At 70.1% G+C, this 56665-nt stretch carries 50 protein-coding genes, 1 tRNA gene and 3 pseudogenes (1 of these 54 cut by a window edge); 34 read left to right on the top strand and 20 right to left on the bottom strand.

Going from position 1 to position 56665, the window contains the following annotated elements:
- A protein-coding gene (locus ACIBQZ_RS21060) for a DUF262 domain-containing protein (RefSeq protein WP_396090411.1) crosses the window boundary here: on the top strand, positions 1–344 show its 3' end. The gene continues 1363 nt to the left of window position 1, outside the view; the window shows 344 of its 1707 coding nt (coding positions 1364–1707); the start codon falls outside the window, past its left edge; its stop codon occupies positions 342–344.
- Positions 341–2602: a DUF262 domain-containing protein gene (locus ACIBQZ_RS21055; RefSeq protein ID WP_396090410.1), complete on the top strand. Its 2262-nt coding sequence runs from the start codon at positions 341–343 to the stop codon at positions 2600–2602. Before ACIBQZ_RS21060 ends, ACIBQZ_RS21055 begins: the two co-directional genes overlap by 4 nt.
- A gap of 977 nt (positions 2603–3579) precedes the next feature.
- Here ACIBQZ_RS21055 and ACIBQZ_RS21050 read toward each other — a convergent pair.
- Positions 3580–3879 carry a hypothetical protein gene (locus ACIBQZ_RS21050; protein WP_396090521.1) on the bottom strand — a complete coding sequence of 100 codons (300 nt, stop codon included), beginning with the start codon at positions 3877–3879 and terminating at the stop codon, positions 3580–3582.
- Positions 3880–3948: 69 nt separating this feature from the next.
- Positions 3949–4203, bottom strand: a complete 255-nt coding sequence (locus ACIBQZ_RS21045) for a hypothetical protein (protein ID WP_396090409.1) — start codon at positions 4201–4203, stop codon at positions 3949–3951.
- Positions 4204–4479: 276 nt separating this feature from the next.
- Here ACIBQZ_RS21045 and ACIBQZ_RS21040 point away from each other — a divergent pair.
- From ACIBQZ_RS21040 to ACIBQZ_RS21030, 3 genes are all read left to right on the top strand, one after another.
- A tRNA-Lys gene (locus ACIBQZ_RS21040) sits at positions 4480–4538 on the top strand.
- Between the two features lie 797 nt (positions 4539–5335).
- On the top strand, positions 5336–5851 hold the full coding sequence (locus tag ACIBQZ_RS21035; protein WP_396090408.1) for a SigE family RNA polymerase sigma factor: 516 nt from the start codon (positions 5336–5338) through the stop codon (positions 5849–5851).
- A complete protein-coding gene (locus tag ACIBQZ_RS21030) occupies positions 5848–7095 on the top strand; it encodes a hypothetical protein (protein WP_396090407.1) in 1248 nt (415 codons plus the stop codon). The genes ACIBQZ_RS21035 and ACIBQZ_RS21030 overlap by 4 nt, the downstream gene beginning before the upstream one ends.
- A gap of 65 nt (positions 7096–7160) precedes the next feature.
- Here ACIBQZ_RS21030 and ACIBQZ_RS21025 read toward each other — a convergent pair whose 3' ends face one another.
- The 4 genes from ACIBQZ_RS21025 to ACIBQZ_RS21010 form a co-directional block, all read right to left on the bottom strand.
- The gene (locus ACIBQZ_RS21025; RefSeq protein WP_396090406.1) at positions 7161–7865 is read right to left on the bottom strand and encodes an LPXTG cell wall anchor domain-containing protein; all 705 of its coding nucleotides are present in this window, start codon (positions 7863–7865) and stop codon (positions 7161–7163) included.
- Between the two features lie 110 nt (positions 7866–7975).
- A complete protein-coding gene (locus tag ACIBQZ_RS21020; protein ID WP_396090405.1) occupies positions 7976–8821 on the bottom strand; it encodes a carbohydrate esterase in 846 nt (281 codons plus the stop codon).
- Between the two features lie 200 nt (positions 8822–9021).
- Entirely contained in the window at positions 9022–10392 is a 1371-nt protein-coding gene (locus ACIBQZ_RS21015; protein WP_396090404.1) for an aldehyde dehydrogenase family protein, read from the bottom strand.
- The gene (locus ACIBQZ_RS21010; RefSeq protein ID WP_396090403.1) at positions 10389–11261 is read right to left on the bottom strand and encodes a fumarylacetoacetate hydrolase family protein; all 873 of its coding nucleotides are present in this window, start codon (positions 11259–11261) and stop codon (positions 10389–10391) included. Before ACIBQZ_RS21010 ends, ACIBQZ_RS21015 begins: the two co-directional genes overlap by 4 nt.
- 42 nt (positions 11262–11303) lie before the next feature.
- Between ACIBQZ_RS21010 and ACIBQZ_RS21005 the strand changes: the two genes are divergently transcribed.
- From ACIBQZ_RS21005 to ACIBQZ_RS20995, 3 genes are all read left to right on the top strand, one after another.
- Positions 11304–12074, top strand: coding sequence for an IclR family transcriptional regulator (locus ACIBQZ_RS21005; RefSeq protein ID WP_396090402.1), 771 nt, complete (start codon positions 11304–11306; stop codon positions 12072–12074).
- Between the two features lie 167 nt (positions 12075–12241).
- A complete protein-coding gene (locus ACIBQZ_RS21000) occupies positions 12242–13678 on the top strand; it encodes an extracellular solute-binding protein (RefSeq protein WP_396090401.1) in 1437 nt (478 codons plus the stop codon).
- 26 nt (positions 13679–13704) lie between these two features.
- Positions 13705–15666 carry an ABC transporter permease subunit gene (locus ACIBQZ_RS20995; protein ID WP_396090400.1) on the top strand — a complete coding sequence of 654 codons (1962 nt, stop codon included), beginning with the start codon at positions 13705–13707 and terminating at the stop codon, positions 15664–15666.
- Positions 15667–15681: 15 nt separating this feature from the next.
- On the opposite strand, the gene ACIBQZ_RS20990 is transcribed toward ACIBQZ_RS20995, so the two are convergent.
- Positions 15682–16809, bottom strand: coding sequence for a cytochrome P450 (locus ACIBQZ_RS20990; RefSeq protein ID WP_396090399.1), 1128 nt, complete (start codon positions 16807–16809; stop codon positions 15682–15684).
- A gap of 155 nt (positions 16810–16964) precedes the next feature.
- Here ACIBQZ_RS20990 and aqpZ point away from each other — a divergent pair, with 155 nt between their 5' ends.
- The 3 genes and pseudogenes from aqpZ to rho all read left to right on the top strand — a co-directional run.
- The gene (gene aqpZ, locus ACIBQZ_RS20985; RefSeq protein WP_396090398.1) at positions 16965–17768 is read left to right on the top strand and encodes an aquaporin Z; all 804 of its coding nucleotides are present in this window, start codon (positions 16965–16967) and stop codon (positions 17766–17768) included.
- 26 nt (positions 17769–17794) lie between these two features.
- A complete protein-coding gene (locus ACIBQZ_RS20980) occupies positions 17795–18364 on the top strand; it encodes a hypothetical protein (protein WP_396090397.1) in 570 nt (189 codons plus the stop codon).
- Between the two features lie 353 nt (positions 18365–18717).
- A pseudogene (gene rho / locus ACIBQZ_RS20975) lies at positions 18718–19896 on the top strand (transcription termination factor Rho); the annotation flags it as partial.
- Here rho and ACIBQZ_RS20970 read toward each other — a convergent pair.
- Together ACIBQZ_RS20970 and ACIBQZ_RS20965 are read right to left on the bottom strand one after the other, a co-directional pair.
- Positions 19893–20543, bottom strand: coding sequence for a fasciclin domain-containing protein (locus ACIBQZ_RS20970; protein WP_396090396.1), 651 nt, complete (start codon positions 20541–20543; stop codon positions 19893–19895). The pseudogene rho and the gene ACIBQZ_RS20970 overlap by 4 nt on opposite strands.
- A 133-nt stretch (positions 20544–20676) precedes the next feature.
- Positions 20677–21000, bottom strand: a pseudogene (locus ACIBQZ_RS20965) (alpha/beta fold hydrolase); the annotation flags it as partial.
- 133 nt (positions 21001–21133) lie between these two features.
- On the opposite strand from ACIBQZ_RS20965, the gene ACIBQZ_RS20960 reads away from it, so the two are divergent.
- Together ACIBQZ_RS20960 and sthA are read left to right on the top strand one after the other, a co-directional pair.
- Positions 21134–21697, top strand: a complete 564-nt coding sequence (locus tag ACIBQZ_RS20960) for a hypothetical protein (RefSeq protein ID WP_396090395.1) — start codon at positions 21134–21136, stop codon at positions 21695–21697.
- A 39-nt stretch (positions 21698–21736) separates the two neighbouring features.
- Complete coding sequence (gene sthA / locus ACIBQZ_RS20955) at positions 21737–23140, top strand: Si-specific NAD(P)(+) transhydrogenase (protein ID WP_396090394.1); 1404 nt, start codon at positions 21737–21739, stop codon at positions 23138–23140.
- On the opposite strand, the gene ACIBQZ_RS20950 is transcribed toward sthA, so the two are convergent.
- Both ACIBQZ_RS20950 and ACIBQZ_RS20945 read right to left on the bottom strand, forming a co-directional pair.
- Positions 23141–23941, bottom strand: coding sequence for a peptidoglycan-binding protein (locus ACIBQZ_RS20950; RefSeq protein WP_396090393.1), 801 nt, complete (start codon positions 23939–23941; stop codon positions 23141–23143). It abuts the gene before it with no gap.
- 112 nt (positions 23942–24053) lie between these two features.
- Positions 24054–25328 carry an RICIN domain-containing protein gene (locus tag ACIBQZ_RS20945; RefSeq protein ID WP_396090392.1) on the bottom strand — a complete coding sequence of 425 codons (1275 nt, stop codon included), beginning with the start codon at positions 25326–25328 and terminating at the stop codon, positions 24054–24056.
- A gap of 232 nt (positions 25329–25560) precedes the next feature.
- Here ACIBQZ_RS20945 and ACIBQZ_RS20940 point away from each other — a divergent pair, with 232 nt between their 5' ends.
- Both ACIBQZ_RS20940 and ACIBQZ_RS20935 read left to right on the top strand, forming a co-directional pair.
- Complete coding sequence (locus tag ACIBQZ_RS20940) at positions 25561–26196, top strand: CGNR zinc finger domain-containing protein (RefSeq protein WP_396090391.1); 636 nt, start codon at positions 25561–25563, stop codon at positions 26194–26196.
- Between the two features lie 42 nt (positions 26197–26238).
- Positions 26239–27024: a zf-HC2 domain-containing protein gene (locus ACIBQZ_RS20935; RefSeq protein ID WP_396090520.1), complete on the top strand. Its 786-nt coding sequence runs from the start codon at positions 26239–26241 to the stop codon at positions 27022–27024.
- Here ACIBQZ_RS20935 and ACIBQZ_RS20930 read toward each other — a convergent pair.
- The 3 genes from ACIBQZ_RS20930 to ACIBQZ_RS20920 form a co-directional block, all read right to left on the bottom strand.
- Complete coding sequence (locus ACIBQZ_RS20930; RefSeq protein WP_203773137.1) at positions 27021–27251, bottom strand: hypothetical protein; 231 nt, start codon at positions 27249–27251, stop codon at positions 27021–27023. The two genes, ACIBQZ_RS20935 and ACIBQZ_RS20930, sit on opposite strands and share 4 nt — an antisense overlap.
- A gap of 58 nt (positions 27252–27309) precedes the next feature.
- On the bottom strand, positions 27310–27756 hold the full coding sequence (gene mscL / locus ACIBQZ_RS20925) for a large conductance mechanosensitive channel protein MscL (RefSeq protein ID WP_396090519.1): 447 nt from the start codon (positions 27754–27756) through the stop codon (positions 27310–27312).
- A gap of 98 nt (positions 27757–27854) precedes the next feature.
- Positions 27855–28208 carry an STAS domain-containing protein gene (locus ACIBQZ_RS20920; RefSeq protein WP_396090390.1) on the bottom strand — a complete coding sequence of 118 codons (354 nt, stop codon included), beginning with the start codon at positions 28206–28208 and terminating at the stop codon, positions 27855–27857.
- Positions 28209–28410: 202 nt separating this feature from the next.
- On the opposite strand from ACIBQZ_RS20920, the gene ACIBQZ_RS20915 reads away from it, so the two are divergent.
- The 9 genes from ACIBQZ_RS20915 to ACIBQZ_RS20875 are packed head-to-tail and all read left to right on the top strand — an operon-like array spanning position 28411 to position 36791.
- Positions 28411–29280, top strand: coding sequence for an STAS domain-containing protein (locus tag ACIBQZ_RS20915; RefSeq protein ID WP_396090518.1), 870 nt, complete (start codon positions 28411–28413; stop codon positions 29278–29280).
- A 3-nt stretch (positions 29281–29283) separates the two neighbouring features.
- Positions 29284–29697: an STAS domain-containing protein gene (locus tag ACIBQZ_RS20910; protein WP_396090389.1), complete on the top strand. Its 414-nt coding sequence runs from the start codon at positions 29284–29286 to the stop codon at positions 29695–29697.
- A gap of 20 nt (positions 29698–29717) precedes the next feature.
- The gene (locus ACIBQZ_RS20905; protein WP_396090517.1) at positions 29718–30110 is read left to right on the top strand and encodes an ATP-binding protein; all 393 of its coding nucleotides are present in this window, start codon (positions 29718–29720) and stop codon (positions 30108–30110) included.
- Positions 30107–31138, top strand: a complete 1032-nt coding sequence (locus tag ACIBQZ_RS20900) for a SpoIIE family protein phosphatase (RefSeq protein ID WP_396090388.1) — start codon at positions 30107–30109, stop codon at positions 31136–31138. Before ACIBQZ_RS20905 ends, ACIBQZ_RS20900 begins: the two co-directional genes overlap by 4 nt.
- On the top strand, positions 31135–32481 hold the full coding sequence (locus tag ACIBQZ_RS20895) for a sensor histidine kinase (protein ID WP_396090387.1): 1347 nt from the start codon (positions 31135–31137) through the stop codon (positions 32479–32481). The genes ACIBQZ_RS20900 and ACIBQZ_RS20895 overlap by 4 nt, the downstream gene beginning before the upstream one ends.
- A complete protein-coding gene (locus tag ACIBQZ_RS20890) occupies positions 32478–34016 on the top strand; it encodes a SpoIIE family protein phosphatase (RefSeq protein ID WP_396090386.1) in 1539 nt (512 codons plus the stop codon). Before ACIBQZ_RS20895 ends, ACIBQZ_RS20890 begins: the two co-directional genes overlap by 4 nt.
- A 32-nt stretch (positions 34017–34048) precedes the next feature.
- Positions 34049–34585: a PadR family transcriptional regulator gene (locus ACIBQZ_RS20885; protein WP_396090385.1), complete on the top strand. Its 537-nt coding sequence runs from the start codon at positions 34049–34051 to the stop codon at positions 34583–34585.
- Positions 34582–35271, top strand: a complete 690-nt coding sequence (locus tag ACIBQZ_RS20880; protein WP_396090384.1) for an ABC transporter ATP-binding protein — start codon at positions 34582–34584, stop codon at positions 35269–35271. The genes ACIBQZ_RS20885 and ACIBQZ_RS20880 overlap by 4 nt, the downstream gene beginning before the upstream one ends.
- Complete coding sequence (locus ACIBQZ_RS20875) at positions 35268–36791, top strand: FtsX-like permease family protein (RefSeq protein ID WP_396090383.1); 1524 nt, start codon at positions 35268–35270, stop codon at positions 36789–36791. Before ACIBQZ_RS20880 ends, ACIBQZ_RS20875 begins: the two co-directional genes overlap by 4 nt.
- A gap of 39 nt (positions 36792–36830) precedes the next feature.
- On the opposite strand, the gene ACIBQZ_RS20870 is transcribed toward ACIBQZ_RS20875, so the two are convergent.
- Positions 36831–38918 (bottom strand): S9 family peptidase, encoded by a 2088-nt coding sequence (locus tag ACIBQZ_RS20870; protein ID WP_396090516.1) that lies wholly within the window; start codon positions 38916–38918, stop codon positions 36831–36833.
- A 140-nt stretch (positions 38919–39058) separates the two neighbouring features.
- Between ACIBQZ_RS20870 and ACIBQZ_RS20865 the strand changes: the two genes are divergently transcribed.
- On the top strand, positions 39059–40234 hold the full coding sequence (locus tag ACIBQZ_RS20865; protein WP_396090382.1) for an FAD-binding oxidoreductase: 1176 nt from the start codon (positions 39059–39061) through the stop codon (positions 40232–40234).
- Positions 40235–40359: 125 nt separating this feature from the next.
- On the opposite strand, the gene ACIBQZ_RS20860 is transcribed toward ACIBQZ_RS20865, so the two are convergent.
- From ACIBQZ_RS20860 to ACIBQZ_RS20850, 3 genes are all read right to left on the bottom strand, one after another.
- Complete coding sequence (locus ACIBQZ_RS20860; protein WP_396090381.1) at positions 40360–40974, bottom strand: dihydrofolate reductase family protein; 615 nt, start codon at positions 40972–40974, stop codon at positions 40360–40362.
- Between the two features lie 70 nt (positions 40975–41044).
- Complete coding sequence (locus ACIBQZ_RS20855; RefSeq protein ID WP_396090380.1) at positions 41045–41620, bottom strand: dihydrofolate reductase family protein; 576 nt, start codon at positions 41618–41620, stop codon at positions 41045–41047.
- A 33-nt stretch (positions 41621–41653) separates the two neighbouring features.
- The gene (locus ACIBQZ_RS20850; protein WP_396090379.1) at positions 41654–43663 is read right to left on the bottom strand and encodes a SpoIIE family protein phosphatase; all 2010 of its coding nucleotides are present in this window, start codon (positions 43661–43663) and stop codon (positions 41654–41656) included.
- 112 nt (positions 43664–43775) lie between these two features.
- On the opposite strand from ACIBQZ_RS20850, the gene ACIBQZ_RS20845 reads away from it, so the two are divergent.
- Positions 43776–48179 carry a HAMP domain-containing protein gene (locus ACIBQZ_RS20845; RefSeq protein WP_396090378.1) on the top strand — a complete coding sequence of 1468 codons (4404 nt, stop codon included), beginning with the start codon at positions 43776–43778 and terminating at the stop codon, positions 48177–48179.
- The gene (locus tag ACIBQZ_RS20840) at positions 48172–48720 is read left to right on the top strand and encodes a two-component system response regulator (RefSeq protein ID WP_396090377.1); all 549 of its coding nucleotides are present in this window, start codon (positions 48172–48174) and stop codon (positions 48718–48720) included. Before ACIBQZ_RS20845 ends, ACIBQZ_RS20840 begins: the two co-directional genes overlap by 8 nt.
- Here the strand turns inward: ACIBQZ_RS20840 and ACIBQZ_RS20835 are convergent.
- Positions 48717–49316, bottom strand: a complete 600-nt coding sequence (locus ACIBQZ_RS20835; RefSeq protein WP_396090376.1) for an LLM class flavin-dependent oxidoreductase — start codon at positions 49314–49316, stop codon at positions 48717–48719. The genes ACIBQZ_RS20840 and ACIBQZ_RS20835 overlap by 4 nt on opposite strands.
- A gap of 101 nt (positions 49317–49417) precedes the next feature.
- Positions 49418–49744 (bottom strand): STAS domain-containing protein, encoded by a 327-nt coding sequence (locus ACIBQZ_RS20830; RefSeq protein ID WP_396090375.1) that lies wholly within the window; start codon positions 49742–49744, stop codon positions 49418–49420.
- 133 nt (positions 49745–49877) lie between these two features.
- Between ACIBQZ_RS20830 and hemL the strand changes: the two genes are divergently transcribed.
- The 7 genes and pseudogenes from hemL to ACIBQZ_RS20795 all read left to right on the top strand — a co-directional run.
- Positions 49878–51227, top strand: a complete 1350-nt coding sequence (hemL, locus tag ACIBQZ_RS20825; RefSeq protein ID WP_396090374.1) for a glutamate-1-semialdehyde 2,1-aminomutase — start codon at positions 49878–49880, stop codon at positions 51225–51227.
- The gene (locus ACIBQZ_RS20820; RefSeq protein WP_396090373.1) at positions 51224–51880 is read left to right on the top strand and encodes a histidine phosphatase family protein; all 657 of its coding nucleotides are present in this window, start codon (positions 51224–51226) and stop codon (positions 51878–51880) included. Before hemL ends, ACIBQZ_RS20820 begins: the two co-directional genes overlap by 4 nt.
- Positions 51877–52443 (top strand): TlpA family protein disulfide reductase, encoded by a 567-nt coding sequence (locus ACIBQZ_RS20815; RefSeq protein WP_396090372.1) that lies wholly within the window; start codon positions 51877–51879, stop codon positions 52441–52443. Before ACIBQZ_RS20820 ends, ACIBQZ_RS20815 begins: the two co-directional genes overlap by 4 nt.
- Positions 52443–53270, top strand: a complete 828-nt coding sequence (locus tag ACIBQZ_RS20810; RefSeq protein WP_396090371.1) for a cytochrome c biogenesis CcdA family protein — start codon at positions 52443–52445, stop codon at positions 53268–53270. The genes ACIBQZ_RS20815 and ACIBQZ_RS20810 overlap by 1 nt, the downstream gene beginning before the upstream one ends.
- Positions 53267–54889 (top strand): cytochrome c biogenesis protein ResB, encoded by a 1623-nt coding sequence (locus tag ACIBQZ_RS20805; protein WP_396090370.1) that lies wholly within the window; start codon positions 53267–53269, stop codon positions 54887–54889. Before ACIBQZ_RS20810 ends, ACIBQZ_RS20805 begins: the two co-directional genes overlap by 4 nt.
- A complete protein-coding gene (gene ccsB / locus ACIBQZ_RS20800; protein WP_396090369.1) occupies positions 54889–55845 on the top strand; it encodes a c-type cytochrome biogenesis protein CcsB in 957 nt (318 codons plus the stop codon). Before ACIBQZ_RS20805 ends, ccsB begins: the two co-directional genes overlap by 1 nt.
- 724 nt (positions 55846–56569) lie before the next feature.
- A pseudogene (locus ACIBQZ_RS20795) lies at positions 56570–56665 on the top strand (pentapeptide repeat-containing protein); the annotation flags it as partial.

Raw genomic sequence — 56665 nt, 5'->3', positions numbered from 1 at the left:
AGTTCCGGACGTGCGAACGGCAGGTCACCGAGTTGCTCAATGTCGGCAACGAGACGGCCGACGGCGCGGTGGACTCGATCGCCAACCTGGCACTGCTCGACAGCGGTGACAACAGCGCGCTCAGCAATTCGGTATTCGCAGTGAAACGCGCCGCGATCCTGGCGCGCGACCGGGACGGCTCCTACATCCCGGTGTGCACCAGGAATGCGTTCTTGAAGTACTACTCGCCGGCCGACGAGCATCAGATGCACTTCTGGAGCGTCAATGATCGGGAGCATTATATGCAGGAGATCATCCGGATCCTCGGCGGTTATCTGTCCACCGATCAGGAGACCGCGGCGTGAAGGGTTATCTGACGTCGTACGCCGGCTTGTTCGGAACACGGCCGGCCGGTGAGCCGAGCATCAGCCGCATCCAGATCCCACTCATCCAGCGCGATTACGCCCAAGGGCGGCCGGAGGCGCTGGTGGAGGAGGTCCGGCTCGGCTTCCTCGAGGTTCTCCTGGACGCGATCGCCGGCGGCGAGCCGGTCGGGCTCGACTTCGTGTACGGCAAGATCCACGGCACGACCCTGCTCCCGCTCGACGGCCAGCAGCGGCTGACCACGTTATTCCTGCTTCACTGGTACGTCGCTTCGGCGGCCGACCGGCTAGAGCCGGGTGCAGCATGGACCCGGCTGTCCTATGAGACACGGGCGAGCGCACGCCTGTTCGGTGAGCGGCTGGTGGCCCGTCCTCTACCGCAGAACCAGGACGTTCCCTCGGCGTGGATCATCGACCAGCCCTGGTACCTGCATGTCTGGCGCAACGACCCGACCATCCAGGCGATGCTCGTGATGATCGATGCAATCCATCAGCAGATCCACCGTCGGCTCCCGGAGCTGGACGCTGTGGCCGCCTGGCAGCGGCTTACCGACGCCGAGAAACCGGCGGTCTCGTTCTATCTGCTGCCGCTGGACGACATGGAGTCCGACGAGCAGCTCTACATCAAGATGAACTCGCGGGGGAAGCCGCTCACCACGTTCGAGAACTTCAAGGCACGCTTCGAGCAGGACATCGCCTACTCCGGCCGGGCCGACGAGTTCGCCCACAAGATTGACGGCCCTTGGTCGGACCTGCTGTGGCCGTTCCACGGCGGCGACAACCTGGTCGACGACGAGTTCGTCAGCTACCTCACTTTTGTCACCGAGATCTGCGAACTGCGAGACGGCCGGGTCGAGTCCGGGCCGCTTGGTCCGCGGGCGCGTGCCGTCTTCGGCGCGGGGAATCCGCGAGCCGGTGATCACCTCGACTTCCTGTTCGGTGCCTTCGACAAGTGGCGCGATGCCGAGCACATTGGCACGACGATGGGCGACGTTCTGTCGACGTCGCTGCCTGGCCAGGACGGTTACGACTGGCAGAAGGTCGTCTGGTTCGGGATCACCGACACCGATGTGTTCGACCAGTGCCTGCACGACACCCGGTTCAACCTGCAGCAGAGCCTACTGCTGTACGCGTTCCTGCTGCACCTCATCGAGGACACGGTGGACTTTCCGCGACGGCTGCGCACGCTGCGGAATCTCGTCTCCGCCTCCGAGGTGCGCAACGACTACATGCCTGCTTTGATCCAGGACGTGGCGCAGGTGATCGTGCACGACGACCTCGACGCGGTGACCAGGTTCAACAGCAACCAGGTGGCGGACGAACGTCGCAAGCAGCAATTCCTGGCGGCCTGTCCGGAGCTCGCGAGCGTGTTGTTCCGGCTGGAGGATCATCCGATCCTGCGCGGCGCCACCAGTGCTTTCGAGTTGTACGGCGATTCTTTCCGGCGACGTGCGGAGGCATTCGAGAGCGCTTTCACCGAGCCGCAGCACTGGCGCGGATTGACCGGAGCGCTGCTGACCTTCGGCGACTATCAGCGGCAGCGGCCGGGTTCCTCGGGCTGGCAGTTCGGCACCAGCGATCCCGAGGACGACACGGTCTGGCGTTATCTGCTGACCGGCACCACGTACAGGAATCTGTCAGCCACCCGGGCGGTGCTCAGCGAGCTGTTGGACGGCTTAGCCAGCGCGGGTGGCGACGTCGTCGCATATTGCGAGCGGGTGACCGTCGCCTGGTTGGCCGAGCGGGAATGTCGGCAATACTTCGACTGGCGTTACTACCTGGTCAAATACCCGGAGATGCGGTCCGGTACCACGGGTATCTATTATGGCGTCGACGGCGAGCTCGGGTATTCGATGTGCATGCTTCGCACCGTCCGGCTCAGCGGTTACTACCGGGATCCGATCCTGTTGGCCGTGTGGTTGCTGAGCGAGGCCGACGACCGGGTCACCGACCCGTGGTTCTTCGGATATGAGTGGCATCCGCGGTGGCTGGAACTATTGCACAGCAATGCCGGCATGCGCAGCATCAGCGATGGCTTCGAGCTGTATAGACCTGAGGACGAGGCGCTGCACCCAAGTTTTTTGGCTGTCTGCCAGCAGCACAACGTCGTGACGACGGCCGACGGCGAGTTGCTGCTCAAGATCGAGCAGCAGGACCATGGCGACGGTCCAGTCGACCTGACCGACCGGGTAGTGGCCGGTGCGACCTTCCTACGTGACCTGCTGGAAGCTGGCCTATAACGCCCCGGCGCACGTATTCAAGCTACGGATCAGAAGGCTATTGATCCGAGTCCTTCTTAATGATGTCCACCGCCGCGGTGGGCGATCTTTCGACGGCATGCGATGATGGCGGACTTCGTGCCGATCTGGACGCTCGCCTGCGAGAGAGCCCCGGCCGCGGAGAACCCGATCAACGAGGTGAGGACGACCGAGCGCACCTACTCAGAGCGGACGTCGTACCCCCCGCAGCGCGCCCGGCCGGGAGGTCGAGGGATATCTATCCCGCGGCCGGATCTAGTGCGTTGATCATGTGTACTGCCTCGTCTTATGAGTGTCTGGCAAGAGCTGGCGCCGTCCCCAACTGCGAGGATGGGACCGCTGACGATCGGCGACCTTCCACCCGGCGGCAAGCTGTTCCGTGGTTGCGAGGGGCGCAACTGTGAAGGACCGCAACCTAGGATCCCGCAGTCCCCAGGCATCGCGAACTGATCAATGCGCCGTCGTCGGCTGGGCACGCTGACGCGCCTGTCGGATGCAGCGACATAAAGCGTGTTATCGACGGTGCTCACTAGTCCTGGCGGGATGACCCCCTATCGCGCTGTAGGTCGGTGCGGCTTGGTTTCTGGCTCGGACTACTCTGAGGGTCACCGGCGCTGGGCAGGGGAAGCAGTGAGAGAGTCGCCGGCCATCCGGCCTCGCTGGTCACTGCCAGTACGAGCCGCTCGGCGCGGCTGGCCGCAGACTGTTCTCCCGCGATCACCATAACTAGTGCCATCATCATCAGCAGTCCGAGAATGATGAGTGTAAGACCTTGCCAACCTTGCCCCTTTGAGTACAAGGCTAGGCCCAACCCGCCAAACAGAATTGCTCCGACGAGTCCGGCCGCCCGGATGGACCCGGTGGCCGCCCTTCGCCCTCGGTCGTGGCCTAGGTAGATGGAGAACTCAGCTGGATGCTTGGCGAACCAATCCACCATCGCGGCATACGCTGCATCACGCTCACCGTGCTTCGTCGTACGAGCCTGTTGTCGGCGCTCCCACCACGTTACGTACCGCGGTGAGAGAGCGTTTGCCAGGATGCTCAGCGGGAGTCCGAGGATCAAGCCGGCTATCAGGAACAAGAACTCTTGCACAGCCTGAGATTACTGGTACCCGGTGCCCGTGCCGGTGTACGCCAGGACACGGGCCGGAGGCCGAGCCGATGAGGGTGGTGGTGACCGACTGGAAGGTCTCCCAGCTTCCGATGACTGGCACGGTGACGGTGCCGAGCAGCGTGCCGGTCGGCGATCCGGAGCGCACCTGGATGGCGGCGCCGCTGGCGCCTGGGGGATGATGGCGATCGGAGCCCACGCGGGCGTGCCAGGACGACTACGGCATTTTGAGCAGGGCGCGCCAGTCGACGCCAAGCGCGCCCAGTGTGCCGAAGAACAACATGAGTGAGCCGACCACTATGGCGAGTGTTCGCCCGTAGGCAACCAGGAACCGGTACTCCCGGCCGCCTTCCGGGATGTCCCTGCCGAAGTGTCTCTTGGCGTTCGCGGGGCCGGCCTGTCCGAACGTCCGGTTAGCCACTACTGCGTATGCGCCTAGGAGAGCGCAGGCGGCATTTATCAGGCGATCCATGTGATCACCTCGGCAGGAGCGGCTGAGCACCGGCGCGCATCACACACACCTTCACGATCACAGCTTTCGGATGATGGTTCGCCGACCTGGTCGCTCGCTGGTTGCTCGGATGTCCTTCTGCGCGGTCGGACGCTCCCGTACGCATGCTGAGTTCGGCAGGCGACTCGTGTAGTCCGCTAGATGCTGCCCGCGCTTTGAGGGCTGACCAGCCCGGACCCAGGCGGATTAACACTCCTCACTCCGGACGTTCTGCGATCGACCCGCGAAGTCTTGCGAAGTGGGGCAACAACGGACTTTTAATCCTTAGGTTCCGGGTTCGAATCCCGGGCGGCCCACCCTGACCTGCGGTTATGCCTCTAGGTAGCCGAGTGACTGTACGCTCTTTGTCCGGGTTTGGGGACCCGGGGAGCGGCCGTCGAGCAACCAGGACGGCGTGTCTTCTGCTGCGCGGCGTCTTGACCGGTCGTTCACCGACGGGCGGGGTGGCTGCGGCTCTGAGTGTGGCGGCACCGCCGGCGTTGTCTGGGCATAGCTACGTCCAGAAGATCGGCTAGCAGGAGCCCCGCGGACGCGTGGCCTGGGATGTCCTCACGTCGTGCCCAGCATCTCGCCTTGCCCAGCCCGAGCGCGAGGACCAGGACGCAGGCCGCATAGAACGGGTCACCGTCGGCGCGAGCGGACTCCAGGAACCGCGTGGTGGTGCCGGCGACGACGGAAAACGCTGGTCAGGGCCGCACGTTTGGGATCTGTCTGGCCCCGAGCTGTTCCGGGATGTTGGCGCTGTCCGGGCGATGGCGGGTTAACGATGTCGTGCTTTTAGTGACTCCTTCAATGGCGTGCCCCAGCCGGGTGGCGACGGTCTTGCGGAAGGTGTGCGGGGGTGACCCATTCGAGGCCGGTGTCGGAGCGGCGGGGTAGGGGTCATCAACATCCCGACCGCGAACCGGGGCAGGTGCACGGTACGGAATCCGGCTTCGCTCGCTCCAGGACTGCAGCCTCAAGTCCGGTGAACAGGGCCAGAAACCGTTCGCGGGACATCCCGGCTGGTTCGGCTTGGCAAGAGTGGGTCGGACCTACAACCGATTCACTCTCGGATCGCGTCGGAGGTTCATGACCAAGAGACGGAGAGCCGATGAGTGAGGATCGAAGGTCGGAATTTCCCGCCTACGTGCGGGGAAGAACGGCAGCGCTGCGACGGTCGGCGTACCTGTTGTGCGGCGACGTCCACCAGGCGGACGACCTCGTGCAGGAGACGTTGACCCTCGTGTACTCACGGTGGGAACGGGTCTCGAACGCGGACAACGTCGACGCGTACGTGCATCGCATTCTCGTGCGCACGTTCATCAACGAGCGCCGTCGGGGCTGGTGGAAGGTGCGGCTGTTCGGCGCCTCGGCCCCGGAGCAGCCCGTGGCCGGTGCCGGGTTGGAGGACCGGGAGGTGCTGCGCGCGGCCCTGTCCCGGCTTACGCCGAAACAGCAGGCCGTGTTGGTGCTGCGCTATCTGTGTGATTTGAGCGTCGCTGAGGTCGCGCTGCGGCTCGCCTGCAGCGAAGGAAACGTCAAGTCGCAAACCAGCCATGCCCTCACCGCGCTCCGCAAGACCCTCGGCCCTCGTGCGGCCGTTCTGACCTCGAGAGGAATCCGATGAACCCGATTGACGACCACGATGCCCGTGACCTGCTGGCTCCCCTGGCCGTCGAGCCGGGAGGTGCACAGCGCCTGGATCTGGAGCAGATCATGCGCCGTGGGGACAAGCGCCGTCGCGCACGTTATCTGATGACCGGTGTCATGTCCGGAGCAGCCGTCTTCGTACTTGCCGGAGGCGCTGCGGCCGTGGTCCGGGATGCTCAGTCGTCCAGCGGGGTCCAGGCGGGCGCCTCCGGCACGCCGTCGCCGTACAGTTCCCAGGCACCTGCGCCGGACGGCACACCCATGCCCTCGGCGTCGCAGCCGCCACCCCCACTGCCCTCTGCCGCCGCCGGCACGGCCTGCGTGATGGCGCCCCTGGCCGGGGTCAGCGGGCCTGTGGAGACCGTCGACCACACCGGTCACTACACTATCGAACAGCACGGCAATCCCGACCGGCAGGCGATGGCAGTGCGAACCGCAGTGGTCCGCAAGGACGGCCGACAGATCGCCGCCGTCACTCTGCCTTCCTCCGCCGGAACGGAGTTCGCCGTCAACAACAAGGGCGAGTTCGTGGTCACGATCCGCGACAGCAAGAAGAACGGCACACCGTACGCCTACGCGGATGGCAAGCTGACCCGGCTGAAGGGCGGTGCCGGCGTGGTGGCCACGATCGCCGACAGTGGCCGGCTCGCCGGCATACTCAACGACCAGCCGGTCTACTGGGCGAATGCCTCCGCTGAGCCGACGCGGCTTGACCTGCCGGAAGGCTTCGTGCGCGGTGGTGTCGGCGAGATCGATCAGGACGGCACCATGGCCGGACACGTCTTCACCGCCGACATGAGATCGGTGGCACTGATCTGGCTGCCCGACGGCAGCACCAAGGTGCTCCCCGTGCCGACGCACCAGAACCCCACGTATCTGGTCGGCATCCGTGACGGCTGGGTGGTCGGGGGCACCAGCCAGTACGGCTTCCGTTACAACGTCGCGACCGGCCGCTACGAGGTGCTGCCCGCGCAGGGGTCGAACCCGCAGGCGGTGGGTGGCAACGGCAACGTCGTCGCCGCTCCCGGCACCCACACCATGTACGTGCTGTCCGGCGACACGGCACGCCGGCTCGCCATGGGCCCGGAGCAAGAAAGCTACGGCATCACCGGGATCAGCGACGACGGCAGGATCGTGACTGGCAACTCCTTCAGCGGGACCGACGGCTCCAGTGCGGCCACTGCCGAGACGACCCAGGCCGTGACCTGGACGTGTGACTGAAGAACCGGCACACCGCTGATCGCGCCCGGCTCGACGGAGCCTTCAGCCGGGCGCGATCAGGCCGGTTATGCCACGAAGCGGGAACGGCGGCGGCGTCCGATCAGGTAGCCGGCGCCGCCGAGGAGCAGGAGTGCACCGCCGACGCCGGCCACAGTCGCGGCGTCGGCACCGGTCAGGGGCAGCCCACCACCATTGCCGCCGGGGGTGTCCGGGCCGGCGGAGGGAGTAGGAACAGGTGCGGTCGTCGGTGTGGCACTCGGTGTGGCGCTCGTCGTCGGTGTGGGCTGAGACGCGCAGTCAAGCGCACGTGCGGCGTACAGACCCTCGTTCAGGTAAGTCAGGTAAGCATCGATGGTCCCTTTGTCGAGCACCTTCTGCGCCGCCGCGTCCACGTTGGCGCCGGCGCCGGTCATCGTTCGGCCAACCGAGATCCGCAGACCCGTCGTCCAGGCGCTCTGCATGCCTTTCTTGAGGAAGGCCCGCAGGTCATCCGCGGTGCCGTCCAGCCGCTCCTGCATCACGCGAGGCAGGAGCGGCAACGAGTCGGCTTTTACCGCAGCCAAGATCTGGTTGGCAACAACCCGGACCTCGACGTCGGTGGCGGTGTCCAGGTCGATGGTGACCAGCTCGCGGATGTCCTTGTAGAGCTTGCGCTCGACGGTTTGGCAGGCCGCGTCGAGCCCTGGCGTTTCGGCTTGTGCTGCCGCTGGTGCCGCGGGGATCAGCAGGACCAGTGCCAGCAGGACGCCGGCCGACATCTCTCGTCGCATGTGGGACTTCCTCCCCGTTGAAGGCCAAAGCCCGGAGATATTACCGTCGATGGGCACAGGTCAATCGACTCCGCGTGGTCCGGGCCGGGCGACGTCAGCGGTTTCGCCTGCTACAGCAGGGATCCGGCGAGCGCGATGTTCTGCGTCTTCAGCGCGCCGGTCACCAGCCGCATGATCCGGCGAGCACCGTACGCCTCGAAGTGCGTGTGGTCGTTGCAGAAGAACTGACCCACGAGACCGGCGGTGTAGTCACCGTTGTTGGGGCAGAGGCCCAAGGAGTTGTAGTAGTTGACGCTGAGGGTCCGCAGGTCGATGACGGGGGCGCCGGTGGCGGTGCCGGCCGCGAAGGTCTCCGGGTAGAAGCCGCGGTTCAGGGTCGCCGTGCTGCCGGAACAGGCGATGGCCGCGACCGGGGTGACCAGGACCGGGAAGGCGCCCCGGGCCTGGGCGGTCTGCGCCATCATCGTCATCAGCTGCCGGTAGCGAGCGCCGCCGACGTGCTTGGGGCAGGCGCTGTCGCCGTCGTTGATGCCGAACTGGATGAAGAGGTAGTCGCCGGCCTTCATGCCGTCGAGCGTCTTCTGCCAGTTGGTCGAGGGGGTCGTCGAGCTGAGGACACACTCGCCGGCTGTGTTCTTGTTCGCCGTCACCCCGCCCTCGTAGAGCCATGTCTGGATGCTGCGACCGGATACCGCCAGGTTGTTCACCACGACGTTGCTGTGGAACTGCCCGTCGAACTCGGTGGCCCAGCCGACGGGACAGGTGGATTTGGGGTTGGCCATGGTCGAGTCGCCGGCCATCCAGACGGTGGTTGTTGCCGCGGCGGCGGTGGCCGCCGGGTCGACCCGCAGGCCGCAGTCGGGTGGGGCGGTCATCGCGGCCGAGGCGGCGCCCGGGGCCACCAGCGACAGGGGCATCACCAGAGCGGAAACGAGCAGTAGGCGAACCTTACGCATGGTTCCTCCTATGGGAGACGGAGCCTCAGAGTGACGCTCTGAAATCTCCGTGGGCAAGCGCTTACCTGTCGACTGCGCCGGGCGGTAGACACCGTGCGGCGAGCGGCGCGGGCAGGTGGACAAGCCTTTTTCATTGACGGTGATAAATGGCAAAGGGGGGCGGCGCACCTCAGCATCGCGCGATGGCAGGGCCCCGTCGACTACGGCGTGAGCGTGACCGTGACGGTTCGCGTGTAGAAATCGCGGGCCGCGGTGCCCTGCTCGCGCGGGCCGTAGCTCGACTCCTTCTCGCCGCCGAACGGCGCGTGGAAGTCCACGCCGGTGGTGGGGGCGTTGACCTTCACCATTCCCACGTCCAGCTGGTTCGTCAGCGTGAGCGCGGTGCCGAGATTCTGCGTGTAGACGGCCGCGACCAGCCCGTGCCGCACGTTGTTGGCCGCCCGTGCCGCGGCGTCGGCCGACTCCGCGGGCAGCACCACACACACCGGCCCGAAGTACTCCTCGCTGAGCAGGGCGTCATCGGGCGGCACGTCGGTCAGCAACGTCGGTGCCTGGAACCACCCGTCGCCGTCGGGCTGCCGGGCGCCGGTCAGCACGCGGGCGCCGCCCGCGTTGGCGCGCCGGACCGCCGTCCGGATCGCCTCGCGCGGTCGCGACTCGATCAGCGGGCCGACCACTGTTGCCGGGTTCGCCGGATCGCCCACCGGCAGCGCATCGATGGCTGCGGCCAGCCGCTCGGCGAACGGCGCGGGATCGCCGACGACGATCACCCGGCTGGTGGCGGTGCACTTCTGGCCGGCGTACCCCATCGCCGCCGCGGCGATCGCGGCCGCAGCCGCGCCCTGGTTGGCGTCCGGCAGCACGATGGCGGCGTTCTGTCCCCCCATCTCGCACTGCACCGGGATGCCGCGGGTGACCGCCCGTCCGGCAACGGCGCGCCCGGCCGTCACCGAGCCGGTGAACGAGATGGCGTCGGACGCGTCGACGATCGCCTCGCCGGTGCCGGCGAGGCCGGTCAGCACCGTCAGCACGCCGGGCGGGAGCGCTCCGGCGAACAGCTCGGCCAGCCGCAGCGCCACCGCGGAGGATTGTGGTGCGGGCTTGAGGAGGACGGCGTTGCCGAAGGCGAGGGCCGGCGCGGCCTTCCAGAGCGGTATCGCCACCGGGAAGTTCCACGGAGTGATCAGCCCGACGACGCCGTGCGGGCGGCGCCGGGTGTGCAGGAGCGACACGCCGTCGGCCGGCGGGTACACCTCACCCTCGGGATGCAGGGCCTGCTGCGCGAAGTAGCGCAGGATCGCCACGCCGCGGCCGATCTCGGCGCCCGCCTCGCCGAGCGGTTTGCCGACCTCCCGGACCACCAGGTCGGTCAGTTCGCCGGTCGCGGCCGCGACCGCCTCGGCGCAGGCATGCAGGGCTGCTGCCCGCGCGGGCGCCGGCTCCCGCGCCCAACCGGCCGCCGCGTCCCGGGCCCGGCCGGCCGCTGCCGCCACCTGCTCCGGTGCCGTGTCGGGAACGCGTACGACGAGGTCCGACGGCGCCTGCGGGGAGCGGCTCTCGATCGTGGTCATGGTTGTTCCTTTCCAGGGGCGGCAGCGCCGACCGCGACGACGGGGTTGGTCAGCGTCCCGAGTGCCTCGGACGTTATCTCGATCGTGTCGCCTGCTCGCGTGGTGAAATCGGCTCCCGGCACCACGCCGGTGCCGGTCAGCAGCAGGACGCCGGCCGGAAAACTCAGCGCCCGGAACAACCAGCCGGCCAGGTCCGTGAAGTCGCGCGTCATCTCCGACGTCGACGTGGTTCCGGCGTACACCTCGCGGCCCGCTCGCAGCACCCGCAACCCGATCCGGAACGGACCCGGGCCCACCGCCCAGCTCGGCACGATCGCCGGGCCCACCGCGCAGGAGCGGTCGTAGATTTTCGCCTGCGGTAGGTAGAGCGGGTTCTCGCCCTCGATCGACCGGCTGCTCATGTCGTTGCCGAGGGTGTAACCGAACACCTCACCGGCCGCGTTGAGCACCAGGCCGAGCTCGGCCTCGGGCACGTCCCAGCCGGAGTCGACGCGGATCCCGACCGCGTCGCGGTCGCCGACGACACGCCACGGACTGGCCTTGAAGAAGATCTCGGGACGGTCGCTGTCGTAGACCTGGTCGTAGAGGGAACCGTGCCCGGAGGACTCCTCCTTGCGTCCGTCGCGGCTGCGCTGGTACGTCACCCCGGCCGCCCACACCTCCTGCCGGTCGACGGGTGGCAGCGTCTCCGCGCCGGGCATGTCGCCGCGGGCCTGGCGGGCGGCGGCCTCGACCGCGGCCCGGGCCTGGTCAAGCGGTACGGCGAGCAGGTCGGCGAGGGGGCCGTCGAGTTCGCCCCACCTGCCGTCCCGGCACACCGCCCAGTGGGAGGCGTTGCCGTCGCGCAGGTGGTGAATGGAGATCGGCATTGGCTATCCTCAGTCCGTGGGAGTGCTGGAGATGTGGGCGTTGTGCCCCGTGTAGTGCCGGCGGTCATCCGTGCGCTCGACATCCTGGAGCTGTTCCTGGAGCGCCCCCAGCTCTCGGCCCGCGAGGTGACCGAGCGGCTCGACCTGCCGCGCACCACCGTCCACGAGCTGCTCGTCACGCTCGAGGCCCGCTCGTACCTGATCTCCGTCCCGGGCCAGCCGGTGCAGTACCGGCTCGGCATGCCGCTGTTCCAGCTCGGCGCGGCGTTCGCGGGCCGGCTTGACCTGGTCCGCGAGGCGGAGAGCGTCGCGCGGGACGTGGCCGCGGCGTGCGACGAGGCGGTGCACGTCGCCGTGCTCGACGGCGCCGACGTCATCTACCTCGTGAAGGTGGACAGCACGCACCCGGTCCGGATGGTCTCCGCGGTCGGCCGGCGGCTGCCGGCCCACTGCACGGCGGTCGGCAAGATCCTGCTGTCGAGCCTCGATCGGGCGAGCCTGGACGCCGTCCTGGCGAAGGGCGCCCTGCCGGGCATGACGCCGGAAAGCATCACCGACCCGGACCGCCTGCGGGCTCATCTCGACCAGGTCCGGGCCGAGCGCGTCGCGGTCGACATCGGCGAGTCCGACAGCGCCATGCGGTGCGTCGCCGCCGCGGTCCGGGACCATTCCGGCGCCACCATCGCCGCGATGAGCCTCTCCGCACCGATCATCCGCTGGAGCCCGCAGGCGCAGGTGGAGTGGCCCGGGTTGGTCCGCGACGGCGCGGCCACGCTCTCCGCCCGCATGGGGTACCGGGCCCAGCTTCGCTGACCGGCCGGCCGGATCCGGCCGGAAACTGCATCGAAACATTGACACCTCTCGCGGGGCTCATCTACCGTCGCGTCCACTTGATACGAAATTTCGAACTCGGTTCGAAATCTCGAACAGAAGCGTTTCGTGAGTCTACATGTCCCCGGAAGGCGAGATGAGGGAGGCGAATGTCCATGGAGGACAACCCGTTGTGGTCCCGGCGCGGCTTTCTGGGGATGGGGGTGGGGGTGCTCGGCGCAGCCGGTCTGGCCGCGTGCGGGGGCACCTCCGAGTCGCCCACCACGGCGCAGCCGGAAGTGCCGAAGGAACTGGTCGACGCCGCCGCGGCGATGAAGGGCACCTCGATGGGGGTGCTGTCGCAGAAGCTCTACTCGACCGCGGCGAACGGAGCGCTCGACAACTCGATCAAGAAGTTCGCCGACAGCACCGGTACGAAGATCGAGAACAGCCTGGTCCAGGCCGACGCCGGTGACGTGGTGGCCAAGATCGACGCCGAGGTCAAGGGCGGGGTGGCGCGGGACCTGGCGTTCATGACCGACTCGCGGTTCATCGCGCAGTTTCACGCGCTGGGCGACCTGGAGGACGTGACGGACGTCGTCAAGGCGCTGACGGCCAAGTACGGCGAGCCGTGTGCGGAGGCCAAGAACTTCTGCGTCTTCGACGGCAAGTGGTTCGCGATCCCGTACCACTTCATCGGGATCGGGTCGTTCCTGCGCAAGGACTGGATGCAGGAGAAGGGCATCGCGCCCAAGGACGTCTACACCTGGACGGAACTGCGGGACATGTGCCTGGAGATCTCCGATCCGGGCAAGCGCCGGTTCGGCTGGGGCATGACGGTGAACCGGTCCGGTGACGGCAACGGCATGATCGAGGCACTGATCAACTCGTACGGCGGGGCGATCGCCTCCAACGACGGCCGGAAGGTCACGCTCGATTCCCCCGAAACGGTCCAGGCGGTGACGTTCCTGGGCGACATCTACACCAACCCCAAGTACAAGGCGATGCTGCCGCCCGGGGTGGCGAGCTGGACCGACACCAGCAACAACGAGAACTGGCTCGCCGGGATCCTCGGCTACACCCGCAACAGCTTCAGCGTCTATGCGGACTCCAAGACCAAGAAGAATCCCGTGTACGGCAACACGCACGTCTTCTCCGACTGCATCGGGCCGGCGACCGACAAGTCCCTGCTGCTCGGCCAGTCCCAGGGCTTCGTCGTCTTCAAGGGCGCCAAGAACCCGGGCCTCGCCAAGCTGCTGGCGCAGTACCTGGTCAGCGCGCCGGCGCTGGTCGGGGTGTCGAAGGAGGCGCCCGGCCTGGTGATGCCCGCCTGGGAGAAGGTCTGGGACGCCGACCCGTACTTCGCCGGCGGTGACCCGGCGTTCCCCATGCTGCGAAACATGTCGCAGCAGCCGCTGCCGCTGTCCACCAAGAACGGTCTGGCCTTCCCGCAGAAGGCCAGTGCCGGCCAGCAGGCTGTCGTCGCGGCGTACGTCCTCACCGACATGATGCAGCAGGTCGTGCAGGGCACGGCGCCCGCGCAGGCGGTGAAGGCCGCCCACGCGAAGACGGTGCAGATCTTCTCCCAGCAGGGGCTGCCGCAGTGACCTCGGTCCGGTCAGCACCGGCCCCGGTGGCGGGGGCATCCTCGCCGCCGGGGCCCGGCTCGCTCACGAGGACCCAGCGGCGGCTGGGTCGTGACTGGCGGCTTGCGGCCCTGTTCCTGGCGCCCACGGCCGTGCTGGTCAGCGCGCTCGTGCTGGTGCCGATCGGCCGGTCGGTCGTCACCAGCACCACGGAACGGCACGGCCAGGACAGCGTGTTCGTCGGCCTGGACAACTACCTGGCCCTCGCCGGCGACGAGCAGTTCCGCACGGGCGTGGTGAACTCGTTCGTCTTCACCGCGTACGCCGAGATCTTCAAGGTGGTGCTGGGGCTGGCGGCGGCCCTGCTGCTGCACCGTCAGCGTCGGGGGCGGGCCCTGCTGACCGGGCTTCTCCTGGTGCCGTGGGTGGTGCCGACGGTGGTGACGGCGTTCAGCTGGCGCGCACTGCTCGACCCGATCTTCGGCAGCGTCAACACCCTGCTCACCACCTCGGGGATCGGGCCGCTGCTGGCCGACATGCATCTGGTGGACAGCTGGCCCGCGGGCTGGCTGTCCGACCCATCGCTGGCCATGCCCTCGGTGATCCTGGTCAACGTATGGAAGGGGGTGCCGTTCTTCGCCGTCTGCTTCCTGGCGGGGCTGAAGGCCATCCCGGCCGACCTGTACGAGGCGGCGACCATCGACGGCGCCTCGTCGTGGCAGAAGTTCGCCAACGTGACACTGCCCGGACTGCGCCACGTGATCACCGTGACGGTGACCCTGTCGTCGATCTGGACGTTCAACAACTTCGACCTGATCTGGTTGCTGACCCAGGGCGGCCCGGGTGACGTGACCGCGCCGTACGTGCTCGTCGCGTACTCGAAGGCGATTCTGCAGCTGCAGTACGGCGCCGGGGCAGCGGTCACCCTCGTGATGCTGCCGGTCATCGGTGCGCTGGTGTTCGTCCTGGTCCGGTTGCTGCGCCAGGACAACGCCGCGCAGTGGACCGGGCCGGCCCGCAAGGGGCTGCCGTGGGTCATCACCGCGGTGGTCACCGGCCTGCTGGCCTGGGCGTCGCCGCAGATCTTCTGGAAGGCGGCGGTGGTCCTGGCCGTGTTCCTGCTGGTCGCGGCGGCGGTCGGCCGGCTGGTCTCGACGCTGGGGTCCCGGGGCGGGCGCCGAGCGTCCGCTCTGGTGTCGGGCCTGGGGTCCGGGGTGGCGCTGGCCGGGTTGCTCGCCTTCGTGCTGGGCCCGCTGTACTGGATCGCTGTCACGGCGTTCAAGTCCGAGGGCCAGGTGGTCATGCGCACCAACGACCTGTGGCCGACGCCGTGGACCTGGGAGCAGTTCAGCGCGCTGTTCGCCAACCAGCCGTTCGGCCGCTGGTATCTCAACACCATCCTGGTGTCCGCGGCGTCCACCGCGGTGGCCCTGGTCTGCGCCGCGCTGGCGGGCTACGCACTGGCCAGGCTGCGGTTCCGCGGGGCCCAGGGCTTCACCGTCACGGTGCTGCTCACCTACGTGATGCCGGGTGCGCTGCTGTTCATCCCGCTGTACCAGCTGCTCATCGGGGTACGGCTCACCGACTCGCTGTGGTCGCTGGTGCTGACGTACCCGACCTTCACGATCCCCTTCGCCACCTGGCTGCTGACGGGGTACTTCGCGTCGATCCCCATCGAGCTGGAGGAGGCCGCGCTGGTCGACGGCTCCACCCGGATCCAGGCGTTCCGCCGGGTGGTGCTGCCGCTGGCCAAGCCGGGGCTGCTGGCGGTCGCGCTGTTCACCCTGACCAACGCCTGGAACGAGTTCCTCTTCGCCTTCGTGTTCATCACCAAGGACGAGTACAAGACGCTCCCGGTGGGGATGCAGTCGATGATCGCCGGGGACGTCGTGCCACAGGGACAGCTCGCCGCGGCGTCGCTGCTGGTCAGCATCCCCGTGGTGGTCATGTACGCGTTCGGGCAGCGCTTCCTGACCGAGGGCCTCACCGCGGGCGCGGTCAAGGGCTGACCGGCGTCGCGGGCGTCAGGCCCGGCTCGGGAACCGGAGCGGCAGTTCGTTCGGTCCGTGGGTGCCGATTGCCGGCCGCCAGGTCACCTCTCCGGTTATCACCGGTGGGCCGAAACGGCGGGCGAGCACCGGCAGGGCTTCGCTCAATTCGGCGTGCGCGAGTGCGGAGCCGAGGCAATAGTGCGGCCCCGCCCCGAATTGAAGCAGCGGCGCCTCCCGCACAGCCGTGATGTCGAAGGAGCGCCCGCCCGGATAAGCCCGCGGATCCCGCTGGGCCGTCTGCACGGCCATGGTCACGAACGTTCCCCCGGCGATCGGCAGGCCGCGGAACTCAAAATCCTCGGCGGCGCGCCGGAACACGCTCGCCGCCGAGGAACGCCAGCGCATCGTTTCGGTGACGGCGCGGTCGGTCAGTTCCGGGCGGTCGCCCAGCAGGGTCCACTGGCCGGGGTGCTCGGCGAAGGTGACCATCAGGTTGGAGAACTGGTGGCGGGTGTTGTCGTGGGCGCCGAAGACCAGCGTGACCAGCAGGTTGCGCAGTTCCTCGCGGGTGACCGCCTCGTCGATCCGCCAGGCGGCGACCATCCGGGAGATCAGGTCGTCGGCCGGATGCTTCGTCTTCTCGTCGATCAAGGTGTCGATGTAGCCGTCCAGGCCCGCGACGGCCCGTTCCACGCGGGCGGTCGTGTCGCCGCCGGTGGCCAGGGCGAAGACCAGGCCGATGTCGCTGGACCAGACGCTGAAGACGTCGTGGTCCGACGCAGGCACGCCCAGCAACTCGCCCATGACCGCCAGCGGCAGGCGATCGGCGAAGGCGTCGACGAAGTCGGCATCGGCGACCTCGTCGGCCAGGGTCTCGGCCGTCGCCCGGATGAACGGCCGCAGCTGGTCGATGGTGCGGGGCGTGAAGGCACGGCCGACCAGGCCGCGGAGCCTGCGGTGGTCGGCGCCGTCGCGGTTGACGATCATCGGTACGTACCAGTCGTGGATCGGCCCGGACGTGATGCCGTTGCGGCGCAGGTAGCTGTCGCCGCCGTGGTCGAGCCGGCGGTCGCGGAGCAGTTCCTGGGTCTCGGCGTAGCGCAGCACGAGGGGACCGAGCGGGCTGTCGGCGCACCAGGTCTCGTCCTGGGCGGCGAACACCTCCCGGCGCGGTGAAGTCGAACGCCGGATCGACAACGTTCAGGTACGGCATGCGGCGAGTGTGCCGCGACGGCCCGCAAGACCGGAACGCCCGAGGCTGGAACCTGACACGGGAGTGGCAGGTGTGTCAGCAGCTTGGGTGATCATGAGGAGATGTGCTTTCCCCGGCCGTGGCTCCGTGCGAGTCTCGCGGCATGGCGGAATCTGTACCAACCATGCCCAAACGCGTTGCTGCGGAATTCCTCGGCACCTTTTGGCTGGTGTTCGCCGGCTGCGGGTCGGCCGTTCTCGCCGCCGGTTATCTCACGCCCGACGGCGTGCATCTCGGCATCGGTTTTCTCGGGGTGGCGCTGGCCTTCGGGCTGAGCGTCATGACGATGGCTTACGCCGTCGGGCACATTTCCGGCGGCCATTTCAACCCGGCGGTGACGTTGGGTCTCGCCGCGGCCCGGCGGCTGTCGTGGCGTGATGTGCCCGCGTACATCGGCACTCAGGTGGTGGCCGGGATCGCCGGGGCCGGGGTGCTCTACGTCATCGCCGCGGGCCGGCCCGACTTCGACGCCGCCGGCTCCGGCTTCGCGACCAACGGATACGGCGACCGTTCGCCCGGCAACTATTCGATGGTCGCCGCACTCATCACCGAGGTCGTGCTGACCGCCGTTTTCCTGTTTGTCATCCTCGGCGCCACCGACACCCGGGCGCCGCGCGGGTTCGCGCCGATCGCGATCGGGCTGAGCCTCACGCTCATCCACCTGGTCAGCATTCCGGTGACCAACACCTCGGTGAACCCGGCGCGGTCCATCGGCCCGGCGTTGTTCGCCGGAAGCGGGCCGCTCGGCCAGCTCTGGCTGTTCATTCTCGCGCCGATCATCGGCGGGCTGATCGGCGGCTTCACCTACGCGGCACTGCTCGGCCAGAACGATCCCGCCGCCTCGCTGGAGCGCGCCACCAGCGCCTGAACCCGGGTCGTCTACGGTATCCGCCCATGGGCCACGGACGGCGGATACGCACTGCTCTGGCGGTGCTCGTGCTCGGGGCCGGAATCGGGCTCTCGGCCGGCTGCGTCCCGTCGGAGGCCGTCGACGAATGCGCGCCCAGGCAGGCGTACGCGCCCGCGAGCCGGCCCACCCGGCTCGCCATCAACCACGACGCCTTCGACGCCAAGCACGTGGGCCACACCGCGGACGGGCGGCAGTTCTTTCTCACCACCCCGTTCGACGTCGGCACGCAGGAGGCGGGATCGCGGTTCTTCGTGGCGTTGTACCTCTTCGACGGCTCCGGCCGGTTTCTCCGGGCCGACATCAACGCCTTCACCGAAAAGCCTGATGAATCCGCGGCCCTGGAGGCGACCTACGACCGCCGGCTCCAGGAACTCGGCGCCGTGACGTTCGACCGGATCGTGGTGGAGCCCTTCTCCGTCGAGCGGTTCGGTCTGACATTCGGGCTCATCGTGAAGCCGCCCGAGAGCGTGGACGACATCTGGTGGATCACCGTGGAGCCCGGCGACTACATGGCCTTCTCGGCGCCGTGGGACTGCGGCGTTTACGACACCTGAGCCGTCGGCCTCGGCCGGAACAAGCCCGCCGGGCGGATGGTTGCACTGGTCAGCGGCCGGCGAGGGGCGAGCCGGGCGACGTGATGAACGCCACTCCGCAAGCGGGCGGTGCCGGCGGGATGCTTGTGGCGGTGGCCCCGGCGCGCTACCTTTAGCGCAGTCGGGACCTGGACGTAGGCGGCGCTGCCGCCCCTGGGATTCCCAAATCGGCCGAGTCTCAGATGCCGGCCCCACAGTTTTCCTTTCTTTTTCCGGCGTACGGCTGTCGTCGATTTCCGCAGCCTCGCCCACGCGTATCCGCGTACCTCAGATGAGGAGCATCAATGACCGACACAGACGTTCGTTCCAGCGAACGCCGCAACACCAGGGCTCGCCGGCCTGCCGGCACCGGGCCCCGCAACCGCCCGGCCGAGAACGGCCCCGGCGCCCCGAGCGCCGATGTCGCCGTCGACGCCCTGCTCGACATCGTCGACGACAAGGTCTGGCTGCGCGCCGACGGCTACCTGCCCGGGCCGGACGACATCCTGGTGTCGCAGGCCCAGGTGCGCAGCCACGGCCTGCGCCGCGGCGACCACATCACCGGCATCGCGCACGTGCCGAGCGGCCGGAAGGCGGCCACGCTCGACGTCGCCACCGTCAACGGCGAGGACCCGCACCGGGCCACCCGCCGCCCTGACTTCTACAAGCTGACTCCGCTCTACCCGCAGGAGCGGTTGCGCCTCGAGACCGAGCCGCACATCCTCACCACCCGGGTCATCGACCTGGTCATGCCCATCGGCAAGGGGCAGCGGGCGCTGATCGTGTCGCCGCCGAAGGCCGGCAAGACGATGGTGCTGCAGGCCATCGCCAACGCGGTCACCCGGAACAACCCCGAGGCGCACCTGATGGTCGTGCTCGTGGACGAGCGGCCCGAAGAGGTCACCGACATGCAGCGCTCGGTCGAGGGCGAGGTCATCGCGGCCACCTTCGACCGGCCGCCGACCGATCACACCGCGCTGGCGGAGCTCGCCATCGAGCGCGCGAAGCGGCTCGTGGAGTCGGGCCGGGACGTGGTGGTGCTGCTCGACTCGATCACCCGGCTGGGCCGGTCGTACAACCTGGCCGCGCCGGGCCGGGGGCGGACCATGTCCGGTGGTCTCGACTCCACCGCGCTGTACCCGCCGAAGCGGTTCCTCGGCGCCGCCCGCAACATCGAGAACGGTGGCTCGCTGACCATCATCGCGACCGCGCTGATCGACACCGGCTCGGCGATGGACACCGTCATCTTCGAGGAGTTCAAGAGCACCGGTAACGCCGAGCTCAAGCTCGACCGGTCGCTCGCCGAGTCCCGGCTGTTCCCGGCGATCGACGTGACCGGCTCCGGCACCCGGCACGACGAGACGTTGGTGGCGCCGGCGGAGCTGGCCCTGATGCACCAACTCCGCCGGGCGCTCGGTGGTCAGGACCGCAAGCAGAGCTTGCAGCAGCTGCTCGACCACCTCAAGAACACGGGTACGAACGCAGAGTTCCTGCGCCGCGCCGCCCGCAGTTAGGGCAGGTCGACCGGGCGCAGCACGGCGTCGATGCCGTGCGCGATCTGCTTGTTGCCCTTGTTGATGTCGAAGGCGACAACCCGGGGGTTGCGGTCGCTGCGGTCGGCGTCGATGAGCGCGACCTTCTTGAACTTCCACCAGTGCTTGTACACGTCCACGGTGATCGTCGAACCGGCCGCCGTGGTGAGCTTGGCGCCGTCCGCCTTGAGAGCGGCCTTACGATCGATCGTGGCGCCCGGCACGACGTGGTAGAGCAGCACGGCCTCGACCGTGTTGATGCCCAGGCCGGCGACCGTGCTGAACGCGGACTTCTCGGAGGGCAGGCGCTTGGACTTGCTGACCTCCTTGGCGAGCTGACGGAACGCTCCGTCGTTCGGCACGAAGGCGGTCAGGGCGACCGTACCGTCGGTGAGCACCTTGACCGGGCTGGCGGGCTTGGCCTGCAGCACGGCGAGCACGGCCGCGGTGAGCACGTCGAAGTCCTTGGTGTTGCGGTCGAAGCCGCTCTTGTCGGCGGTCAGCACCGCAGCGAGCGACTTGGTGCCAACCTTGCCGTGGGCTTGCGCGGGCGCCCCCAGGGCGACGGAGGCGAGAACGGTGGCCGTGGCTCCCGCGGCGATGCGGGTGGCCAGTCGAGCAATGTTCATCAACGCGCCTTTCGTCGAACGTCCGATCAGCGGCGGGTGCCGCCTCCTGGTGTTCGCCCGCACGAGCGGCACTGGATGCACGTCGCGGTCAGCGGTCCAGGAATTCACCCAGCAGCCGGCGCCCGGCGCTCTGCCGGCTGACCAGTTCCGGGTGCCGGGCCGCGGTGAGCATCGCGGTGTGCGCGCCCATCGACTGGCCGGCCAGCGCCACCGGGCCGCCGTCCGCCAGGGCCTCGATGATCCGGACCACGTCGGCCACGTAGGCGGCGCGGGACAGGTCGGCCGGCCGCCGGATGCTGTGGCCGTGGCCACGCTGGTCGGGGGCGATGACCCGGTGCCCGGCAAGGGTGATCTGCACCTCCCGGCCGCTGCCGGCCAGGCCGTGCAGCAGGACGAGCGGCGAACCGCCTGTTTCGCCGACGAAGCAGGACAAATGATCTACCGTGACGCGCCGCATGTCCCCATCATCGGTTCGGTTTACTGTCGACCGCGCACCGGACGATCGGGTATCCACCTCCGCGCTACGGACAATTCAGCTCACGGCAGAGCGAACTCGCTGGTGATCGGCCATTTAGGCGTGGGAGTCTCTGATGGTGAAACCAGTTCCATCCAAAGTGCCCACCCGGGCCTACAACGCCGAGCAGACGGACGCCGGCTGGCGGTCCATGTCCATGCTGGTCCGCCACGTGCAGCGCGGAGGCCACCCGGCCGCCGTCGCGCCGACGGTCGACCTGCAGGCCGGCGAGAAGCAGTACGGTTCCTTCCTGGTCGACGTGGCGGCCTACTTCTCCACCACGGTGGACTATTCGAGCAGCATCTTCGCCAGCGGCGGGCTGTTCTTCACCGGGCCCAGCACCGAGACCCGGGCCGGCTGGCGGCACGCCGACCGGCAGGCCGCGATCGTCACCAGCCAGCGGCTGCTGCTGGGCGAGGCGACGTACGACTTCCGCTCGCTGATCCTGATCCAGCCCAACCCGCTGGACTGGTCGGTGAACCTCTACTTCCAGGGCGCCCAGCCGATCATGCTGCGCGGGCCGTGGGTGCCGTGGATGACCGTGGTCATGTGCGCCGAGCTCTACGGGTCACCCTGGCCCCCCGGGCACGCCCCGGAGCTGGACATCCCGATCAAGGTTATGTGCGAAAACGCGCAATAGCGCGGGCGCGGGTCCGGCGAGCCTGCCACGCTGGAGGTCGTGTATGACTACGACGTGTTGGTGCTGGGCTCCGGGCCCAGCGGGCAGAAGGCCGCAATCGCCGCCGCGAAGCTGGGCCGGCGGGTGGCCATCGTCGACCGCCGCGACATGCTCGGCGGGGTATGCATCAACACCGGCACCGTGCCGTCCAAGACCCTGCGCGAGGCCGTGCTCTACCTGACCGGCCTGAGCCAGCGCGACCTGTACGGCAGCAGCTACCGGGTCAAGGACCGGATCACGGTCAGCGACCTCGCGGCGCGGACCCAGCACGTGATCACCCGGCAGACCGACGTGATCCGCAACCAGCTCGCCCGCAACCACATCGCGATGCTCACCGGCACCGGGCGGTTCGCCGACGCGCACGCCATCTGGATCGACGGCGGCTCCGGGCACGACACCAAGATCAGTTCCGAAAAGATCATCATCGCCGCCGGCACCCGCCCGGCCCGGCCGGACAGCGTCGACTTCGACGACCGGACGATCGTCGACTCGGACGGCGTGATCAATCTGGAGGCCGTGCCGCGCAGCATGGTCGTGGTCGGCGCCGGGGTGATCGGCATGGAGTACGCCTCCATGTTCGCCGCCCTGGGCACCAAGGTCACCGTGGTCGAGCGCCGGGAGAAGATGCTCGACTTCTGCGACGAGGAGATCATCGAGTCGCTGAAGTACCACCTGCGCGACCTGTCGGTGACGTTCCGGTTCGGCGAGGAGGTGGCCGCGGTCGAGCGCCACCAGACGGCCGCGCTCTGCGTCCTCAAGAGCGGCAAGAAGATCGTGGCCGACACGGTGATGTACTCGGCCGGCCGGCAGGGGCAGACCGACGACCTGGCCCTGGAGGCGGCCGGGCTGAGTGCGGACCGGCGCGGCCGGATCACGGTGGACGCCAATTACCGTACGGCGGTCGACAGCATCTATGCGGTCGGTGACGTGATCGGCTTCCCGGCGCTCGCCTCGACCTCGATGGAGCAGGGGCGGCTCGCGGCCCAGCACGCGTGCGGCGAGCCGGTGCGCGAGATGCACGAGTTGCAGCCGATCGGCATCTACACGATTCCGGAGATCAGCTTCGTCGGTAAGACCGAGGACGAGCTGACCGACAGCGCGACCCCGTTCGAGGTGGGCATCGCCCGCTATCGCGAGCTGGCCCGCGGGCAGATCGTCGGTGACTCGTACGGGATGCTGAAGCTGCTCGTCTCGCCCGACGACGGCCGGCTGCTCGGCGTGCACGTCTTCGGCACGGCGGCCACCGACATCGTGCACATCGGTCAGGCCGTGATGGGCTGCGGTGGCACGGTCGACTACCTGGTCGACGCGGTGTTCAACTACCCGACCCTGTCGGAGGCGTACAAGGTCGCGGCGCTGGACGCGAGCAACAAGATCCGCAACATCACCCGGATCGACGGTTGATCAATAGACCCAGACCCGGGTGTCGATCGGGATCTTGTTGCTGGTCCACAGGTAGTTCATCGCCGAGATGCTCAGCCGCGCGCACCCGTGCGACGCGGGGTACGGCGGCACGCTGTTCGCCCCGTGCACCGCGATGCCGCCGTTGAAGTACTTCGGGCGCCAGAGCAGCCCCAGCGGCGCGTGCCGCCAGCCGTCGATCTGCCGCGAGACCCGGAACTTGCCGCTCGGGGTGTCGGCCAGGTAGGTCGCGCCGTTCTGCTCGTAGCGCTCCATCGAGCCGGTGGAGGTGTTGAAGACCTGGCTGACCTCGCCGTCGTCGACCAGCATCAGCAGCTGCCGCTTGAGGCTGATCTCGATGACCCGGCCCTTGCTGCTCCTGGCCTTGGGGCGTACCCCCTGGTCCAGGGCCTGCTGGGTCTTGGGCCCGACGACGCCGTCGCGGCCGAGGCGGGCCGCCTTCTGCAGCGCGAAGACCGCCTGCTGGGTCTGGCCGCCGAAGCTGCCGTCGGCCTTGCCGTTCCAGTAGCCCAGCTCGGTGAGGCGCTTCTGCAGCGCCACCACCCGCGGGCCCTTGGCGCCGGACCTGAGCTTCTTCGGCTTCGCCGGCGCGGTCGACGTCGGGGTCGGTGAGGCCGTCGGTGCCGGCGCGGTCGACGGCGGCGCGGTCGCGGAGGTCGAGGCGGGGGCGGTCGAGGGTACGGATGTGGGCGCCGCAGCCTGCTCAGAGCCGCCGGAATCGCACCCGGCAGCCAGCGTGACAGTGGTGACCACCACTGCCGCATACGTCAGAGCTCTGCGCACTACGCCTCCCTCATCCCGCCATGGTCACACGCGAGAACCTCTCAGTGCGGCCGTTGCCCCGTCAAGCTGGGCCGTCCCGCCGGGCGGTGGGACGACCCCGCGTGATCGAGGGCTAGCGTGCGGTGAGCCGGAAGCTCTGCGCGGCGGTGCCGTTGCAGGCGTACTGGACGAGCTGGACGCTGTCGGCGGTCGCGGCGCCGGGCACGTCCAGGCACTTGCCGCTGTTGCGGTTCACGAGGTGGTACGAGCCGCCGGCCTCGGCGACCGGCTGCCACTGCTGGTTGGCGCCGCCCGCGTACGACCAGGTCTGGATCGGGGCGTTGTCGGCGGTCGACACGTTCGTCACGTCGAGCGCCTGGGCGCTGTTGCCGCGGTTGGTGATCCGGACGTAGCTGCCGCTGGTCGGCGTGAACTGGTACTGCTGCGCGGTGCTGGTGTTGCAGGCGTACTGCTGGATCGCGGTACCGTTGGTGGTGCCGGCCGCGCGGGCGTCGACGCACTTGCCGCTGTTGCTGTTGCTCACCGAATACCAGGCGGCCGGATCAATGGGGGTGGTCGGCGGGGTGCCGGTCGCGCCGCCGAGCCAGAGCAGGCCGTTGATCAGCCACTGGTTCTGCTGGGCGCTGGCGAAGGTCGAGGACGTCCGGGTGTTGGTGTCGTAGTTCATGCCGTTGTGGCCGAAGTTCGTGTAGAGCATCTTGTAGTTCTTGTTGGTCCAGATCAGCGGGTAGAAGCCGCTGCGCCACTGCTGGTTGGGGTCGATGCCGACCGGGAAGCTGCCCGCGTCGACCGAGGCGAGGATCTCGATGTCCGGGTTCTGCCGCAGGTCGCGGCTCCACGAGTACCACTCGCTGACCGCGGACGGGATGGTCGTCGGCAACCCCGCGGTGGACGGGTGGCCGGCGGTGATCCGCAGGGTCTCGGCGGTCGGCCCCCAGGTGTTGGTGGCGAAGTTCCCCGAGCCCAGGAACGTGTTGTAGTACCAGCTCCACGAGTTCGCGTCGGTGGTGAACGCGCTGACGTGGAAGCCCATCCAGGCGCCGCCGTTCTGCATGTACTGCTGGAAGGCGGGCCGCTGCGCCGCCGGCGGCGCGTCGTCGAGGAACATCACCACCTGGTACGCGGCCAGGCTGCCGGTGGTGAGCCGGCCCCAGTCGGTGGTCGCCTCCCAGGTGAAGCCGTACTGGGCGGCGGCCCGGGGGAACCAGTCGCGGGCTTCCTTGTCGAAGTCGATGTGCGCGGCGTCCCAGGTGCCGTTGTAGAAGGCCAGCACCTTGAAGGGGGTGGCCGCGGCCGCCTCGGCGGGACGCGGACCGGGACCGGCGGTGCCGGCGGCCAGCAGGGTGACGGCGGCGGCGAGAACGCGTCCGAGCAGTTTTCTACCCACGTGAATGTCCTTGGGAAGCAGGGGTGGAGGACGGGGCGGCCGCTGCTGACATCTTCGATCATCGATGCTTCAGGAAACAAGGTTAACAGCCCCAATAGTTAAATTAAGTTCCGATCCGGAACATGATCAACTCTGTGTCAGTGGCATGAGACACAGCGTGGAGGCGATTTGTGAGCCACGCTCGGGCGACCGGAGGATGCTCGCGGGAAAAAGAATCAAGTACCCTTCGCCTATGTCATGGAAGGCAAGTGCCCGGCACGGCGTACGCGAGGCGCCCGCCGGCCTCGCCCTCCTGCAGGATCTGTTGAACACCCGCGGCAGCATGTCCTACGCGCCGGACCTGCTGGGCACCCCCGATGACGCGCAGCGCTGGCTGACCGACGCGCTCGGCACCTGGTCGCGGGTGGCCGGCCTGCCGGCGCCGGTGATCCTGCTCTCGTCGACCGACATGCGCTCGCTGCGCCGGCTGCGGACGACGTTCGAGGGGGTCATCCTGGCCGGCGGTCGCAACGTCGAGCCCGACGGCGCGCTGCCGCCCGCCGACGTCCCGGTCAGCCTGGTGCCGGATGCGGACGGCTGGGTCCGGATGGTGCCCAGCGGCCGCGGCATCCGGTGGCTCGCCTCGGCGCTGTGGGCCGAGGCCCTGCTGGCCCAGCAGGCCGGGCTGTGGCCGCGGCTCAAGCTCTGCCACAACGTCGACTGCCGGGCCGCCTTCTTCGACACGTCCCGGAACAACAGCGGCGTCTGGCACGACGTCAGCACCTGCGGCAACACCGCGAACCTGCGGGCCTTCCGGGAGCGCAAGCGGCTGATGGGCAACTCCGGCAGCCAGCTCGGTCACAGCGTGCAGCGGCCCGACCTGCAGTGAACCCGCGGGAACCAGGAGCCGCCGGTGGGCGACTATGGGGACATGGCGTGTGAGCGGTGGCGCGAGTTGGTGTCCGCGCAACTGGACGGCGAGGACGATCCGGCCGATCGGCCCCGGGTCGAGGAGCATCTGTCCGGCTGCGCCGGCTGCCGGGAGTGGCTGGAGCGGGCGGCCGCGGTCAACCGGCTGACCCGTACGGGCCTGGTGTCGGACGTGCCCGACCTGAGTGCGGCGATCCTGGCCGCGCTGCCGGTCGCGCCGGCACCCGGGCGGCGCCGGCTCGGTTCCGGGCCGCTCTACGTGGGGCTGGCGGCGGTCGGCGCCGTGCAGCTCATCCTCGGGCTCGCGCAGATCGGCGGCGGGGCGAGCAGCGCACACGTGCACACCGGCCTGGACGCGACGCCCGGGCACCTGTGGCACGAGTCGGCGGCCTGGAACGTGGCCGTCGGGGCGGGTTTCCTCTTCATCGCGCTGCGCCGCAGCCGGCCCACCGGGCTGGTGCCGATGCTGACCGCGTTCGTGGGAATGCTGCTGCTGCTCTCGGTCAACGACCTGTCGGCGGGCCGGGTCGACACCGCGCGGCTGGTCAGCCACGGCTTCGTGATCCTCGGCTACCTGATCGTGGTGGCGCTGTCGCGGGTCACCCGCGACTCGGCGCGCCCGCCGGGCGACCGGGTAGCCGGCGGGAGCGGCTGGCATCTCGTCGAGGCCGAGGCCGAGGACACCCCCGAACCCGCCCTGCCGAAGCTGCGCCTCGTGCCGCGCGGTCCGCTCACGGCCACGGCGACGCGGCCGGTCGAGCAGGGGGAGCGGCGCCGGGCCGCTTAGCGGGGCGGCCGGACCGACAGCTCACGCCACTCGTCCGGGCCGACCAGCAGCGCGCGGACCATGTCCAGCGCGGCGTCCTCGCTGTCGTACTCGAAGAAGTGCGAGACGCCGTCCGAGCCGCCGGCGCGCTGCTCGACGTACCACTGATCACCGCTCGTCCGCAGGTACACGTCCTTGCGGGCGACGCGCCCCCATCTGCCGTTCCACCAGTGCTTACGCTGCTCCATCCCGGCACTGTATCGAACATCTGTTCGAACAGTGCCGGGTGGGTTGATCTTTTGTCGATCAGCGCTGCGGCGGGTCGTTCTGCTGGTGCCGGCCCAGGATGTCGTTCACCGCCCCCGGGGAGACCTGCTGGCGCACCAGCGCGTCGCGGATCTCGGTGAGCAGCTTGACCTCTTCGCTGGGGGCCTCCGGCGGGGGCTCCTCGCCGCGCTTGCGCCGCTCGGCCAGCCGGTTCAGCGGGTAGACCACGAGGAAGTAGAGCACGGCGGCGGTGAGCAGGAACGTGATGACGGCGTTGATGAAGCTCGCGTAGTCGAACGGCACCTTGTTGACGGTGAAGGTGCCCGCGGACGCACCGGAGCCGCCGCCCAGCAGCTGGATCAGCGGCTTGAGGAAGGCGTTGGTGAAGGCCGTGACGACCGCGGTGAAGGCGGCGCCGATGACGATGCCGACAGCGAGGTCAACGACGTTGCCTCGCATGATGAAGTCTTTGAAGCCTTTGAGCATGGTCAAGTTCCACTCCTGCAGGTGAGCTCTCGAGTTCGCCGGGCAGCAGTTTCCCATGACCGGTCAGCGACAAACTACGCTGAACCGCGCTGATCCACTCAGTCGAGCGCGGGCTCCTCGGCCGTGACGGCCTCGTCCACGGTCGGGTAGGTGTGCAGCACCTCGACCAGTCCGCTGACCTCGAGGATGCGCAGCACCCCGCGTTGCGGTGCGGCCAGCCGCACGGCGCCGCCGGCGTCGTCGGTGCTGTTCTTCGCCCGCACGAAGACCGACAGCCCGGTGGAGTCGCAGAACGAGACCTCGGCCAGGTCGAAGACCAGCCGGGTGCGCCCCTTCTCCAGCAGGTCGCTGATCTGGTCCTGGAGCTGCGGCGCAGTGGCCATGTCGAGCTCACCGGCGACCGACACGACGACCATTTCGCCGCGCTGTTCCGTTTGTACCGTCAAGGACATTCAGGACCTCCAGTTATGGCACGAACGCTACTCCACGCCAGGGGGAGTGCGCAGAACGGGGAGCGCGCGTTGGCGCGGAGATTTTAGTTGGCCTACAGCAAGTAACGGGGAGCGCGGTGGTAAAGTCCGGCCGTCCCTCGGTGATGGCTGCCCGCGCCCCGCGAAGCTGCTCGCAGGAACGATGACTATCAGGGAGGCGGCGGTGGCGCTGAGTACCGATGAGGTGGGACGCTTCGCTGGTCTCCTGGAGACCCACGGCGAAACGCTGACCACCGCCTGGACCGACGCGGTGGCGAAGCTGCTGCGCGGCCGGCTCAGCCACGCCGAGCTGCACCGGCAGATCGCCGAGCTGCAGAAGGGTCTCCAGGCCGCACTGTCCGGCGGGGCCGTGGATCTCGACGGTGACGCCGCCGGCGAGCTCCGCGCGCTGCTCCGCGACCTGTCCAACACCCGCGCCCGGCAGGGCTTCACCGCCACCGAGACGGCGGTCAGCATCTTCGCCCTCAAGGACGCGGTGCTGACCATCCTGGATCAGGGCGAGAGCCCGGACGCGGCCACGCTGCGTGACTATGTCGCCTTCTCGGCGTTCATCGACCGGGCCGGGCTGTTCACCTTCGACAGCTACGTCCGCGCCCGTGAGGAGCTCATCTCCGACCAGGCCGAGCAGCTGCTGGAGCTCTCCACCCCGGTGGTGAAGCTGTGGGAGGGCGTGGTCGCCGTGCCGCTGGTGGGCACGCTCGACTCGGCCCGCGCCCAGGTCGTCATGGAGCGCCTGCTGCAGACGCTGGTGGACACCGGCTCGCCGTACGCGATCATCGACATCACCGGCGTGCCGGCCGTCGACACCCAGGTCGCCCAGCACATCCTCAAGACCGTGGTGGCCGCCCGGCTGATGGGCGCCGACTGCATCATCTCCGGCATCCGGCCGCAGATCGCCCAGACGATCGTGGCGCTGGGCATCGAGTTCGGCGACATCGCCACCAAGTCCAGCCTTGCCGACGCCCTGCGGCACGTGTTGCGACAGAACGACGTCAAGGCTGCCCGGCGTGGCGCCGGTCGCCGGGAGAGCTGACCCGTGGAGCGCGTACCGGTCCTGAAGATCGGCGACATCCTGCTGGTGTCGATCCAGATCGACATGGAGGACCAGGTCGCCCTGCAACTGCAGGAGGACCTGGCCGACCGGATCGTGGCGACCGGCTGTCACGGAGTGATCATCGACATCAGTGCGCTGGACATCGTCGACTCGTTCGTCGGTCGCACCCTGGCCACGATCGCGTCGGTGTCCCGGGTGCTGGACGCCGAGACGGTGGTCGTCGGCATGCGCCCGGCGGTGGCCATCACGCTGGTCGAGCTGGGCCTGTCGCTGCCGGGGATCCGGACCGCCCTCAACGTCGAGCTGGGCATGGACCTGCTGGCCCAGGCCCGGGGCTTCGAGGTGCCCGACGACGACGAGGACGACGCCGACGAGGCCGTCGTAGCCGCATCGTGACCGGGGACGACATCGCCGCGATGGAGCGCCTGGACATCCGCTCGGACCAGGATGTCGTCCGGGTCCGGCAGCTGGTACGCACGCTCGCCGTCTCCGTCAAGCTCTCCCTGGTCGACCAGACCAAGCTGGTCACCGCCGCCAGCGAACTGGCCCGTAACACCCTCGTCTACGGTGGTGGTGGCACGGTCGAGGCCGGCCGGATCGACAACGGCCGCCGCACCGGCATCAGGATCGTTTTCGCCGACCAGGGACCGGGCATAGCCGACCTGGACCTGGCGCTGACCGACGGTTACACCACCGGCGGCGGCCTCGGTCTGGGCCTCAGCGGGGCACGGCGGCTGGTTGACGAGTTCGACATCGACACCGCAGTCGGTCAAGGTACGACGATCAGTGTGATCAAGTGGTGCCGATGAGCGGAGGCGCGGTGGCGTCACTACCCGAGGGGCTCCTCGACGCAGGAGTCTGGTTCCGGGTGGAGGCCGCCGGTACGGCCGCCGCGGTCCGCCGGGCCGCCGAGCGGCTCGCCACCGAGCTCGGTATGCCCGAGGCACGCATCGCCGACCTCTCCATCGTCGCCACCGAGACCGCCAGCAACCTGGTCAAGCACGCCGACGAGGGGATGCTGCTGGTCCGGCCGGCGCGGGTGCCGGACCGGGCCGGGGTGGAGATCCTCGCGCTGGACCGGGGCCCGGGGATGGCCGACATCAGCCGCTCCATCGGCGACGGGCACTCCACGGCCGGCACGCTGGGCATCGGGCTGGGCGCCATAGTGCGCCAGTCGAGCTGGTCGGACCTGCACTCCGTGCCCGGACTGGGCACCGTCATGGCCGTGCAGATCTGGTCCGGGGTGACCCCGCCGCAGGCCTGGGCCGCCGGGCTGACCCGCCCGCTCACCGGGGAGCCGGTCTGCGGCGACGGTTTCGCGGTGCGCGAGGTCGACGGCCGCCGGCAGGTGCTGCTCTGCGACGGGCTGGGGCACGGGCCGCTCGCGCACGCGGCCACGCAGGAGGCGATCCGGGTCTTCGCCGACACCCCGGCGGGCCCGCCGAGCGTGGTCGTGGAGGCGCTGCACCGCAAGCTCAGCCACACCCGGGGTGCCGCGGTCGCCGTCGCGGAGCTCGACCTCGCCGCGGGTACGGTCCGCTACGCGGGCCTGGGCAACATCGCCGGCACGGTGCTCCACCCCGACGGCAGCCGCCGCGGCATGGTGTCGCTGCCGGGCATCGCCGGTCACCAGCGCCGGCAGATCCGCGAGTACGACTACCCGCTCCCCGCCGGCGGCACAGTCCTGATGCACTCCGACGGTGTCGTCGACCGCTGGAAGGCCACCGACTATCCGGGGCTGCTCTCGCACTCACCGCAGGTCATCGCGGGCACGGTGCTCCGCGACGCCGGCATCCGGCGCGACGACGCCGGCGTAGTCGTGGCGTGTGCGTCATGACAACCCCCGATCCGTTGGTGCGTACGCGGATCCGGGTGGAGCAGGACGTCTTCGCGGTCCGGCAGCTGGGCCGCGAGGTCGGCCGGCTGGTCGGCCTGGAGGCACAGGATCAGATCCGGATCGCGACCGCGCTCAGTGAGGTCGGCCGGTTGCTGGTCGCCACGGGGCGCGACACCGAGGTGGTGTTCGCGACGACCCCGGACGGGGTACCTGCACTGTCGGTGAAGCTGGAGCACACCGCGCACGGGGGCGCGGACCGGCTTGCCGCCCAGTTGGCACAGGTCGGACGCCTGGTGGACTCGATGGAGGTAAGGGATGGGGAGACCGGAACGGTCGTGCGGATGTCGCGTCGACTCCCGCCGAGCGCACCGGTCCTGAGTCCCGACCGTATGGACGACATTCGTGCCGAACTCGCATCCCACGTGCCGGGGACCCCGTTCGACGAACTGGCTGTGCAGAACCAGCAGCTCATCGCGACCCTGGACGAAGTACGCGCGCAGCGTGACGACCTGGCCCGGCTCAACGCCGAGCTGGAGGAGACCAACCGCGGCGTGATGGCGCTCTACCACCAGCTCTCCGACGAGCTGGAGGAGACCAACCGCGGTGTGGTCGCGCTCTACAACGAGCTCGACGAGAAGTCCGTCGAACTGCGCGCGGCCAGCGAGGCGAAGAGCCGGTTCCTGGCCAACGTCAGCCACGAGCTGCGCGCGCCGGTGACCGCGATCATCGGGCTGGGCCGGCTGCTCAGCGACGACGCCTCGGACCCGCTCACCGGCGAGCAGGAACGCCAGGTGGAGCTGATCCGGGGTTCCGCCGCGGACCTGCTCTCGCTGGTCAACGACCTGCTCGACCTGGCCAAGGCGGAGGCCGGCCGGCTGGAGCCGAACTGGTCCGACGTCGACCTCAGGGCGGTCTTCGGCCAGCTCCGCGGCACGCTGCGGCCGCTCGCGACCCGTCCCGGGGTGGACTTCGTGGTGGAGGAGCCCGCGGTGGCCCGGCTGCGCTCCGACGAGGTGCTGCTCGCCCAGGTGCTGCGCAACCTGCTCACCAACGCGATCAAGTTCACCGCCGAGGGCTCGGTCCGGCTGTCCGCGGCCGCCGTCGGCAGCGAGGTGGAGTTCACCGTCGCGGACACCGGCACCGGCATCCCCACCGAGCTGCAGGAGCGCATCTTCGAGGAGTTCTACCAGGTGCCCGGCAGCTACGCGCTGAGCGGCAAGGGGACCGGGCTGGGGCTGCCGTACGCGCGGCGGCTGGTGGGCATCCTCGGCGGCGCGCTGCGGGTCACCTCCGAGCCGGGGGTGGGCAGCACGTTCATCGTCTCGCTACCGGTGGTGCCATGACTCCTGCGACCGTGCTGGTCGTCGATGACAGCGCGACCAAGCGCTATCTGCTGGTGAGCTGGCTGTCCCGCGCCGGCTTCTCGGTGATCGAGGCGGAGACCGGCGGGGAGGCCCTGCGCCGGCTCCTCGAGACCGACGTCGACCTGGTGGTGCTCGACGTCAAACTGCCCGACATGAACGGTTTTGAGGTCTGCGAGCGGATCAAAACCGATCCCGGGTACGGGGTCCTGCCGGTCATCCACGTGTCCGCGCACGCCGTCGACGTGGTCGACCGCACCCAGGGCCTGAACCGGGGCGCCGACGCGTACCTGGTCGAGCCGATCGAGCCGGACGAGCTGATCGCCACCGCGCAGGCCGTGCTGCGGTACTACCGGGCCCGGCAGCGCGCCGAGACGCTGGCCGCCCGGATGGTCCGGCTCGCCGAGACCACCCTGGCGATCAACTCGTCCGCCACCCTGGCGGGCCTGCTGCAGGCGGCTGCCGACGGGGCCTACGAGATCTTCGGCGGGCCGGTCGTGGTGGTCGCCGAGACGTCCGACGGCGACGGGCTGGCCGCGGTCGCCCACGGCGGCCCCGCAACGGTACGGCCCTGGCAGGTCGAGCACCACGAGGTCGCCGTCGGAGCCAGCCTGCGCACCGACGACCCGGCCTCCTGGCACGCGGCCGGTCCCTGGCCCGAGGGCGAGTCGGTGGCGGTGGCGTCGGCCCGGCTGCGCGCCGACCGGACGCCCGTCTACGTCGCCGTCCCGTCCAGCACGCAGAGCCCCGGCTTTCCCGTGCTGCGCCAGCTCGCGCAGGCGGTGGCGGCCGCGGTCGAGGCGCAGCGCTCGTACGACGAGGAGCACCGGATCGCGGTCACGCTCCAGCGCAGCCTGCTGCAGTCGCGGCTGCCGGACGTGCCCGGGCTGGAGTTCGCGGTCCGGTACGAGCCGGCCGGCGCGCAGACCGAGGTGGGCGGCGACTTCTACGAGCTCACCATGCTGGACGGCAAGCTGCTGGTGGCGATCGGCGACGTGGCCGGCCACTCGCTGCACGCGGCCACGGTGATGGCCGAGGTGCGGCATGCCGTGCGCGCGTACGCGGTGGAGGGGCATCCGCCGGGCGCGGTGCTGGAGCTGGTCAACCGCTTCATGCGGACAGTGCTGCCGGCCGAGTCCGCGACACTGTGCCTGCTGACGCTGGAGCCGGACACGGGTCGCGTACGCCTGGCCAGCGCGGGCCATCTGCCACCGCTGCTGCAGGTCGAGGGCGAGGCGCAGTTCCTGGCGCCGCGCGGCCCGCTGCTGGGCATCAATGCGCCCCGGCCGGCCGACCTGGAGTTCGTGCTGCCGCGCGGCGGCACGCTGGTGCTCTACACGGACGGCCTGATCGAACGCCGGGACGCGGACATCGACGTGGGCCTGAGCGCGCTCGCGGCGTGCGCGGCGCAGGTCGAGCCCAGCCTGGACGCGTTCTGCCAGCGGCTGCTGGTCCGCCTCGCCGGCGCCGGGGAGCAGGCCGACGACATCGCGGTGGTCGCGCTGCGGCGGGCATGACGCGAGCTATTCACTGAGTGAATAGTGAGGGCATGTCGACCTCACACGTGCTGCTCGGGCTGCTCTGTGCCGGCCCGCAACACGGGTACGAGCTGAAGAAGGCGCACGACGAACGCCTGCCCCGGGCCAAACCGCTCGCCTACGGGCAGGTCTACGCCACCCTCGGCCGGCTCGAACGCGACGGTCTCGTCGAGCAGTCCGGCCAGGACCAGGAGGGCGGGCCGGAGCGCACCTCGTACGCCCTCACCGACGCCGGGCGGGAGAAGCTCATCGAGTGGCTCGGCGCCGTCGAGCCGCCGGCCCCGTACGTCTCCAGCGCGCTGTTCGCCAAGGTGGTCGTCAGCCTGCTGGCCTCCGGCACCACCGCCGCGACCGACTACCTGGTGGCCCAGCGCGCTGCGCACACCATCCGGCTGCGCGAGCTGACCGCGGTCAAGACCACCCCGGAGGCCTCCGCCGGTGACGTCGTCGCCGCCGACTACGCCATCGCCCACCTGGACGCGGACCTGCGCTGGCTGCAGACCACGCTGCTGCGCGTCGTCGACCTGCACCAAGAGGTGATCTCATGAACGACCTGCTGACCGGCACCGGCCTGCACCGCTCGTACGGACCGACCCCGGCCCTGCGGGGCATCGACATCACCATCGGCGAGGGCGAGATCGTCGCGGTCACCGGCCCGAGCGGCTGCGGCAAGTCGACGCTGCTGCACTGCCTGGCCGGGCTCCTCAAGGTCGACGCGGGCGAGGTGCGGTACCGCGACCAGGACATCGCGCTGTGGAGCGACGCCGCCCGGTCGCGGCTGCGGCGCACCGACTTCGGCGTGCTGTTCCAGTTCGGCCAGCTGGTGCCGGAGCTGACCGCCGCCGAGAACGTTGCTCTTCCGTTGCTCCTCGCCGGCTCGGGGCGGCGAGAGGCCCGGAAGAGCGCGACCTTGTGGATGAGCCGGTTCGGCGTGGGCGACCTCGCCGACCAGCTGCCCGGCCGGATGTCCGGCGGGCAGCAGCAGCGCTGCGCGGTGGCCCGGGCGCTGGTCACCGAGCCCAAGGTGCTGTTCGCCGACGAACCCACCGGCGCGCTGGACGTGCTCACCGGCGAGCAGGTGCTCACCGAGATCGTGCACATCGCCCGGGAACAGGGCACCTCGGTCGTGCTCGTCACCCACGAGCCCCGGATCGCCGCCTACGCGGACCGGGAGGTGGCCCTGCGCGACGGCGTGCTGGACCCGACCGGCCTCGGCCTCGGCCTCGGCGCATGAAACCGGGGACGCTGCTGCGGCTGGCGGTCGGTGGCGGCCGCACCGACGTGCTGCGGATGATCTTCACGGTGGTCAGCGCCGTGCTTGCCACCGTGGTGCTGCTCGCCGCCGCGACCGTGCTGGCGGTGCCCGAGCTGGGCGACCCGCAGGCCGGCTCCGAGGCTTGGAACATGCGGTACAGCAGCCCGCTGATCGACGAGCCCGGGCTGCGGCCCGGCGTGGTGCTCACGCTGTTGCTGCTCGCCGTACCGGTGCTGTTCCTGGCCGGGCAGAGCATCCGCTTCGGCAGCCCGGCCCGGGACCGCCGCCTCGCGGCCATGCGCCTGGCCGGGGCGACGCCCGGGCAGGCGGTGCTGCTGGCGGCCACCGAGACGGCGGTCGCGGCGCTGCTCGGCTCGGTGCTCGGCGCCGGGGTCTTCCTGGCGCTGCGGGCGCTGCTCGACCGCACCGACGCGGCCGGCCTGCGGTCGCTGCCCACCGACGTGCTGCCCGGCGGCCCGGCCTTCGTGCTGGTCCTGCTGCTGGTCCCGGTGCTCGCCGGGCTGATCGGGGCGTTCCTGCTGCGCCGGGTGATCATCACCCCGCTGGGCGTGGTGCGCCGCACCCGCACCAAGGGCCCGCGGCTCTGGCCGGGCGTCCTGATCATCGCGGGGGTGTTCGCCCCGTTCGTCTTCCGGCCGCTCGGCGAGCTCCTGGGCCGGATCGGCGGCAGCACCGGCCGTGACCTGACGGTGGCCCTAGCCTTCGCCGTGGTGCTGCTGGCCGTCGTCGGCGTCGTGGTCGGCACCGGCTGGATCAGCCACACCACCGGCCGGCTGCTGCACCGCTTCGGCCGCCGCCCGGCCACCCTGCTGGCGGGCCGGCAGCTGATCGCGGACCCGTGGAACGGCAGCCGTACGCTCTCGGCGCTGCTGGCCGCGTTGGTCGTCGGCGCCGGCGTGCTCGGCTACCGCGCCTACATGGTCACCCACTTCGTGGCCACCGACCGGGCGAACCGGCTGAACTTCGGCGACGACGGGTTCGCCGCCTCGACCGACTTCTACCTGAACTCGGTGGACCTGGTCCGCATCGCCGTCGCCGTCGGGATCGTGGTGGCGGCCGCCGGGATCATGGTGGCGCTCGCCGAGGGCATCGTCACCCGGCGCCGCACCTACGCCGCGCTGGTGGCGGCCGGGGTGCCACGCCGGGTGCTGGGCGAGTCGCTGGCCTGGCAGACGCTGGCCCCCCTGGTGCCGGCCGTGCTCGCGGCGCTCACCGTGGGGCTGAGCCTGGTGCGCGGGGTGGCCCGGGAGGCGACCGCCGGCGGCGGCGGGACCTGCACCGGCACCGAGGCCCAGTGCGCCGACCTCAGCTCGCCCTACTGGCAGATCGATCCCGTGGTCACGCTGCGGGTGCCGGTGCCGCTGGCCGAGCTGGCCGTGCTGGGCGGCGGCGCGCTGGTCCTGATGCTGCTGGTGGTTGCGGTGGGGCTGGTGTTCCTGCGCCGCAGCACCGAGCTCGACGAACTGCGGATCGGCTGAGCCCGCGGCCCGGTCGGTGCGACCGGGCCGCGGGACCCGCTAGCTCTGCTGCTGCGCGAGGCCGACGGTGTCCAGGATCCAGGCGGTCACGAACGCCTCTTCCTTCCACGAGTCGTAGCGGCCGCTGGGACCGCCGTGCCCGGCGCCCATCTCGGTCTTCAGCAGGTACGCCCCGTCGGGCGCCACCGACCGCAGCCGCGCGATCCACTTGGCCGGCTCGTGATACAGCACCCGGGTGTCGTTCAGGCTGGTCACGGCCAGGATCTTCGGGTACGCGAGCTTCGCGACGTTCTCGTACGGGCTGTAGGACTTCATGTACGCGTACACGTCGGCGTTCTCGAGCGGGTTGCCCCACTCCTCCCACTCGGTGACCGTCAACGGCAGCGACGGGTCCAGAATGGACGTCAGCGGGTCGACGAACGGCACCTGCGCGACGATGCCCGCGAAGGCCTCCGGCGCGATGTTCGCCACCGCGCCCATCAGCAGGCCACCCGCCGAACCGCCGCGGCCCACCAGGCGTTCCGGCGAGGTCCAGGACGACGCCACGAGCGCGCGGGCGGCCGCCACGAAGTCGGTGAACGTGTTCTTCTTCGCCAGCATCTTGCCCTCTTCGTACCAGCGCCGGCCCAGCTCACCGCCGCCGCGGATGTGCGCGATGGCGAAGACGACGCCGCGGTCCAGCAGCGACAGGCGGGCGACGGAGAAGTACGGGTCCATACTGATCTCGTAGGAGCCGTAGCCGTACAGGACCAGCGGCGCGGTGCCGTTGCGCGGCGTCCCCTTGCGGGCCACGACGGAGATCGGCACCTTGGTGCCGTCGTCGGCGACCGCCCACTCGCGGAACTGCTCGTAATCCGCCGGGTCGTAGCCGCCCAGCACCGGCTTCTGCTTGCGCAGCACCATCGAGCGGGTGATCAGGTCCACGTCGTAGACCGAGTCCGGAGTCACCATCGAGGTGTAGCCGATCCGCACGATGTGGGTGTCGTACTCCCGGTTGTCGGCCAGGCCGACGCTGTAGATCGGCTCGGGGAACGCCATGTCGTAGCTGTCCGTGCTGCCGTCGGCGAGCACCCGCAGGCCGGTGAGCCCGTCCCGGCGCAGCGCGACGACCAGGTGCCGCTGGAACGCGTCGACCGACTCCAGCCGGGTGCCCGGCCGGTGCGGGATCAGCTCGACCCAGTCGCCGGGGTTGTCCACCGAGGTGTACGCCAGCGCGAAGTCCTCGGCGTGCTCGTTGTGCAGGATCAAGAAGCGGTGGCCGTGGTGCTCGATCGCGTATTCGACGCCCTGGACCCGTGGCCGGATCAGGGCGGGCTCGGCGGTCGGCGCCTGCGCGTCGATGACCCGTACCTCGCTGGTGACCTTGCTGTTCGCGTCGATGACGATGAACTTCTCGCTGCGGGTGAGCTCGACGCCGACCCAGAAGCGCTCGTCCGTCTCCTCGTACACGACCACGTCGGTCGCGGCGTCCTGCCCGACGGTGTGCCGCCAGACCTTGTCGGGGCGCCAGGCCTCGTCGACCGTGATGTAGAACAGCGTGGAACCGTCGGCCGACCAGGCGCTGCCGTAGAACGTGTCGGGCACCTCGTCGCTCAGCACCTCGCCGGTGCGCAGGTCCTTGACCTTCAGGACAAAACGCTCGTCGCCGTCGAAGTCGACCGAGTAGGCCAGCCGGTCACCGGACGGGCTCACGTCGAACGTGCCGAGCGCGAAGAACTTCTTGCCCTCGGCGAGCTCGTTGCCGTCCAGCAGCACCTCCTCGCCGTCCAGCGGGGCGCCGTCACCGGTGGCGGGCGGGTCGACCACACCGGACACGGTGGCGACACGGCACTGGATGCCGTACTGCTTGCCCTCGACCGTGCGGGTGTAGTACCAGTAGCCGCCCTTGCGGCTCGGCACCGACAGGTCGGTCTCCTGGGTGCGGCCCTTGATCTCGTTGAAGACCCGGTCCTGCAGCTCGGTGAGGTGCGCCGTGGCCGCCTTGGTCCAGGCGTTCTCCGCCTCGAGATAGGCGACGGTCTCCGGGTTCTCCTTCTCGGCGAGCCAGGCGAACTCATCGGTGACGGTGTCGCCGTGGAAGGTGCGCTCGGCGGGCACCTGACGAACCGTGGGCGGGGTCGTGGGCATGTCGGTGGTCACGCTGACCAACGTTACAAGGACCCACAGTCAGGTCGAGGCGAGATGCACCTCTCCCCTCGCCATTCGAACATGTGTACGATATGCCAGAGTGGACGATCTTCGAGCTGTGCGATCTTCGGGGAGGGCTGATGGTGACCGCGCTTCCTGGGCGAGAGCCGTTGCTGCGTGCGCTGATCGACATCTGCGGCCCCGACTTCGCCCGCGAGGCGACCGCCCCCGACATGGTCGCCGGCCACCTCGCCAGCTTCGTCGCCGCACCGGCGACGAACCGCGCGGTGATGGACACGCTGCGGCTGTCCGCGGAGCGCGGTCTGGCGGTCGTCCCGCGCGGCAGCGGTTCCAAAATCGACTGGGGCACGCCACCCCGCGGCATCGATCTGCTGCTGGACACCCGGCGCCTGGACGGCATCTGGGACCACCGCCCGGAACGCCTGACGGCCCAGGTCGGCACGGGCACCCCGGTGCGCCGCGTGCAGGCGGCCCTGGCCCTGCGCGGCCAGCGCCTCGCCGTGGACCCACCCTCGCCGAAGGCGACCATCGGCGGCATGCTCGCGGTCAACGAGTCGGGCCCGCTGCGCCACCGTTACGGCAGCCCCGCCGCCCAGGTCGACCGGATCAGCTACGTGGGCAGCGACGGCACACAGGCCGAATCCGACGGCGAGAACGGCAACCCCGGCATCGCCGAGGTGACCGGGGTGATCGTCTCGGCCAGCCTCCGCCTGCAGCCGCTGCCGGAGGCCCGGCGCTGGGTGATCGTGCCGGTCGCGACCCCGGTCCAGGTGCACCACCTGGTCGAGGCGACGCTGGCGGCACGGGTGACACCGAGCGCGATCGAGGCCGACCTGCCGGTCCCGGCCGCGGTCCGTTCGGCCGGCCAGCCCGCGGGGGCGCTGGCGGTGCTGCTGGAAGGAGCGGCGGCGGAGGTCACCGCCCGGGCCGGCAAGCTGGCGAAGGCGCTGGGCGGCACAGCCGCGGTCACCCCGACGGCGCCGCGCTGGTGGGGCAGATATCCGTTCGGCCGCGAGGACGTGGCGCTGCGCATCGCGGTGCCGAGCGCCGACCTGCACGCGGCGGTCTACGCGCTGCGGGACGTGACGGGTGCGGCGGTGCCGGTGCGCGGATCGGCAGGGCTGGGCACGGTGCACGCGGTGCTGCCGGGAACGCTGCCGCCGGAACGGGTCGAGCGAATCCTGGACGCGGTGCGGGGAGTGCTGCTGGCTCGCGGGGGGAGGTGCGTGGTGATCGCTGCCCCGCCACCGATCAGCACGGTCGTGGCAATGGCCGGCCGCCGAGACCTCTTCTGACAACCGCCACCCGGCCGGGGCGGCGGCCTGGCGTGCCACTCGGCCGGTGCGGCCGGTCTGGCGTGCCACTCGGCCGGTGCGGCCGGTCTGGCGTGCCGGTCGGTCGGGGCGGTGCCGGCTGGGGATCAGCGGACGGCGTGCTCGCGGGCCAGCGCGTCCGCGGCCAGGTGCCGGCCCAGCTTGGCCAGCGAGCCCACCGCGTAGGTCAGATAGGCGAACTGCCCCATCTGCGCCACGTGCGTCAGCGCCAGCTGCTGCGAGGTCAGCCGCCGGGGGAGCAGCGGCGTGCCTGCGCCCAGCACCGTCGGCGCCATCGCCAGGATGATCTCGTCGAGCAGGCCCGCGTCCGCGAACTCGCCCACCAGGTCGCCGCCGCCCGCCAGCCAGACGTTGCGGCCCTGGGCGGCCACCATCATCGCCTCGTGCACCCGCTGCACGTCGCCGCTGACCATGAAGACGTTGGCGTCCGGGACCGGGGGCAGCTCGCGGTGGGTGAAGACCCAGCACGGCACGTCGCCGTACATCTCGTGCCAGTTTTCCGGCTCTTCCAGCACGTTGTCGTTCTTCAGCACCCATTCGTATGTGGCCGCGCCCATCGTGAAGGCGCCGACGCCCGAGAAGAACGCGCCGAACGGGTTGTCCGTGCCCTCGTCGACCTCGAACAGCCAGTCGAGCGAATTGTCCAGGTCGGCGGTGTAGCCGTCGATGCTGGTCGCGGTGTAGTACTGCGTCTTTGCCACGACCACACGATGCCACGGCGCAGCCGGCAAAAAGTCCAATTCCGGCACGCTCGTCCCGGCGCAAGCGTGGTCAGGCCGGTGGTGCGCCCACCCGATAGGTCAGATAGGCGAATCCCCCCTTCTGCTCCATCCCGGTCAGCTTGAGCCGCTGCGAGGTCATCCGGCGCGGCAGGAGCGGCGCGCCCGCTCCGAGCGTCACCGGTGCCACCCCCAGGATCAGCTCGTCGAGCAGCCCGGCGTCCGCGAAGGCCCCGGCCAGCTCGCCTCCGCCGACGATCCAGATGTTCCTGCCCCGGGCGGCCTCGACCATCGCCGCGTGCACCGGGCGGACGTCACCCTGCACGAAGGTCAGGTTGGCACCCGGGATGGCCGCGAGCGACCGGTGGCTGAACACCCAGGCCGGGGTGTCGCCGTAGTAGTCGGCCCACTTCACCGGCTCTTCGAGGAGCGCGTCGTGCTCCAGGACCCACTCGTAGGTCGTGGCGCCCATCGCGAACGCGCCCACCTCGGCGAAGAAGGCGGCGAACGGGTTGGCCGCCTCGTGGTCGCCGCCCTTGTCGGCCTCGAACAGCCAGTCGAGCGAATTGTCGGCATCGGCGATGAAACCGTCGATGCTGGTAGCGGTGTAGAACTGTGTCTTCGGCACGGCTTCTACTCTGCCGCAGCGGTACGACAAAAATCAGGCGTCGTTGCGCAGCACCAGGATCGCGATGTCGTCGCGGGGCTCCTCGACCGAGAAGTTGATCGTCGTCGAGCGCAGCCGGGCCGCCATCACGTCCGCCGGATAGCCCGCCAGCGGGATCGCCGCGTCGCGCAGCCGGTTGGTGCCGAACAGCTCACGGCCGCGGCGGCGCTCTGTCACGCCGTCGGTGTAGAAGATCAGCGAGTCGCCCGGGTTCAGCGTGACGGTGACGTCCGGCGAGGTGATCGTCTCCAGCAGGCCGAGGGCCGTGCCGCCCTCGCCGACGAAGGAGGTCTTGCCGTCCGCGCGGACCAGCACCGACCGGTCGTGGCCCGCCAGGTGCAGGCAGACCTCGAGGTTGGTGCCGGAGCGGACCACCGAGGCCATGGCCAGCGTGCAATAGCGGCCGCCGCCCCGCTGGACCAGCGTGCGGTTGACCCGGCAGAGGATCTCGGTCATCGGCTTGCCGTCGTCGACCAGGATCCGGATCACGTCGCGGACCAGGCCGGTCACCGTCGCGGCCTGGACGCCCTTGCCGGAGACGTCGCCCACGACCACCAGCCAGCTGTCGTCGCCGGCCGGGACCACGTCGTAGAAGTCGCCGCCGACCTCGGAGCCGGTCGGCACGTACTCCGCGGCGAAGCCGATGCCCGGCACGTGCGGCAGCGCCGGGGGCAGCAGCGAGGCCTGCAGGGTGCGGGCGACCTTGTGACGCTCGTCGTGGATCCGGGCGTTGTCGATGGCCAGCGCCGCCCGGCGGGCCACGTCCTCCAGCACCGCCACCTCGTCGCCGTCGTGCCGGTGCCGCTGGAGCCGGCCCACCGCCAGAGTGCCCAGCCGCTGGCCACGGGCGACCAGGGGCACCGCGAAACCCTCCGGGGGCGTGCCGAACATGACCTGCTGGCCCAGCCGGGACGCCTCCTCGAGCCGGGCCAGGATCGAATCCGGTCCCGCCTCGGCGAGGGCCGCGTGCAGCTGCGGCACGGCGGCCTCGTCGGCATGGGTGGCCGCGGCCAGCTGCAACCGCCCCCAGGCGTCCGTGGTGTGCACCGCGCACCACTGGCCCAGCCGGGGCACCACCAGCTGCGGGATGAGCGCCATCGTCAGGTTGACGTCGAGGGACTGGGCGAGCAGCTCGCTGGCCTCGGCCAGGAAGGTCAGCCAGGTCTGCCGGCGCAGGTCGGTACGGCGCAGCCGGTCGTTCTCCAGGTGCAGCGAGAACCGCTCGGCGACGATCGTGGCCAGCGGCTGGGCGTACCCGACCGGGGAGGCGTCCAGTTCCAGCTCACCCGAGTACGGCCGCTGCACCGACAGGGGCACCCGGATCGTCTCGGCGTCGTCCCGGGGCGGCCGCCCGTGCCGCGCCAGCAGTTGCCGGCCGCCACCGTCGCCCCGGTCCAGCCGGACCACGCCGCCGGTCGCGCCGGTGAGCCGGGAGAGCCGGGAGAGCAACTCGGCGGCGAACTCGGCCAGGCTGTCGTCGGTGTGCCGTTCGGGGCTGACCTGGAGCAGCATGGTCAGCTCGCCGACGGTGGGCGCGGCCTCGTCCTCGGCGGTCGGGATGCCGTCGCCGGCGTCGCCCTTGTGCTCCAGCCGGAACCAGACGCCCTTGCCGGGGCCCTGGTGCACGGTGCCCCAGCGGCTCGCGAAGTGATCCACGAGCAGCAGCCCGCGACCACGCTCCGCGACCTCGCCGATGTCCGACTGCTCGTTCTTCGGGCCGACGGCCAGCTGCTCGACCGGGCCCGGGGCGAAGTCGGTCACCGTGACCGTGAGGCCGGCCGGGTCGGCCTCGACCTCGATGTCCAGCTCCGTGCCGGCGTGCACGACCGCGTTCGTGGAGAGCTCGGTGGTCAGCAGCAGCGCCTCGTTGACCAGGGAATCCAGCCCGGATTCCTCGATCACCGAGCGGACCAGGGCGCGCGCCGCGGCGGGCGTACGCCGGTCGTTGGGCAGCCGGACCCGGCGTACGAGAGCTGCCGCGATTCGTCCCGCCTCTACCGACACGTCTGCATCCTCTCCCGCCGACGGGCGATGCACAAAGCCGCACCTCGCGCCGAACTGCCCGGGCGGGGGATGATGGAGCGCCCCAACCCGTTGGACAGCGAGTGAGGACAGCATGACTGCGACCCACCAGGTCAATGTCGGCGTGCCCGACGAGACCGCCGTACTCGTCGAGCTCGCGGAGGCGCTACGCCGGGTCAGCCGAGGCGACCTCAAGGTCCGCCTGCCCCGGCGCAGCGGCGTCGCCGGCGAGGTCGCGGACGCGTTCAACGAGGTCGTGTCGTTGCAGGAGCGGCAGAACCTGGAGGTGCGCCGGATCAGCCGGATCGTCGGCCGGGACGGCCGGCTGACCGAGCGCCTCGACGAGGAGGGCCTGGACGGCGCCTGGGCGGACAGCGCCCGGTCGGTGAACTCGCTGATCGACGACCTGGGCCGGCCGACGACGGAGATCTCCCGGGTCATCGTGGCGGTGGCCGACGGTGACCTGTCGCAGCACATGGCACTCGAGATGGACGGCCGACCCCTGCGGGGTGAATTCCTGCGGATCGGCCGGGTCGTCAACACGATGGTGGACCAGCTGTCCTCGTTCGCCGACGAGGTGACCCGGGTGGCCCGCGAGGTCGGCACCCAGGGTGAGCTCGGTGGCCAGGCCGACGTCCGCGGCGTGGCCGGCACCTGGAAGGACCTGACCGACTCGGTCAACACAATGGCGTCGAACCTGACCCACCAGGTGCGCTCGATCTCGCAGGTGGCGACCGCGATGGCCCGCGGCGACCTGTCGCAGAAGATCACCGTCTCGGCCCGCGGCGAGGTGGCCGAGCTGGCCGACACCATGAACGGCCTCACCGACACCCTGCGGCTCTTCGCCGAGCAGGTGACCCGGGTGGCCCGCGAGGTCGGCACCGAGGGCAAGCTCGGCGGCCAGGCCGAGGTGCCGAACGTGGCCGGCACCTGGAAGGACCTCACCGACTCGGTGAACTCGATGGCCTCCAACCTGACCAGCCAGGTCCGCAACATCGCCCAGGTCTCCACCGCGGTGGCGAAGGGCGACCTGTCGCAGAAGATCACCGTGGCCGCGCAGGGCGAGATCCTCGAGCTGAAGGACACCGTGAACACGATGGTGGACCAGCTGTCGTCGTTCGCCGACGAGGTGACCCGGGTGGCGCGCGAGGTCGGCACCGACGGCCGGCTCGGCGGCCAGGCCCAGGTCCGCGGCGTCTCCGGCACCTGGCGCGACCTCACCGAGAACGTCAACCAGCTCGCCGCCAACCTCACCGACCAGGTCCGCAACATCTCCCAGGTCTCCACGGCGGTGGCGAAGGGCGACCTGTCGCAGAAGATCACGGTGGACGCCCGGGGTGAGATCGCCGAGCTGAAGAACACCGTGAACACGATGGTGGACCAGCTGTCGTCGTTCGCCGACGAGGTGACCCGGGTGGCCCGCGAGGTGGGCTCGGAGGGCAAGCTCGGCGGTCAGGCCGAGGTCAAGGGCGTCTCCGGTACGTGGCGCGACCTCACCGACAACGTGAACTACATGGCCTCCAACCTGACCAGCCAGGTCCGCAACATCGCCTCGGTCACCACCGCCGTGGCCAAGGGCGACCTGGGCCAGAAGATCACGGTGGATGCCCGCGGCGAGATCCTGGAGCTGAAGTCCACGGTCAACACGATGGTGGACCAGCTGTCCTCGTTCGCCGACGAGGTGACCCGGGTGGCCCGCGAGGTCGGCACCGAGGGCAAGCTCGGCGGCCAGGCGCAGGTGCGCGGCGTGGCCGGCACCTGGCGCGACCTGACCGACAACGTCAACTCGATGGCGTCGAACCTGACCGCCCAGGTCCGCAACATCGCCCAGGTGTCCACCGCGGTCGCCCGCGGTGACCTGTCGCAGAAGATCACGGTGGACGCCCAGGGCGAGATCCTGGAGCTGAAGTCGACCGTGAACACGATGGTGGACCAGCTGTCCTCGTTCGCCGACGAGGTGACCCGGGTGGCCCGCGAGGTGGGCTCGGAGGGCAAGCTCGGCGGCCAGGCGCAGGTGCGCGGCGTGGCCGGCACCTGGCGCGACCTGACCGACAACGTGAACTACATGGCGTCGAACCTGACCGCCCAGGTCCGCAACATCGCCTCGGTCACCACGGCCGTGGCCAAGGGCGACATGTCGCAGAAGATCACGGTCGACGCGCGCGGCGAGATCCTCGAGCTCAAGGACACCGTCAACACGATGGTCGACCAGCTCTCCTCGTTCGCCAACGAGGTCACCCGGGTCGGCCGCGAGGTCGGCATCGAGGGCAAGCTGGGCGGTCAGGCCGAGGTCAAGGGCGTTTCCGGTACGTGGCGCGACCTCACCGACAACGTCAACCAGCTCGCCTCCACGCTGACCACCCAGCTGCGCGCCATCGCCGAGGTGTCCACGTCGGTGACCCGCGGTGACCTGACCCAGAGCGTGGCCGTCGAGGCCCAGGGTGAGGTCGCCGAGCTCAAGGACAACATCAACCAGATGATCGTGACGCTGCGGGAGACCACCAAGGCGAACGCCGAGCAGGGCTGGCTGGACTCCAACCTGGCCCGGATCGGCGGCCTGCTGCAGGGCCAGCGGGATCTCGACGAGGTCTGCCGCATGATCATGACCGAGGTGACGCCGCTGGTGGACGCGCAGCTCGGCGCGTTCTTCATGGTCGACCACGAGGAGGCCGTGATGCGCCTGCGGCTGGCCGCCTCGTACGGCTATGTCGCCCGCAACCATGAGGTGACCTTCGGGCCCGGTGAGGGACTTGTCGGCCAGGCCGCGGTCTCCCGCCGTACGATCCGGGTCCGGGCGACCCACGACGGCATCCTGACGATGCGCTCGGGTCTCATGTCGATGCCGCCGAACGACCTGGTCGTGCTGCCGGTGCTGTTCGAGGGCGAGATGCTCGGCGTGATCGAGTTCGCCTCGGTGGCCGCGTTCTCCGGGTTGCACCTGACCTTCCTGGAGCGCCTGGTGGCGGCCATCGGCGTCGCGCTCAACACCATCCAGGCCAACCGGCGCACCGAGGAGTTGCTCGCGCAGTCGCAGCGGCTGGCCCGCGAGATGCAGGACCAGTCGGCCGAGCTGCAGCGCACCAACGCCGAGCTGGAGGACAAGGCGCAGCTGCTCAGCGAGCAGAAGGGCAACATCGAGACGAAGAACCGGGAGATCGAGCTGGCCCGCCTCGGCCTGGAGGAGAAGGCGCAGCAGCTGTCCCGGGCCTCGGCCTACAAGACCGAGTTCCTCGCGAACATGAGCCACGAGCTGCGGACCCCGCTCAACTCGCTGCTGCTGCTGGCCCGGCTGCTCGCCGACAACCCCGAGCACAACCTGACCGAGAAGCAGATCGAGTTCGCCCGGACCATCCACAGCGCCGGCTCGGACCTGCTGTCGCTGATCGACGACATCCTCGACCTCAGCAAGATCGAGGCCGGCCGGATGGACGTCGAGCCGGACCAGGTCGACTTCGACGGCGTCCGCAGCTACGTCGAGCAGGCCTTCGCCCCGCAGGCCGACGAGAAGGGCCTGGAGTTCCGGGTGGACGTCTCGGCCGACCTGCCGGAGTCGATCGTCACCGACGCCCAGCGGCTCCAGCAGATCCTGCGCAACCTGCTCTCCAACGCGGTCAAGTTCACCGACAACGGCTCGGTGACGCTGAGCATCCACCCGGCGCCGGCCGGCACCGACTTCGACATCCCGGCGCTGGCCGCGGCCCGGCAGGTGGTGGCGTTCGCGGTCACCGACACCGGGATCGGCATCTCCGACGAGAAGCTCAGCCTGATCTTCGAGGCGTTCCAGCAGGCGGACGGCACCACCAGCCGCAAGTACGGCGGCACCGGCCTGGGCCTGTCGATCAGCCGGGAGTTCGCGGCGCTGCTCGGCGGCACGATCGTCGTCTCCTCGGTGCCCGGCGAGGGCTCGACCTTCACGCTCTACATGCCGGACGCGCTGGTCGGCGACACCATCCCGGCGCCGTCGCTGCCCCAGCTCTCGTCGTCGAGCTCGGCCGGCCAGCCGCGCCGGGCGCTGTCCTCGCTGGACCTGCCGCTGATCACGGCCCGCCCGGAGCTGGAGACGCACACGGTCAGCCCGGCCAGCCGGCAGCTCGACGGCGCCACGGTGCTGATCGTCGACGACGACGTGCGCAACGTCTTCGCGCTCACCAGCGCCCTGGAGATGCACGGCCTGAACGTCCTGTACTCCGACAACGGCGTGGACGGGGTGCGGCTGCTGGCCGAGCACCCGGAGGTCGACATCGTGCTGATGGACGCGATGATGCCGGAGCAGGACGGCTACGAGACAACCCGCGGAATCCGCCGCAATCAGCGCTTCGCGGACCTACCGGTAGTGTTCCTGACAGCGAAGGCGATGCCCGGCGACCGGGAGTCGGCGCTCGCGGCGGGCGCGAGCGACTACATCACCAAGCCCGTCGACCTGGACGAGCTGATCGAGCTGATGGCCCGATGGGTGAACGCGTCCGACACTGCCGGGACGGAGACCGAGAATGGCTGAGCGGGCGAAGGCGCTGCTGGTCGATGACCGGCGCGACAACCTGCTGGCCCTGGAGGCGATCCTGCAGGGTCTGCCGGTGCAGGCGGTCGCGGTGGAGAGCGGCGAGGCAGCCCTCAAGCAGCTGCTCACGGACGACTTCGCGGTGATCCTGCTGGACGCCCAGATGCCCAACATGGACGGGTTCGAGACGGCCGGGCACATCAAGCGCCGGGAACGCACCCGGCACGTGCCGATCCTGTTCCTGACGGCGGCCGACCGCGACGCCCAGCTGGCGCTGCGCGGGTATGCGGTGGGCGCGGTGGACTACCTGACCAAGCCGTTCGACCCGTGGGTGCTGCGGGCCAAGGTGTCCATCTTCGTCGAGCTGTGGACCAAGACCCAGCAGCTCAAGGCGCAGGCGGAGGCCAGCCGGGAGCGGGACGCGCAGTGGCAGCGCCTGACCGACCTGGTCGACGAAGCGGCCCGGGCGCTGCGAGCCGGCGGCGACGAGGCCGCCGGCGAGGCGCTGGAGCTGCTCGAGAAGGCCCGCTGGGGCAACTAACCCTGGCGCAGCTCGGCGATCACCGGGGCGAAGCGCACCTCCGGCGAGCCGCCGTGCGCGCGCAGCCGCCCCACCATCTCGGCCAGGTCCTGTTCCGTCGACTGTGGCGGCAGCCCCATGGCCACGATGTCGGCCTGTTCGGCGGCCAGCCGGAGCATCCCCGGCTTGGCGGCCGCCACCAGGATCGGCGTGCTGTCCGGGCCTTCCCGGACGGCCCGGATGGTGTCCGCCACCCGCCGCAGCCGCTCGCCCGGCGTGCCGAACGGCGCACCCAGCGTTGCCGCGTCCTGCTCGGCGCCCGGACGTCCGCCCCCGAGGCCCAGCTCGAAGCGGCCGCCGCTGAGCAGTTGCAGGCTCCGGGTCTCCCACGCGACCAGGCCCGGCGTGCGGTTCGGCGCGCTGAGCACGTACGTGCCCAGCCGCAGCGTGCTGGTGCGCGCCGCCGCCGAGGCCAGGGCCGCGAACGGCGACAGGGTCTGCACGCCGTCGGGCACGAGCAGGATGTCGTAGCCGAGCTCTTCCGCCTGTTGCGCGATGCCGACCCACTCCGCGCCGGTCCGGGCCGTTGCCGCCACCACGCCGAATCGAAATGTCATGGCGTCAGGCTGCCGCCGGCCGCGGGCGGTGTCGTCATCCCGGGAGCGGCTCCGCGGCTACGCCCGGCAACGTAGCCCGGCCGGGAGCCGACAGGAAGTTGTCAGGTAGAACTCGAGATCATCAGGGCGCTGCGCAGGCCGGTGATGTCCAGCACGCGGAGCAGGAAGTCGCCGACGTTGGCCAGGGCCAGCACCGCGCGGGCATGCTGGGCCTTACGGGAGAGCACCACCAGGGTGCCCAGACCCTGCGAGTCGCAGAACGTCACGCCGGACATGTCGAGCACGATCCGGGAGGGTGGTTCCAGCAGAGTTTCGTTCACCATGGCCGACAATTTGGTGACCGTGAGCACGTCGATCTCGCCGGCGAGGTGGAAGACAACCTCGTCGGGGGTTTGCTCAACCGCGATGGACAGCTCCGGTCGCTCCACCGGGTCAGCGTATCGCGGGCGAGGGAATCCAGCCTGTTGGGCATGGTTCATCCACCCGTACCGACCCACCGATCGTGACCTGTACAACGCGCCTGCGGGGCTGCCAGGGCAGCCGGCGGCCGGCGCTGACAGAATGGGAATCGCCGTGACCACCTCATACCGCGCCGCGGGCAGTCCGTACCCGGACGAGGCCCCGGTCTCCCAGGCCCTGTTCGACCGCGCCATCGGCATCGTGCCCGGCGGGGTCAATTCACCCGTGCGTGCGTTCAAGTCCGTGGGCGGTACGCCCCGGTTCATGGTGCGTGGCGAGGGTCCGTGGATGGTCGACGCCGACGGGCGCCGCTACGTGGACCTGGTCTGCTCGTGGGGTCCGCTGATCCACGGGCACGCCCATCCGGCGATCGTCGCCGCGGTGCAGGCCGCCGCCGCGCTCGGCACCAGCTTCGGCACCCCGACCGAGGGCGAGGTGGAGCTGGCCGAGGAGATCGTCCGGCGCACCCCGGTCGAGCAGGTGCGCCTGGTCAGCTCGGGCACCGAGGCGACCATGACCGCGATCCGGCTGGCCCGCGGCTTCACCGGGCGCAGCAAGATCGTGAAGTTCGCCGGCTGCTACCACGGCCACGTCGACGCGCTGCTGGCCGCGGCCGGCTCCGGCGTCGCCACCCTGGGCCTGCCGGACTCGCCCGGGGTCACCGGTGCGGCGGCCAGCGAGACCATCGTGCTGCCCTACAACGACATCGCGGCGGTCGAGGCGGTCTTCCGCGACAACAACGACATCGCCGCGATCATCACCGAGGCCGCGGCCGGCAACATGGGCGTGATCGCGCCGCGCGAGGGCTTCAACCGGCGGCTGGCCGAGCTGGCCCACGCGAATGGCGCGCTGCTCATCGTCGACGAGGTGATGACCGGCTTCCGGGTGGCTCCGGGTGGCTGGCACGAGCTCGATCCGGCGGACGCCGACCTGTTCACGTACGGCAAGGTCATGGGTGGTGGGCTGCCCGCCGCGGCCTTCGGCGGCCGCACCGAGATCATGTCCCGGCTGGCCCCGGCTGGGCCGGTCTACCAGGCCGGCACGCTCTCCGGCAACCCGCTGGCCTGCGCGGCCGGGCTGACCAGCCTGCGGCTGGCCGACGACGCCGTCTACAAGCGGCTCGACGAGCTCTCCGCGACGGTGGGCGCGCTCGCCTCGGACGCGCTGAACACCGCGGGCGTCCCGCACCGGCTCTCCTTCGCCGGCAACATGTTCTCGATCTTCTTCACGGACGTCGAGGTCGTCGACTACGACTCGGCGAAGACCCAGGACGCGGGCGCGTTCAAGGCGTTCTTCCACGCGATGCTGTCCCGCGGGGTATATCTGCCGCCGAGCGCGTTCGAGTCCTGGTTCGTGTCGGCGGCGCTGAACGACGCCGCGTTGGAGCAGATCGGCGCGGCGCTGCCGGCGGCAGCGCGCGCGGCCGCCGCAGCGGGGGGAGCAACACCTTGAGCGAGCCGACCCGGACCACGGTGCACGTGCTGCGGCACGGCGAGGTCTACAACCCGGGCAAGATCCTGTACGGTCGCCTGCCCGATTTCCACCTCTCCGAGCTGGGCCGGCAGATGGCGAAGGCGGCCACCGAGGCACTCGCCGACCGGGACGTCACGCACGTGGTGGCGAGCCCGCTGGAGCGCGCGCAGGAGACGGCCGAGCCGTTCGCCGCCCACTTCAAGCTGGAGACGGCCACCGACACCCGGCTGATCGAGAGCGCGAACTTCTTCGAGGGCAAGAAGGTGTCGGTCGGCGACGGCGCGTTCTCCAACCCGCGCAACTGGTGGGTGCTGCGTGACCCGATCACCCCGTCCTGGGGCGAGGCGTACCTGGTGATCGCGCAGCGGATGTTCGCCGCGGTGCAGGCCGCCCGGGTCGCCGCCGAGGGTCACGAGGCGGTCTGCGTCTCGCACCAGCTGCCCATCTGGACCCTGCGCCGCTACGTGGAGAAGAAGCGCCTCTGGCACGACCCGCGCCGCCGGCAGTGCGGGCTGGCCAGCCTGACCTCGTTCGTCTTCGAGGACGCCAAGATCGTGGGCATCGAGTATGCGGAGCCCGCCGCCGCGCTGGTGGCCATGTCACCCGGCGCCCGGACGGCCAAGGGGGCGTGACCGTGCGCCGGCTTCCCGCAGTCGTCGTCGCCGCCATGGTGGCCGCCGGCGCCCTGACCGGCTGCGGGGGCGAGAGCTGGGAAAAGGCGTGCTCGACAAACGCCGACGGCGTCATCGAGTGCAGCACCGACCAGCGCCCCGAGGCCCGCGCGGTCACCGGTGAGCTGCTCGACGGCGGCGACTACGACGTCACCCAGGACCGCGGCAAGGTCGTCGTGGTCAACTTCTGGGGCTCCTGGTGCAACCCGTGCCGGGCCGAGGCGGACGACCTGGAGCAGACGTACCAGGCGACCAAGGCGCAGCAGGTGGCCTTCGTCGGGGTCAACTCGCGCGACGACCGGGACGCCGCCAAGGCGTTCGAGCGGGGCTTCGGGGTGACCTACCCGAGCATCTTCGACCACGACGGCAGCGTCGCGCTCAAGTTCGACGTCACCCAGGTCGCCACCCCGTCGACGCTGGTGCTGGACCGGCAGGGCCGGATCGCCGCGGCCGTGCGCAAGCCCGTCACGGTCGACCTGCTCCGCCCGCTGGTCGAGCGGATCGCCGCGGAGACCCCGGCCTGATGGGCGCGACCTTCGCCGACGCGGCCAGCACCGGCCCGCTGCTGCTGGCGATCGGTGCCGCCCTGATCGCCGGGGTGGTCAGCTTCCTGTCGCCCTGCGTGCTGCCGCTGATGCCCGGCTACCTCTCGTACGTGACCGGCCTGGCCGGCGCCGACCTGGACGCCGCGCTGGGGGTGCGGCCGAAGGACGAGCCCGCCGGCGGATCCGTGGCGGTGCGGACCCGGGAGCCGCAGACCCGGGCCGGCGGCCGGGGCCGGGTGCTGGCCGGGACGGTGCTGTTCGTCGTCGGTTTCTCCGTGGTCTTCATGCTGCTGGCCACGCTGGTCGCCAACATCGGGCTGGCGCTCAAGACCCACGAGCGCACCCTCAACATCGTGCTCGGCGTGCTGATCATCGGGCTCGGCCTGATGTTCCTCGGCCTGGTCCCCGGCATGCAGGGCCAGGCCCGGATCTCCTGGCTGCCCAACGCGGGCCTGGCCGGAGCGCCGATCCTGGGCGCGCTGTTCGGGCTCTCCTGGCTGCCCTGCACCGGGCCCACCCTCGGCGCGGTCCTCGGCCTGGCCACCACCAGCGGGCAGACCGACCGCGCGGTGGTGCTGGCGCTGGCCTACAGCCTCGGGCTGGGGGTGCCGTTCGTGCTGTTCGGACTCTTCTTCCGGCGGCTGCTCGGGGTCTTCAAGGCGGTCCGCCGCAACAGCCGGTGGGTGACCCGGATCGGCGGCGTGCTGCTCATCGCGGTCGGGCTGGCGCTGGTCACCGGCGGCTGGAACGACTTCCTGATCTGGCTGGTGACCACCTTCAACTACGACGCGGGGACGCTGCTGTGACCGTCGTCGAGGAACGCCCGACGCCCGCGGCCGAGCCACCGCCGCGCCGGCCCCACCGGCTCCGGGCGCTGCTGCGCAACTCCTGGCGCCAGCTCACCAGCATGCGGACCGCGCTGGTGCTGCTGTTCCTGCTGGCCGTGGCGGCGATCCCGGGCTCGGTGCTGCCGCAGCGCGCGGTCAACGTCGAGAACGTCGCCGGCTACTTCCGCGACCACCCCGACCTGGCGCCGTTCCTGGACCGGCTGGGCGGGTTCGACGTGTACGCGTCGCCCTGGTTCGCGTCGATCTACCTGCTGCTGTTCACCTCGCTGGTGGGCTGCGTGGTGCCGCGGCTGCTGGACCACTTCCGCGCGCTGCGCACCGTACCCCCGGACGCTCCTCGCCGGCTGGAGCGACTGCCGCAGCACGCGGCGGCAGAGCAGCGACCCGGCGATCCGGCCGGCACGGCCGCGACCGTCGCGGCCGGCCTGCGCCGCCGCCGCTTCCGCACCGTCGTGCGCGAGCAGCCGGACGGCACCTGGACGGTCGCGGCCGAGAAGGGTTTCCTCAAGGAGACCGGCAACCTGCTCTTCCACTTCGCCCTGCTCGCGGTGCTGATCGGGGTGGGCTTCGGGCACTGGTACGGCTGGCACGGCAACCGCCTCCTGGTGCAGGGCACCGACCTGGGCTTCTGCAACTCGGTGACGCAGTACGACGAGTCCTCGCTCGGCCCCCGGCTGGACGCGGCCGACCTGCCGTTCTTCTGCCTGCGGCTGACCGACTTCCACGCCAGCTACCAGAGCAACGGCCAGCCGAAGTCGTTCGGCGCGGACGCCGAGGTGCAGACCGAGCAGGACGGCCCGTGGCGCCCGACCGAGTTCACGGTCAACCACCCGCTGCGCCTCGCCCAGGCCAACGTGCACCTGCTCGGCCACGGCTACGCGCCGGTCCTGCGCTACACCGACCGGTTCGGCGCGCAGCAGACCAAGATCGTGCCGTTCCTGCCCCGCGACCAGATGCTGACCAGCGAGGGCGTCGCGCAGTTCCCGGACGTCAACATCGACCCGAAGACCAACAAGCGCGACGAGGATTTGCAGGTCGCCTTCGAGGGCGTGTTCCTGCCCACGGTGGACCCGAAGGGCGGCGTGACCTCGATCTTCCCCGCCGAACGGGACCCGGTGCTGTACCTGTCGGCGTACCGGGGCAACCTCGGCGTCGACGCCGGCCTGCCCGGCTCGATCTACGCGCTGGACCGCACCCAGCTGGCCAACGGCCAGCTGAAGAAGGTCAGCGCGGAACGCCCGCAGCGGCTCGCAGTCGGCGAGTCCTGGACCCTGGACGACGGCACCAAGCTGGAGTTCGTCGGCACCCGGCAGTTCGCCACCCTCGCGGTCCGCTACGACCCCACCCAGCCGCTGGTGCTGGGCGGCGCGGTGCTGGGCCTGCTGGGGCTGATGCTGTCGCTGGCCGGGCACCGCCGCCGGGTGTGGTTCCGGGTTTCGCCCCCTGAGAAGTCGGAACCGGGCGCCGGCGGTAGTTTGATGGAGGCCGGCGGCCTGCCGCGCACCGACTATCCGGGCTTCCAGGAGGAGTTCGAGCAGGTCGTGGCGGCAGCCCGGGACGATGAGAGGACGCCGTAGTGGCGGAGTTGTCTGACCAGTTGATGGCCTTCACCGTGCTGGCTTACCTGGCGGCGATGGTCTGCTACGCCGCCGAGTACGCATTCGGCAACCGCAGCCACATCGGCCGCGCAGCCACCCGCGAGCTCGTGGGCGCGGGCGCCCCGGTGCCACCGGACGCCACGGAAATCCCGCCGCAGCCGCCACGCGACCGCGGGGTGCTGCTCGGCCTGATCGCGGTGGGCCTCAACTGGCTGGCCTTCGCACTGCACCTGGGCACGGTGGTCACCCGAGGCATCGCGGCGGACCGGATGCCCTGGGGCAACATGTACGAGTTCATCCTCGCGGTGACGCTCGTCGGCTCGGCGGTCTGGCTGGGCGTCCTGACCCGCAAACCAGCCGTCCGCCACCTCGGCCTGTTCGCGGCGCTGGCGCTGGTGGTGCTGCTCGGCGCGGCGGGGCTGATCGCGTACACCCCGGTGGGCCCGCTGGTGCCGGCGCTGAACTCGTACTGGTACATCGTGCACGTATCAACAATCATCGTGGCCTCGGGCATCTTCCTGATCGGCGCGGTGCCGGCGGCGATGTTTCTGGTCCGGGCCGGCTATGACGCGGGCAATCGGTCGTTCCCGTACACGCTGGGGGCGAGGGTGCCGTCGGCGCAGGTGCTGGAGCGGTTGACTTTCCGGTTGCATGCGTTCGCGTTCCCGCTGTTCACGTTCGGGGCTTTGATCGCTGGGCCGTTGTGGGCTGAGGCTTCGTGGGGGCGGTATTGGGGGTGGGACCCCAAGGAGGTGTGGGCGTTCATCTCATGGGTGGTCTACGCGGCGTACCTGCACGCCAGAGCGACGCCGAGCGTGCGGCGGAGCACGGCGACCTGGATCGCGCTGATCGGTTTCGTGACCATGTTGATGAATCTGTTCGGGGTCAATTTGTTCTTCGAGGGGCTGCATTCCTACGCCAACGCCGGCGGGTAGGGCTCTTACTTTTCCTGGTCGTCGCTCTCGCTGATTCGCTTGCCCGCTGGTTCTTGTAGCTGCGGGGTCGTGGGCCTGAGCGTTGCGTAGCAACGTCTACCTCGATGCCCACGTTTGTCGCGTCTGTGAGCGCTCCGCCGTCTACAGCTCCCGCACCTCACCTCGCCGCGTCGCCACACCGCCTGGACCTTGTGGCGCTGGGGCGGACCTGATTGCAGCGCCACATGTGTCCACCGCGAGGTCTACGTCCGGCATACCCGCGAGTGGACCTCTCGCCTCGTCTCGCCGCGCCCGCCCGCGCCGTCTCGCCCGTCTCGCCCCGCCGCGCCCGCCCCGGCCGCGCCTGTCTCGCCGCGCCGCCCCGCCGCGCCCGGCCCGGCAGCCTCGCGCAGCGTTGCCGGCACCGCGCTTTGCCTCACCGCGCGTCCGACCCGACCCGCGCCGCGTTGACCCCGCCGCGCATACCGCGCCTCCCGCGCTTCGCCTCGCTTCGCGGCGCGTTGCGTCGCCTGAATCTTGTGGCGCAGGGGTGCGGAGCTGACCGCAGCGGCACGAAGTCCACCAACAGTCGCTGCACCCGCCCCGCCGCGACCGGATCTTGTCGCGTTGAGGTGCGGAGCTGACCGCAGCGCTACAACGTCCACCGCGACGGCCACGTCCGGCGTGTCCGCAAGCGGCACCCCCTGCTTCTGGCGGCCCTGCTTTCTGACGTGCCCGTCTTGCGCGTGCCCGTCTTGCGCGTGCCCGTCTTGCGCGTGCCCGTCTTGCGCGTGCCCGTCTTGCGCGTGCCCGTCTTGCGCGTGCCCGTCTTGCGCGTGCC

It is taken from the genome of Actinoplanes sp. NPDC049599, from assembly GCF_044465625.1.
Taxonomy (GTDB): Bacteria; Actinomycetota; Actinomycetes; order Mycobacteriales; family Micromonosporaceae; genus Actinoplanes.
The sequence above is the reverse complement of the archived record's forward strand: the minus strand, read 5'-3'. Positions and strand labels throughout refer to the sequence as shown.

Bases quoted from the DNA above. Each gene is read 5' to 3' on its own strand.
- ACIBQZ_RS20885 (WP_396090385.1), top strand. From the start codon at position 34,049: ATGTCGACCTCACACGTGCTGCTCGGGCTGCTCTGTGCCGGCCCGCAA.
- ACIBQZ_RS20845 (WP_396090378.1), top strand. From the start codon at position 43,776: ATGACTGCGACCCACCAGGTCAATGTCGGCGTGCCCGACGAGACCGCC.
- ACIBQZ_RS20840 (WP_396090377.1), top strand. From the start codon at position 48,172: ATGGCTGAGCGGGCGAAGGCGCTGCTGGTCGATGACCGGCGCGACAAC.
- ACIBQZ_RS20865 (WP_396090382.1), top strand. From the start codon at position 39,059: ATGGTGACCGCGCTTCCTGGGCGAGAGCCGTTGCTGCGTGCGCTGATC.
- ACIBQZ_RS20810 (WP_396090371.1), top strand. From the start codon at position 52,443: ATGGGCGCGACCTTCGCCGACGCGGCCAGCACCGGCCCGCTGCTGCTG.
- ACIBQZ_RS20970 (WP_396090396.1), bottom strand. From the start codon at position 20,543: ATGAACATTGCTCGACTGGCCACCCGCATCGCCGCGGGAGCCACGGCC.
- ACIBQZ_RS20905 (WP_396090517.1), top strand. From the start codon at position 29,718: ATGGAGCGCCTGGACATCCGCTCGGACCAGGATGTCGTCCGGGTCCGG.
- ACIBQZ_RS21020 (WP_396090405.1), bottom strand. From the start codon at position 8,821: ATGCGTAAGGTTCGCCTACTGCTCGTTTCCGCTCTGGTGATGCCCCTG.
- ACIBQZ_RS20895 (WP_396090387.1), top strand. From the start codon at position 31,135: ATGACAACCCCCGATCCGTTGGTGCGTACGCGGATCCGGGTGGAGCAG.
- ACIBQZ_RS20935 (WP_396090520.1), top strand. From the start codon at position 26,239: ATGGCGTGTGAGCGGTGGCGCGAGTTGGTGTCCGCGCAACTGGACGGC.
- ACIBQZ_RS20900 (WP_396090388.1), top strand. From the start codon at position 30,107: ATGAGCGGAGGCGCGGTGGCGTCACTACCCGAGGGGCTCCTCGACGCA.
- ACIBQZ_RS20920 (WP_396090390.1), bottom strand. From the start codon at position 28,208: ATGTCCTTGACGGTACAAACGGAACAGCGCGGCGAAATGGTCGTCGTG.
- ACIBQZ_RS20880 (WP_396090384.1), top strand. From the start codon at position 34,582: ATGAACGACCTGCTGACCGGCACCGGCCTGCACCGCTCGTACGGACCG.
- ACIBQZ_RS21010 (WP_396090403.1), bottom strand. From the start codon at position 11,261: ATGCCGATCTCCATTCACCACCTGCGCGACGGCAACGCCTCCCACTGG.
- ACIBQZ_RS20940 (WP_396090391.1), top strand. From the start codon at position 25,561: ATGTCATGGAAGGCAAGTGCCCGGCACGGCGTACGCGAGGCGCCCGCC.
- ACIBQZ_RS20875 (WP_396090383.1), top strand. From the start codon at position 35,268: ATGAAACCGGGGACGCTGCTGCGGCTGGCGGTCGGTGGCGGCCGCACC.
- ACIBQZ_RS21030 (WP_396090407.1), top strand. From the start codon at position 5,848: ATGAACCCGATTGACGACCACGATGCCCGTGACCTGCTGGCTCCCCTG.
- ACIBQZ_RS20890 (WP_396090386.1), top strand. From the start codon at position 32,478: ATGACTCCTGCGACCGTGCTGGTCGTCGATGACAGCGCGACCAAGCGC.
- ACIBQZ_RS20835 (WP_396090376.1), bottom strand. From the start codon at position 49,316: ATGACATTTCGATTCGGCGTGGTGGCGGCAACGGCCCGGACCGGCGCG.
- ACIBQZ_RS21035 (WP_396090408.1), top strand. From the start codon at position 5,336: ATGAGTGAGGATCGAAGGTCGGAATTTCCCGCCTACGTGCGGGGAAGA.
- ACIBQZ_RS21045 (WP_396090409.1), bottom strand. From the start codon at position 4,203: ATGGATCGCCTGATAAATGCCGCCTGCGCTCTCCTAGGCGCATACGCA.
- ACIBQZ_RS21025 (WP_396090406.1), bottom strand. From the start codon at position 7,865: ATGCGACGAGAGATGTCGGCCGGCGTCCTGCTGGCACTGGTCCTGCTG.
- ACIBQZ_RS21015 (WP_396090404.1), bottom strand. From the start codon at position 10,392: ATGACCACGATCGAGAGCCGCTCCCCGCAGGCGCCGTCGGACCTCGTC.
- ACIBQZ_RS20960 (WP_396090395.1), top strand. From the start codon at position 21,134: ATGGTGAAACCAGTTCCATCCAAAGTGCCCACCCGGGCCTACAACGCC.
- ACIBQZ_RS20870 (WP_396090516.1), bottom strand. From the start codon at position 38,918: ATGCCCACGACCCCGCCCACGGTTCGTCAGGTGCCCGCCGAGCGCACC.
- ACIBQZ_RS20980 (WP_396090397.1), top strand. From the start codon at position 17,795: ATGGGCCACGGACGGCGGATACGCACTGCTCTGGCGGTGCTCGTGCTC.
- mscL (WP_396090519.1), bottom strand. From the start codon at position 27,756: ATGCTCAAAGGCTTCAAAGACTTCATCATGCGAGGCAACGTCGTTGAC.
- ACIBQZ_RS20930 (WP_203773137.1), bottom strand. From the start codon at position 27,251: ATGGAGCAGCGTAAGCACTGGTGGAACGGCAGATGGGGGCGCGTCGCC.
- ACIBQZ_RS21000 (WP_396090401.1), top strand. From the start codon at position 12,242: ATGTCCATGGAGGACAACCCGTTGTGGTCCCGGCGCGGCTTTCTGGGG.
- hemL (WP_396090374.1), top strand. From the start codon at position 49,878: ATGGGAATCGCCGTGACCACCTCATACCGCGCCGCGGGCAGTCCGTAC.